This is a genomic window from Desulfatitalea alkaliphila (assembly GCF_022968795.1).
GTDB classification, from domain to species: Bacteria; Desulfobacterota; Desulfobacteria; order Desulfobacterales; family Desulfosarcinaceae; genus Desulfatitalea; species Desulfatitalea alkaliphila.
The window spans coordinates 57,672-113,510 of record NZ_JALJRB010000012.1; the positions used below are offsets into that span (position 1 = coordinate 57,672).

Annotated in this window: 61 protein-coding genes (2 of these 61 running past the window's edge); 9 read left to right on the forward strand and 52 right to left on the reverse strand. The window is 59.9% G+C overall.

Features of this window, described 5'->3' with window-relative positions:
* From flgA to flhA, 8 genes are all read right to left on the reverse strand, one after another.
* Positions 1–590, reverse strand: partial view of a flagellar basal body P-ring formation chaperone FlgA gene (flgA, locus tag MRX98_RS11940; protein WP_246908374.1) — the 5' portion only. 409 nt of this gene lie to the left of the window's left edge; the window shows 590 of its 999 coding nt (coding positions 1–590); its start codon is at positions 588–590; its stop codon lies off the left edge, out of view.
* 8 nt (positions 591–598) lie between these two features.
* A complete protein-coding gene (gene flgG, locus MRX98_RS11945; RefSeq protein ID WP_246908386.1) occupies positions 599–1,387 on the reverse strand; it encodes a flagellar basal-body rod protein FlgG in 789 nt (262 codons plus the stop codon).
* A 63-nt stretch (positions 1,388–1,450) separates the two neighbouring features.
* Complete coding sequence (gene flgF, locus MRX98_RS11950) at positions 1,451–2,191, reverse strand: flagellar basal-body rod protein FlgF (protein ID WP_246908388.1); 741 nt, start codon at positions 2,189–2,191, stop codon at positions 1,451–1,453.
* Positions 2,192–2,405: 214 nt separating this feature from the next.
* Positions 2,406–2,948, reverse strand: coding sequence for a helix-turn-helix domain-containing protein (locus MRX98_RS11955; protein ID WP_246908391.1), 543 nt, complete (start codon positions 2,946–2,948; stop codon positions 2,406–2,408).
* Between the two features lie 13 nt (positions 2,949–2,961).
* Complete coding sequence (locus tag MRX98_RS11960; RefSeq protein WP_246908393.1) at positions 2,962–3,720, reverse strand: FliA/WhiG family RNA polymerase sigma factor; 759 nt, start codon at positions 3,718–3,720, stop codon at positions 2,962–2,964.
* A gap of 69 nt (positions 3,721–3,789) precedes the next feature.
* Entirely contained in the window at positions 3,790–4,686 is an 897-nt protein-coding gene (locus tag MRX98_RS11965; RefSeq protein ID WP_246908410.1) for a MinD/ParA family protein, read from the reverse strand.
* Between the two features lie 4 nt (positions 4,687–4,690).
* On the reverse strand, positions 4,691–6,169 hold the full coding sequence (locus MRX98_RS11970) for a flagellar biosynthesis protein FlhF (RefSeq protein ID WP_246908413.1): 1,479 nt from the start codon (positions 6,167–6,169) through the stop codon (positions 4,691–4,693).
* Complete coding sequence (gene flhA / locus MRX98_RS11975) at positions 6,159–8,186, reverse strand: flagellar biosynthesis protein FlhA (RefSeq protein WP_246908415.1); 2,028 nt, start codon at positions 8,184–8,186, stop codon at positions 6,159–6,161. The genes MRX98_RS11970 and flhA overlap by 11 nt, the downstream gene beginning before the upstream one ends.
* On the opposite strand from flhA, the gene MRX98_RS11980 reads away from it, so the two are divergent.
* Positions 8,161–8,403 (forward strand): hypothetical protein, encoded by a 243-nt coding sequence (locus tag MRX98_RS11980; RefSeq protein ID WP_246908418.1) that lies wholly within the window; start codon positions 8,161–8,163, stop codon positions 8,401–8,403. The genes flhA and MRX98_RS11980 overlap by 26 nt on opposite strands.
* A 527-nt stretch (positions 8,404–8,930) precedes the next feature.
* Here MRX98_RS11980 and flhB read toward each other — a convergent pair.
* From flhB to MRX98_RS12090, 22 genes are all read right to left on the reverse strand, one after another.
* Positions 8,931–9,992, reverse strand: a complete 1,062-nt coding sequence (gene flhB / locus MRX98_RS11985; protein WP_246908421.1) for a flagellar biosynthesis protein FlhB — start codon at positions 9,990–9,992, stop codon at positions 8,931–8,933.
* Positions 9,993–10,012: 20 nt separating this feature from the next.
* Positions 10,013–10,792: a flagellar biosynthetic protein FliR gene (gene fliR, locus MRX98_RS11990; RefSeq protein ID WP_246908425.1), complete on the reverse strand. Its 780-nt coding sequence runs from the start codon at positions 10,790–10,792 to the stop codon at positions 10,013–10,015.
* A gap of 26 nt (positions 10,793–10,818) precedes the next feature.
* On the reverse strand, positions 10,819–11,088 hold the full coding sequence (gene fliQ, locus MRX98_RS11995; RefSeq protein WP_246908428.1) for a flagellar biosynthesis protein FliQ: 270 nt from the start codon (positions 11,086–11,088) through the stop codon (positions 10,819–10,821).
* A 13-nt stretch (positions 11,089–11,101) separates the two neighbouring features.
* Entirely contained in the window at positions 11,102–11,893 is a 792-nt protein-coding gene (fliP, locus tag MRX98_RS12000) for a flagellar type III secretion system pore protein FliP (protein WP_246908443.1), read from the reverse strand.
* On the reverse strand, positions 11,890–12,318 hold the full coding sequence (locus MRX98_RS12005; protein WP_246908447.1) for a FliO/MopB family protein: 429 nt from the start codon (positions 12,316–12,318) through the stop codon (positions 11,890–11,892). Before MRX98_RS12005 ends, fliP begins: the two co-directional genes overlap by 4 nt.
* Positions 12,315–12,677: a flagellar motor switch protein FliN gene (fliN, locus tag MRX98_RS12010; RefSeq protein WP_246908450.1), complete on the reverse strand. Its 363-nt coding sequence runs from the start codon at positions 12,675–12,677 to the stop codon at positions 12,315–12,317. The genes MRX98_RS12005 and fliN overlap by 4 nt, the downstream gene beginning before the upstream one ends.
* 6 nt (positions 12,678–12,683) lie before the next feature.
* Entirely contained in the window at positions 12,684–13,670 is a 987-nt protein-coding gene (fliM, locus tag MRX98_RS12015) for a flagellar motor switch protein FliM (RefSeq protein ID WP_246908454.1), read from the reverse strand.
* Positions 13,671–13,683: 13 nt separating this feature from the next.
* On the reverse strand, positions 13,684–14,181 hold the full coding sequence (locus MRX98_RS12020; RefSeq protein WP_246908458.1) for a flagellar basal body-associated FliL family protein: 498 nt from the start codon (positions 14,179–14,181) through the stop codon (positions 13,684–13,686).
* Between the two features lie 133 nt (positions 14,182–14,314).
* Positions 14,315–15,049: an OmpA/MotB family protein gene (locus tag MRX98_RS12025; protein ID WP_246908461.1), complete on the reverse strand. Its 735-nt coding sequence runs from the start codon at positions 15,047–15,049 to the stop codon at positions 14,315–14,317.
* A gap of 84 nt (positions 15,050–15,133) precedes the next feature.
* Complete coding sequence (locus MRX98_RS12030) at positions 15,134–15,859, reverse strand: OmpA family protein (protein WP_246908473.1); 726 nt, start codon at positions 15,857–15,859, stop codon at positions 15,134–15,136.
* A gap of 1 nt (position 15,860) precedes the next feature.
* Positions 15,861–16,631: a motility protein A gene (locus MRX98_RS12035; protein WP_246908476.1), complete on the reverse strand. Its 771-nt coding sequence runs from the start codon at positions 16,629–16,631 to the stop codon at positions 15,861–15,863.
* Between the two features lie 398 nt (positions 16,632–17,029).
* On the reverse strand, positions 17,030–18,271 hold the full coding sequence (locus MRX98_RS12040; protein WP_246908480.1) for a flagellar hook protein FlgE: 1,242 nt from the start codon (positions 18,269–18,271) through the stop codon (positions 17,030–17,032).
* Between the two features lie 125 nt (positions 18,272–18,396).
* Positions 18,397–19,077 (reverse strand): flagellar hook assembly protein FlgD, encoded by a 681-nt coding sequence (locus tag MRX98_RS12045; protein ID WP_246908483.1) that lies wholly within the window; start codon positions 19,075–19,077, stop codon positions 18,397–18,399.
* Positions 19,078–19,105: 28 nt separating this feature from the next.
* Complete coding sequence (locus MRX98_RS12050; protein ID WP_246908486.1) at positions 19,106–20,290, reverse strand: flagellar hook-length control protein FliK; 1,185 nt, start codon at positions 20,288–20,290, stop codon at positions 19,106–19,108.
* A gap of 443 nt (positions 20,291–20,733) precedes the next feature.
* Entirely contained in the window at positions 20,734–21,177 is a 444-nt protein-coding gene (gene fliJ, locus MRX98_RS12055; protein ID WP_246908504.1) for a flagellar export protein FliJ, read from the reverse strand.
* A gap of 145 nt (positions 21,178–21,322) precedes the next feature.
* Positions 21,323–23,317, reverse strand: coding sequence for a flagellar protein export ATPase FliI (fliI, locus tag MRX98_RS12060; RefSeq protein WP_246908517.1), 1,995 nt, complete (start codon positions 23,315–23,317; stop codon positions 21,323–21,325).
* Positions 23,317–24,291 carry a flagellar motor switch protein FliG gene (gene fliG / locus MRX98_RS12065; RefSeq protein WP_246908520.1) on the reverse strand — a complete coding sequence of 325 codons (975 nt, stop codon included), beginning with the start codon at positions 24,289–24,291 and terminating at the stop codon, positions 23,317–23,319. Before fliG ends, fliI begins: the two co-directional genes overlap by 1 nt.
* A 6-nt stretch (positions 24,292–24,297) precedes the next feature.
* Complete coding sequence (gene fliF, locus MRX98_RS12070) at positions 24,298–25,902, reverse strand: flagellar basal-body MS-ring/collar protein FliF (protein ID WP_246908522.1); 1,605 nt, start codon at positions 25,900–25,902, stop codon at positions 24,298–24,300.
* Between the two features lie 85 nt (positions 25,903–25,987).
* Positions 25,988–26,293, reverse strand: coding sequence for a flagellar hook-basal body complex protein FliE (gene fliE, locus MRX98_RS12075; RefSeq protein WP_246908525.1), 306 nt, complete (start codon positions 26,291–26,293; stop codon positions 25,988–25,990).
* A 2-nt stretch (positions 26,294–26,295) separates the two neighbouring features.
* Positions 26,296–26,736, reverse strand: a complete 441-nt coding sequence (gene flgC, locus MRX98_RS12080) for a flagellar basal body rod protein FlgC (RefSeq protein WP_246908539.1) — start codon at positions 26,734–26,736, stop codon at positions 26,296–26,298.
* A gap of 2 nt (positions 26,737–26,738) precedes the next feature.
* On the reverse strand, positions 26,739–27,161 hold the full coding sequence (flgB, locus tag MRX98_RS12085; RefSeq protein ID WP_246908552.1) for a flagellar basal body rod protein FlgB: 423 nt from the start codon (positions 27,159–27,161) through the stop codon (positions 26,739–26,741).
* A gap of 236 nt (positions 27,162–27,397) precedes the next feature.
* Complete coding sequence (locus MRX98_RS12090) at positions 27,398–28,729, reverse strand: sigma-54 dependent transcriptional regulator (protein WP_246908555.1); 1,332 nt, start codon at positions 28,727–28,729, stop codon at positions 27,398–27,400.
* Positions 28,730–29,249: 520 nt separating this feature from the next.
* On the opposite strand from MRX98_RS12090, the gene plsY reads away from it, so the two are divergent.
* A complete protein-coding gene (plsY, locus tag MRX98_RS12095; protein ID WP_246908558.1) occupies positions 29,250–29,858 on the forward strand; it encodes a glycerol-3-phosphate 1-O-acyltransferase PlsY in 609 nt (202 codons plus the stop codon).
* A 159-nt stretch (positions 29,859–30,017) separates the two neighbouring features.
* On the opposite strand, the gene ispH is transcribed toward plsY, so the two are convergent.
* From ispH to MRX98_RS12125, 6 genes are read right to left on the reverse strand one after another with little or no spacing between them, the layout of a single operon-like run.
* The gene (gene ispH, locus MRX98_RS12100) at positions 30,018–31,760 is read right to left on the reverse strand and encodes a 4-hydroxy-3-methylbut-2-enyl diphosphate reductase (RefSeq protein WP_246908561.1); all 1,743 of its coding nucleotides are present in this window, start codon (positions 31,758–31,760) and stop codon (positions 30,018–30,020) included.
* A 4-nt stretch (positions 31,761–31,764) separates the two neighbouring features.
* Positions 31,765–31,953: a CooT family nickel-binding protein gene (locus MRX98_RS12105; protein WP_246908564.1), complete on the reverse strand. Its 189-nt coding sequence runs from the start codon at positions 31,951–31,953 to the stop codon at positions 31,765–31,767.
* Positions 31,946–32,416, reverse strand: coding sequence for a DUF3842 family protein (locus MRX98_RS12110; RefSeq protein WP_246908566.1), 471 nt, complete (start codon positions 32,414–32,416; stop codon positions 31,946–31,948). The genes MRX98_RS12105 and MRX98_RS12110 overlap by 8 nt, the downstream gene beginning before the upstream one ends.
* A gap of 13 nt (positions 32,417–32,429) precedes the next feature.
* Positions 32,430–32,948, reverse strand: coding sequence for an NYN domain-containing protein (locus MRX98_RS12115; protein WP_246908568.1), 519 nt, complete (start codon positions 32,946–32,948; stop codon positions 32,430–32,432).
* 17 nt (positions 32,949–32,965) lie between these two features.
* Entirely contained in the window at positions 32,966–33,877 is a 912-nt protein-coding gene (locus MRX98_RS12120) for a ParB/RepB/Spo0J family partition protein (RefSeq protein WP_246908571.1), read from the reverse strand.
* Positions 33,878–33,883: 6 nt separating this feature from the next.
* Positions 33,884–34,687, reverse strand: a complete 804-nt coding sequence (locus MRX98_RS12125; protein ID WP_246908574.1) for a ParA family protein — start codon at positions 34,685–34,687, stop codon at positions 33,884–33,886.
* Between the two features lie 116 nt (positions 34,688–34,803).
* Between MRX98_RS12125 and MRX98_RS12130 the strand changes: the two genes are divergently transcribed.
* The 4 genes from MRX98_RS12130 to MRX98_RS12145 all read left to right on the forward strand — a co-directional run bounded on the left by MRX98_RS12130 (position 34,804) and on the right by MRX98_RS12145 (position 39,908).
* A complete protein-coding gene (locus MRX98_RS12130; RefSeq protein WP_246908589.1) occupies positions 34,804–36,249 on the forward strand; it encodes a M48 family metallopeptidase in 1,446 nt (481 codons plus the stop codon).
* Positions 36,250–36,361: 112 nt separating this feature from the next.
* On the forward strand, positions 36,362–36,766 hold the full coding sequence (locus tag MRX98_RS12135; protein ID WP_246908592.1) for a hypothetical protein: 405 nt from the start codon (positions 36,362–36,364) through the stop codon (positions 36,764–36,766).
* A gap of 223 nt (positions 36,767–36,989) precedes the next feature.
* Positions 36,990–37,949, forward strand: coding sequence for a TAXI family TRAP transporter solute-binding subunit (locus tag MRX98_RS12140; protein WP_246908594.1), 960 nt, complete (start codon positions 36,990–36,992; stop codon positions 37,947–37,949).
* A 108-nt stretch (positions 37,950–38,057) separates the two neighbouring features.
* Positions 38,058–39,908, forward strand: a complete 1,851-nt coding sequence (locus tag MRX98_RS12145) for a TRAP transporter permease (protein WP_246908605.1) — start codon at positions 38,058–38,060, stop codon at positions 39,906–39,908.
* Between the two features lie 117 nt (positions 39,909–40,025).
* Here the strand turns inward: MRX98_RS12145 and fusA are convergent, their stop codons facing one another.
* Both fusA and MRX98_RS12155 read right to left on the reverse strand, forming a co-directional pair.
* Positions 40,026–42,062, reverse strand: coding sequence for an elongation factor G (fusA, locus tag MRX98_RS12150; RefSeq protein WP_246908608.1), 2,037 nt, complete (start codon positions 42,060–42,062; stop codon positions 40,026–40,028).
* Positions 42,063–42,405: 343 nt separating this feature from the next.
* Positions 42,406–42,651, reverse strand: coding sequence for a hypothetical protein (locus MRX98_RS12155; RefSeq protein WP_246908611.1), 246 nt, complete (start codon positions 42,649–42,651; stop codon positions 42,406–42,408).
* Between the two features lie 259 nt (positions 42,652–42,910).
* Here MRX98_RS12155 and MRX98_RS12160 point away from each other — a divergent pair, with 259 nt between their 5' ends.
* From MRX98_RS12160 to MRX98_RS12170, 3 genes are all read left to right on the forward strand, one after another.
* Positions 42,911–43,069, forward strand: coding sequence for a hypothetical protein (locus MRX98_RS12160; protein WP_246908627.1), 159 nt, complete (start codon positions 42,911–42,913; stop codon positions 43,067–43,069).
* A 115-nt stretch (positions 43,070–43,184) separates the two neighbouring features.
* A complete protein-coding gene (locus MRX98_RS12165) occupies positions 43,185–43,868 on the forward strand; it encodes an FmdE family protein (protein ID WP_246908630.1) in 684 nt (227 codons plus the stop codon).
* Positions 43,862–44,890 carry a molybdopterin-binding protein gene (locus MRX98_RS12170; RefSeq protein ID WP_246908634.1) on the forward strand — a complete coding sequence of 343 codons (1,029 nt, stop codon included), beginning with the start codon at positions 43,862–43,864 and terminating at the stop codon, positions 44,888–44,890. The genes MRX98_RS12165 and MRX98_RS12170 overlap by 7 nt, the downstream gene beginning before the upstream one ends.
* An 85-nt stretch (positions 44,891–44,975) precedes the next feature.
* On the opposite strand, the gene MRX98_RS12175 is transcribed toward MRX98_RS12170, so the two are convergent.
* The 14 genes from MRX98_RS12175 to MRX98_RS12235 form a co-directional block, all read right to left on the reverse strand.
* A complete protein-coding gene (locus MRX98_RS12175) occupies positions 44,976–46,280 on the reverse strand; it encodes a hypothetical protein (protein ID WP_246908651.1) in 1,305 nt (434 codons plus the stop codon).
* A complete protein-coding gene (locus MRX98_RS12180) occupies positions 46,281–47,024 on the reverse strand; it encodes an outer membrane lipoprotein-sorting protein (RefSeq protein ID WP_246908654.1) in 744 nt (247 codons plus the stop codon).
* Between the two features lie 43 nt (positions 47,025–47,067).
* Positions 47,068–47,460: a NifB/NifX family molybdenum-iron cluster-binding protein gene (locus tag MRX98_RS12185; protein WP_246908656.1), complete on the reverse strand. Its 393-nt coding sequence runs from the start codon at positions 47,458–47,460 to the stop codon at positions 47,068–47,070.
* Positions 47,461–47,475: 15 nt separating this feature from the next.
* The gene (locus MRX98_RS12190; protein WP_246908659.1) at positions 47,476–48,726 is read right to left on the reverse strand and encodes an ABC transporter permease; all 1,251 of its coding nucleotides are present in this window, start codon (positions 48,724–48,726) and stop codon (positions 47,476–47,478) included.
* Entirely contained in the window at positions 48,723–49,427 is a 705-nt protein-coding gene (locus tag MRX98_RS12195) for an ABC transporter ATP-binding protein (protein ID WP_246908677.1), read from the reverse strand. The genes MRX98_RS12190 and MRX98_RS12195 overlap by 4 nt, the downstream gene beginning before the upstream one ends.
* 181 nt (positions 49,428–49,608) lie before the next feature.
* Complete coding sequence (locus MRX98_RS12200; protein ID WP_246908686.1) at positions 49,609–50,949, reverse strand: FAD-dependent oxidoreductase; 1,341 nt, start codon at positions 50,947–50,949, stop codon at positions 49,609–49,611.
* Positions 50,950–51,121: 172 nt separating this feature from the next.
* The gene (locus MRX98_RS22035) at positions 51,122–51,244 is read right to left on the reverse strand and encodes a hypothetical protein (protein WP_281432328.1); all 123 of its coding nucleotides are present in this window, start codon (positions 51,242–51,244) and stop codon (positions 51,122–51,124) included.
* A gap of 31 nt (positions 51,245–51,275) precedes the next feature.
* On the reverse strand, positions 51,276–52,343 hold the full coding sequence (arsB, locus tag MRX98_RS12205) for an ACR3 family arsenite efflux transporter (RefSeq protein ID WP_281432329.1): 1,068 nt from the start codon (positions 52,341–52,343) through the stop codon (positions 51,276–51,278).
* Between the two features lie 28 nt (positions 52,344–52,371).
* On the reverse strand, positions 52,372–52,731 hold the full coding sequence (locus MRX98_RS12210) for an ArsR/SmtB family transcription factor (protein ID WP_246908695.1): 360 nt from the start codon (positions 52,729–52,731) through the stop codon (positions 52,372–52,374).
* A gap of 209 nt (positions 52,732–52,940) precedes the next feature.
* Complete coding sequence (locus tag MRX98_RS12215) at positions 52,941–53,438, reverse strand: rhodanese-like domain-containing protein (RefSeq protein ID WP_246908697.1); 498 nt, start codon at positions 53,436–53,438, stop codon at positions 52,941–52,943.
* Between the two features lie 64 nt (positions 53,439–53,502).
* On the reverse strand, positions 53,503–54,177 hold the full coding sequence (locus MRX98_RS12220; protein WP_246908699.1) for a DsbA family protein: 675 nt from the start codon (positions 54,175–54,177) through the stop codon (positions 53,503–53,505).
* Positions 54,174–54,647 carry a MauE/DoxX family redox-associated membrane protein gene (locus MRX98_RS12225; protein WP_246908708.1) on the reverse strand — a complete coding sequence of 158 codons (474 nt, stop codon included), beginning with the start codon at positions 54,645–54,647 and terminating at the stop codon, positions 54,174–54,176. Before MRX98_RS12225 ends, MRX98_RS12220 begins: the two co-directional genes overlap by 4 nt.
* A 34-nt stretch (positions 54,648–54,681) precedes the next feature.
* A complete protein-coding gene (locus tag MRX98_RS12230; RefSeq protein WP_246908710.1) occupies positions 54,682–55,422 on the reverse strand; it encodes a cytochrome c biogenesis CcdA family protein in 741 nt (246 codons plus the stop codon).
* 76 nt (positions 55,423–55,498) lie between these two features.
* A protein-coding gene (locus MRX98_RS12235; protein ID WP_246908712.1) for a thioredoxin family protein crosses the window boundary here: on the reverse strand, positions 55,499–55,839 show its 3' portion. It continues 100 nt past the right edge of the window; 341 of the gene's 441 nt are visible here — the last part of the coding sequence; the start codon falls outside the window, past its right edge; its stop codon occupies positions 55,499–55,501.

Consider the following 55,839-nt stretch of genomic DNA (forward strand, 5'->3'; position numbering starts at 1 on the left):
ACCCGCTGCGCCACCTGGCCGTCCACCAGGATGTTCACCCGGAACGGCACGGCGCCCAGCCAATTTACGTGTTTGGGCGCGTTCACCTGAAAAGTGACCCGGCCCGGCGGCACGCGATGGTCCTGGTGGTATCGGATCGGACGCAAGGTCATCTGTTCGGCGCTCCAGGGGGCATGGGTTTCGATGTGCGAACGCACCGCTTCCACAATCCGTTCGGCTGTCACGCCATGGTGATTGCGCAACACTTTCACCGGGCCGCTGTCCCGGATATCGAATCGGGCCGGGTCCAGATCGTTTTGCTTGAGCCGCATCTCTATTTGGCCCCGGTGGACCAAGAGGGACTGGCCCGGCAGCGGCGAACGGCCTACCTCGACGGCCTGCAACCGCTCCAGCGCCGCACCGTCCAACCCCAGGATGTCGGCCACCGTGCCGAGGGTGATGACATCCTCATCCACCGTGGCATCGGGGCTCAGCACAATGCGGATCGGATCGGTCGCCGTGGCCGTCATGCCGACAGCGGGCATGAGCAACAATGTGACCGTCAAAATCAATATAGCAATATGACTGTAATTTTGGTGTTTTTTGCCCATTATCTCAACTATCGCTTCAAGTTGTTGGCCACCTGCAGCATGTCGTCGGCCGCCTGAATGGCCTTGCTGTTGATCTCGTAGGCGCGCTGGGCCGTGATCATGTTGACCATCTCGTCCACCACGCTCACGTTGGACATTTCGAGATAGCCCTGGGCCAAGGTACCGTAACCCTCTTCGCCCGGCTCACCCAAAATGGCATCGCCGGAGGCATCGGTACGCACGAAAAGATTGCGCCCGATGGCCGACAGGCCGGCCGGATTGACGAAGCGCGCCAGCTCGATGTTGCCGATGTCCACCGGAATCTCCTGTCCGGCCTGCAAAATGGAAACGGTGCCGCCCGTGCCGATGGAAACCGCTACCGTATCGATGGGGAAATTGATTTCCGGTTCGATGAGAAAGCCGTCGGGGGTGACCATGCGCCCCTCGCCGTCGATTTTGAAGTTGCCGGCGCGGGAATAGGCGATTTCACCATTGGGCTGAATGATCTGAAAAAAGCCCGACCCTTCGATGGCGATATCCAGATCGTTCTGGGTGTGCTGGAAATCGCCCTGGGTGAACAATCGCTGGGTGGCCACCGGCCGGGTGCCGTGACCCACCTGGATGCCGGTGGGCACCTGGCTGTCCCCCGCCGTTGTGAATCCCGGCGGCCGCATGGTTTCGTACAGCAGATCCTGGAACTCGGCACGGCTGCGCTTGAAACCGGCGGTGTTGACGTTGGAAAGGTTGTTGGCGATCACATCGATGTTCAATGTTTGCGCCTGCATTCCCGAAGCGGCGGACCAAAGACTGCGGATCATGGCGTTTACCTCTTGATGGTGTGTTCCGTTTGGCTCATGTGATCGGCGATTCGCATGAAACGTCTAGCTCGCCTTGCCGACCTCGTTCACGGTTTTGGCCGTGGCCTCGTCGGCGGTGCGGATGATGCGTTGATAAGCTTCGAAAACCCGCATCGTCTCGATGATTTCGGTCATGGTGCGAATGGGGTCCACATTGGAGCTTTCCAGGTGCCCCGGCACCAGGTGCATCTCTTCCGGCGCGACGGCTTGCGCCGCCTCGCCCTGTTGGGGCACGAAAAGGGTGTCGCCTTGTTTGGTCAGGGCATAGGGCTCGGCAAAATCGACAATCTGCAGCTCTCCCACGCCCTCTCCGTCCACGAACACCTCGCCCCGCTCGTTGATTTCCACCCGGCCGCCGTCAATGGCGATCTCCCCGCCCTGCCCCACCACCGGCCAACCCTCGGGCGTACTCAACACCCCTTCCGCGTTGACGGTGAAATGGCCCTTGCGGGTGAATTTGGGGCCCTCCGGGGTCTGGACCTCGAAAAAGCCCTTGCCGGCAATGGCGACGTCCAAGGGGTTTCCCGTGCGGGTGAGGGCGCCGCCACGAAAATCGGTGCGGGCCTCCATGGGCGGCGCGTAGGGGGAGATGCGCCCGGGCCCCATGGCCGGTGGATCGGGCATCTCCGCTTGCGGCATGCGAAAAATCGGCTGGTCGGCCTTGAAGCCGGAGGTGTTGACATTGGCCAGGTTGTTGGAGAGCATGTCCAGGCGCATTTGTTGCAGCAACGCACCGGCTGCCGCTTGATATATGGTGCCGCTCATGGCCTTCCTTTCATGGCGAAGAGGCGTGTTGAAAATGTCCTATGGATAGAATTGCAACCATTATGCCAGCACCTATTTAATCATATCTTTCTGTAATTAATGGACTATTTATTGTTCTCCGCTGTCATGACCGTCATTCACCCGGCAACATTTGCCGGGCCGCCGTCAAAAGGGCCGGGTCGTATCATGCGTTCAGGTGTCCTTCCGTTGTGCTTCAGGCGACGGCCTCCAGGCGTCCGCCCTTGGCACGGGTGTCGCCGGCGTGCATTTTGAGAGCGATGTGGACCTCCATGGTGGAGAGGCCCAAACGATAAGCAATCTCCTCGGCGGGCAGACCTTCGTCGGCCAAGAGGAGGACCTGTTGGGCCACCGGCAGTTCCTGTTCGTCCGGCTCGGGCGCAGTGCCGGGTGACGGTGTCGCCGGCTTTTCCGCGGCAGGGACGGAACGCGCCGGCGCATGCATGGTCTCGGTGGGCATGGCATATGTGATCAAGGCGTGCAGCTTCATGCGTTCGGCTTCGATCATGGCCATCAGGCCGTCGAACACCGTGTCGATCTGCTGCTCGAGCAGTTGACGGTGGATGGTGGCCGTCACACTCCGGGCGGAAGCCGGATTTTCCACCGGTCGAGGCGCACCGGCGAGGATTCGCCGTTTGCGCCGCGTGCGCAACAGCCCCAAGGAAAGCAGCAACAGGCACAGGGTCGGAACGCCGGCGGCGGTCATCACCAGCCATAGGGGAATGGACATGCTCAACATAGCAACTCCTTTTTTATTCGCTCAGTAATCCGTCTTTGCGCAATTTGCCGCGCAAGCGCAGAACGGCCTGGGAGTGGATCTGGGAGACCCGCGACTCGGTGATCTCCAACACCATGCCGATCTCCTTCATGGTCATCTCGTCGTTGTAATACATGGAGACCACCAGGCGCTCTTTCTCCGGCAACTGCTCGATGTGCCGGGCCAGGGTGCTTTTGACCTCCTTGATGGTGGTCAGGGAAAGGGCGTCGTCTCCGTCGCTGTTGACCAGGCTGTTGAGAAAGCCCTCCTTCTCGTCCCGGGCCGTGTAACCCAGCTCTTCGAAGCTGACGAAGGAGATGCTGGACATACGCTTGACTTGGTACAGCTGGTCCAGATCCATCTCCATCTCCTCGGCCACCTCATCATCGGAGGCTTCGCGGCCCAACTGTTGCTCCAGCTTCAGGCAGGCCTTTTCCAGCGCGCGGATCTTTTTGCGGGTGGTGCGGCCCAGGAAGTCGCGGGAGCGCAATTCGCTCAACACCGCCCCCTTGATGCGGAAAACCGCATAGGTCATGAACTTGTTGTCCCGGCTGGGATCGTAACGCTCGATGGCTTGAATCAAGCCGATGATGCCCACGTTGATCAAATCGCCCACCTCAACCGTCGGCGGCAAATGGGTGGCGATGCGGTTGACGATGCGATTCACGTAAGGCAGGTATTCGGCGATGATTTCATTGCGCAGGAGGTGATCGTCCTTGTCCAGCGTTTTGAGTTGGGTATCATTCACTGACATGCTGCTCCCCGGTTTTGTCTGAAGGGTCCGGTTCATCCGGCCCTTGCGAAAGGCTTTTGCAATAGTGCCTCAGGGCAATTCGGTCATGTTCCACTGCCGCATCCGTCCGCTGCGCGCCGAATGGGGGGCGGCGGCGATCTTGCGCGCCAGCGCCGCGAAGTTGCGGCTGGCTTTGGACAGGGGCGCCATTTCGGTGACGGCCTTTTGCCGCCGAACGCCCTTGCGGACCTGTTCGTCGGTCAGGATGCAACCGTAATATTCCATTGAAATATTGAGGAAACGATCCGCCACCAGATTCAACTGGCGATACACCTCCTCGGCCTCCTGGTCCGTGGCGGCGGCGTTGACCAGCAACTTGAAATGATCGGTGCCGTACTTGACCGACAACACCTTCATCATGGCATAGGCATCGGTGATGGAAGTGGGCTCCGGCGTGGCCACCAGCAGGATTTCATCCGCATTGATGTTGAAATAGAGCACATTGCTGGAAATCCCGGCGGCCGTATCGATGAGCATGATATCGAAATCCTGAATGTAGGCTTCCAGTTGGCCGAACACCCGTTGGCGCTCTTCCATGGTCAAGGCGGTCAGGTCCTGGATGCCGGAGGCCGCCGGCAGGATGCGAATGCCGCCGGGTCCGGTCACCACCACTTCGGCAAGCTGCTTTTCGCCCCGCACCACGTGGGACAGATTGTAACGGGGGGTGAGCCCCAGCAGCACGTCCAGGTTGCCCAGTCCCAGATCGGCGTCGAAGATCAGCACCTTCTTGCCGAAGCGGCGCAGGGTGTAGCCCAGGTTGGCGACGATGTTGGTTTTGCCCACCCCGCCTTTGCCGCTGGTGATGGCGATGATTTTGGGAAACCGCTGCCGGCGTTCGGTGGGCGGCTCCTCCGTGGACGGGGTCCATGCCGGTTTGCGGGAATCGAGACGAATCACTTTACTGTTGGAGGCATCGCTGCAGTGCATAGGGTTACTTCCTGCCACCGGCGTATCGGGCTTGCGCCGGCCGATCAATGGTTTTGGGAGCGAGAAGGGAGGCGCAGCACATGCGGCAGGGCTTGAATCCCTGGGCCATGGCGTCGGTGCCGTCCCTGAACAGCCAGACATTGTCATCGTTGATGCGCTTGACCGCTTTGCAGTCGCGCTGGTGAAAGATGTCGGAATTGCGGTTGGCCACATATCGCCCTTGCACCGATGATTGCGACGGCGGCCGGGTAGCGTCGGCGTTGTCCGTTTCCGGGTTCGCTTGCAGCCCCTCGTGCTGCTCCTGCACATTGTTGAACAGCCGTTCGGCCACGGCACGTGCCCCGGCCACCTGCAATCCTTCAGGCAGGCGGGCATCGCAACCCAGGTACACCAGGGGCCAACGACGGCTTGCCACCTGCTCCAGAACCGGCCCGAAACGGTCGCACCAATCCAGATGGGTGGGCAGCAGACGGGTGACGCCCAGTGGTCCGAAAAAATCGCTCACCCGCTCCATGGTCCTGGATTGGGTCGTTGCATTGAACACCAGGTGGACATCGGCCTGGTCCAATGTCATCAGCATCCCAGCCAGCCGTTCCCGTGGTGCCAGGGCAAGGGGATCCAAACCCGGGGTGTCGATCACCACCAGGTCGCAATCGTCAAAACAAGCCAGGGCCGACTGGAGTTGATCGCTGTCGCGCGCCGTTTGCAAGGCGACGCCCATGAGGTTGCAGAACCGTTCCAATTCCACGGTGCCCGCTATACGCTGGTCGTCCAGGCTGATGACCCCGACCGACTGTTTGGCATAGAGCACGGCATGGCCTGCCATTTTGGCCGCCACGGCGGTTTTGCCGGCGCCCGCGGGTCCCACCAGCACCACGATCCGGCGCGCTTTGCGCATCGCTCCGCGCACCGGCGCCACCCAGCCGCGGGCCTCGATGATCTGAACGGCGGCGGCCAATGTCTCGTCGGGATCCGTTTGATCGTCCGCCGCCACTGCGGTGATCTGGTCGGCCAGTTCCGTCGCCAAGGCGCGGCCCATACCCCCTTCGCGCAACCGATCATAGACGGACACCGGGGCATTCGCGACGGGGTCGGCCACCGGCCGATCGGCGGACTCGGTCATCAAACGAATGAACTTGGGCTTGAGTTTCTCTTGTCCCGTGCGGGTGATGGGAGTGTAGCGCTGCAACAGATGGGCGATCCCCCCCGCCGGCCGGGCGCCGTTGCCTTGCCCGGAGGCTGCGGCCTTTTGACCGGATACGGTATCCGCTGCGGCCGAGACCTCGTCGAGCGGGTCCGGCGCCACCGCCGCCGGATCGATGGCGGCCGTGACCACCACCTGCCCGCCGCGCTTGCCGCCCAGCAACCGCCCGGCCTTGCCGGCGGTCTTGGCGGAAAGAATGACGGCCTCCTCGCCGAACTCCTTTTTCACCATGCGCAGGGCCTCGGACATGCTCGAGGCTTCGAAACGTTTAATCTTCATCGGTCAGCTCCGCGACGCCTATGGATTGAATGCGCGTTGTCGGCAGGATCTCTTCGTAAGCCAACACCACCATCTGGGGGATGAAGCGATCCACCAATTTTTTGAAATGCCCCCGCAATTGGCCCGAACAGAGTACCACCGGCTGCAGATTGCGGTGGGCGAACTTCTCCACCTGCTCGGCCAGCCGCTGCATCAACCGTTGGGCCGTCTGGGGCGACAGGGTAATGAACTCTCCCTGGTCGGTACGCTGCAACGACTCGGCGATACGCCGCTCGGCCCCCTGCCCCAGCACCACCGCCGACAACTCCCCTTCCGGCGTCTGGTACTGCCGGGTGATGGTACGGGCCAACGCCTGGCGCACATATTCGGTCAACAAATCGATCTGCTTGATCGACGGCGCCCAGTCGGCGATGGCCTCCAGGATGGTCAGCAGATCGCGGATGGGCACCTGTTCAGTGAGCAGGTTCTGCAGCACCCGCACCACGCCGCCCAGGGACATCTGCGTGGGCACCAGTTCGTCCACCACCTTGGGGTGGGTCTCCTTCAGGCTGTCGAGCATCTGCTGCACTTCCTGGCGCCCGATCAGCTCATGGGCATTGCGCCGGATCACATCGGAAATGTGGGTGGTCAACACCGTGGGCAGATCCACCACCGTGTACCCCTTGGCGATGGCTTCTTCCCGGTTGCTCTCCTTGATCCAGTAGGCGTCGATGCCGTAGGCCGGCTCCTTGGTGGGGATGCCGCGCAGGTTTTCATCGGCATGCCCCGGATTCATGGCCATGTAGTGGTGCAGCATCATGTCGCCCCGGGCCACCTCGTTGCCCTTGAGCTTGATGCAATATTCGCCCGGCTTGAGCTGCATGTTGTCCTGAATGTGAATGGAGGGCACCACGATGCCGATCTCCTGGGCGATCTGACGACGGATCGACTTGATGCGGTCCAGCAATTCGCCGTCCTGCTGGGCATCCACCAGGGGAATGAGGCCGTAGCCGATCTCCAGTCCCAGAATATCCACCGGGGGCAGCGGCTTGAAAACATCGGCGGCCCCATCGGCCGGCGCTTCGTCCACCGTATCGGGCAGTTCGGCCTCCCGGGCCTGCCGCTGCCGTTGCGCTTGCAGCAGGGTGTAGGCCAAGCCGCCGGCCAACAAGGAGAGAATGAAGAAAGGTGCCGTGGGCAACCCCGGAATGATCCCGAAGCCGAATAGAATGGCCGCCGCCACGAACAGCGCCCGGGGCTGCATGAAGAGTTGGCTGCCGATCTCCGACCCCAGGCTGCTCTCCGCCCCGGCCCGGCTGACCACGATGCCGGCGGCCGTGGAAATGATCAGGGCCGGTACCTGGCTGACCAGCCCGTCGCCCACGGTCAACAAGGTGTAGGTCTGGGCCGCGTCGCCGAAGGACATGCCGTTTTGGAATACACCGATGGCAAACCCGGCGACGATGTTGATCAGGGTGATGACGATACCGGCGATGGCATCGCCGCGCACGAACTTATTGGCGCCGTCCATGGCGCCGTAATATTCCGACTCGCGGGAAAGCAGGCGTCGCCGTTCGCGGGCCTCCTGCTCGTCGATCAAACCGGCGTTCAGATCGGCGTCGATACTCATCTGCTTGCCCGGCATGGCATCCAAGGTGAAGCGCGCCGCCACCTCGGCGATGCGCCCGGCGCCCTTGGTGATGACCACGAAGTTGACCACCACCAGGATCAGGAAAACGATCACCCCCACCAGGTAGTTGCCGCCCACCACGAAGCTGCCGAAGGCCATGATGACCCTGCCGGCGGCGGAAGCCCCCTCGTTGCCGTGCAGCAAAATCAACCGCGTGGAAGCGATGTTCAGCGCCAGGCGAAACAAGGTGGCCAACAGCAAAATGGAAGGAAACGCGGAAAAATCGAGCGGCTTAATCACATACATGCCCACCAGCAGAATCATCAGGCCGAAGGTGATGTTGAAGGTGAGCAGCAGGTCGAGCATGGCGGTGGGAATGGGAATGATCATCACCATCAGAATGCTCATGGCGGCAAATCCCATGGCCACATCGGTGTTGCGGGTAAAAAACGCGAACAGCCCGCCGGGTGATGATTTTTCCGCTATTTCCATGAATAACCTTGCGTGGTTGGCAATGATTCGAGACGACACCCCGGTTTTTGCATTTTCCATGCCTGATTTTCGGGCATCCCAATTTTTTGATTTCCCGCTCCAGGGCGAGCTTCAGAGGCTTGAAATGCAATAGAATATGGGTGATGGGGGTGTTATTGGCGAAGAGGAAGGGAGGGGTTGGGGGGCGTCAAATTTTCGCCGCATAATTTAAATAGATAGTGTTAAGTTTTAAGTGTTAAGTTTTAAGTTAATGTATTCTATCGATTATATGGTTACAGAGGTTTGGGGAAGTGGTGCCGTTGCACCTTTTGGAGGCGTTATGACCGATTTCGAATGCACTGTGGTGGGCATTGATGCCCGGGCACGGCATGCCGTGCCCCTAAGGGGGCAGATCTTGCAGTTGCGACAGGGGCAAGACGCAAGTGACCGGATACGGCAAACGGTTTCGGATGGTCGGTTGCGTTTCAATCCGCGAGGGTCACGGGATGCCATGACCCAAATTATAGGATGCGCTGACGAAGGAAGCGCATCTGTTGGCACACAGCACATCCCCACACCGCCCGAACCCCACCCAACCTTCCATAATCGATAGAATTCCTTAACTTAAAACTTAAAACTTAACACTTAACACTTAAAACTTAACACTTAAAACTCTATAACTTACGTCAACCCCTTCAATCGGTACACATACGCCAAAATCTCGGCCACGGCCTTATACAGATCAACGGGAATATACTGGTCGATCTCCACCGATTTATACAGCGTGCGGGCCAGGGGTTTTTCCTCGATGACCGGGATGTTGTTTTCGGCGGCGATCTCCTTGATCTTTTGGGCCACGTGGCCGGCGCCCTTGGCCACCACCATGGGGGCCGGCATGCTGCGTTCGAATTTGATGGCGATGGCCAGGTGGGTGGGGTTGGTGATGACCACCGTGGCGTCGGGCACCTGGGACATCATCCGACGCTGGGCCATCTCCCGCTGGGCGGAACGGATGCGGGAACGCACCAGGGGGTCGCCTTCGCTTTGCTTGTGCTCGTCCTTGACCTCCTGTTTGGTCATGCGCAGGTCCCGCTCGTGCTGCCAGCGTTGGAACACGTAATCCAACGCGGCCAGGATGATCAACACCAGGCAGGTGAAAAAACCCATCTTCAGCGCCACGCCGCCGACGTAGGCCAACACGGCGGGAATGCTCAGCTCCACCATGGCCGGGATAAGTTCCAGTTCGCGACGGACGACGGCGAAGGCCACCGAGCCGATGATCAGCACCTTGAAAACCGACTTGAAAAGTTCGATCAGCGAGCGCAGGGACAACAGGCGTTTGATACCCTCGATGGGATTGAGCTTGCTCAGTTTGGGCTTCATCTTCTCGCCCGTGATCATGAAGCCGAACTGGGAGACATTGCCGGCGATGCCGGCCACGGCCACCACCATCAAGAGGGGGGAGAGCAACAGGACCACTTTTTTGAACAGTTGCCAGAACATGGCATGGGTGGTCGTGGCCCCCATGTCGGAATAAGTGATCTGCAGAAACACGGACCGCATGATTTCACCCAACTGGCCGAACATCCAACCACCGGCGAAATAGAACACCGACAAGGCGCTGAGCAGCACGACCACCGAAGGTATCTCCCGGCTTTGGGCCACGTTCCCCTTTTTCCGCGCCTCCTGGCGCTTCTTAGGGGTTGCCGGTTCGGTTTTTTCCTGTTCGGGTTTTTCCGCCATGGTCCCTTCCTATCGGGATATCACTGAAACAGCCGCATCATGCCGATCACCGTCTGTCCCAGATCGACGAAAGCCCTGTGAAAATAGGCGGCGCAGAAAGGCAGCGAGAGCCCCAGGAAAAAGATGCCCATCAAAATCTTCAAGGGCATGGCCACGATGAACAGTTGCATCTGGGGCACCGTGCGGGCGGTCAAGCCCAGGGCCACGTTGGACAGCAACAGCGCCACGGTGATGGGCGCCCCCACCTTGAGGGCCACCACGAAAACATCACCGGAAAGGCTCATGAACAAAGGCATCAGCTGTTCGTCGAAGCGGGCGGCGAAGGGGGGGATCCGCTCGAAGGACGACATCAAGGCCATGATGAAATAGTGGTGGATGTTGAGGGCGAAAAAGATCAACAGGGCAAACAGGTTGAGAAACTGGGAAAGGATGGGAATCTGCAGACTGGAGGCCGGGTCCATCACATTGGCGATGGCGAACCCCATCTGGAAGCCGGCCAGTTGCCCCGCCAACTGAATGCCGGCGATGAGCAGCTGCAAGGTCAGTCCCACCGCCAAGCCAACCCCCACCTCGGCCAGCAATCCCATGGCCAACAGCCAGGGACTCGCCAGCAGCGAGGGCACCACAATATCCAGCCGGGGCACCAGCAACACACTCATGGCCACCGCCAGACTCGCCTTGACCAGCACCGGCACGTTGCGGGCTTCCAGAAACGGCAATGTGAACAAGATCGCCGCCACCCGCACCAACACGAACAGAAACATCTGCACCTGATCAAAAGGCAACCCCAAGGTAACCATGAACACTCCGAATCAACAGCACACCGTCAATGGATGTACATCGGCAAATTGACGAACAGGTTGCGGGCGAAATCGGTGATCAGCCCGATCATCCAAGGGAAGAAGACCAGCAAGGCCAGGGCCACCCCCAGCATTTTGGGCACGAACACCAGGGTCATTTCATTGATCTGGGTGGCGGCCTGGAAGATGCTCACCAGGATGCCGACGATCAGTCCCACGGCCAGCATGGGCCCGGCCAGCATGATGGCGGTCTTGATGGCGGTCAAAAATATGGAAGTGACGAATTCGGGCGTCATAATATACCGTCTCCTATATGGTGAAACTTCGGACCAACGAACCCACAATCAGGTACCAGCCGTCGGTCAGCACAAAGATCATGAGCTTGAACGGCAGGGAGACCATCACCGGGGGCAGCATCATCATGCCCATGGAGAGCAGCACGCTGGCCACCACCATGTCGATGATCAAGAAGGGGATGTAGAGCAAAAAACCGATCTGAAAGGCGGTTTTCAGCTCGCTGATGATAAAAGCCGGGATCAACACGGTGGTGGGCACGTCGTCCACGGTTTCCGGCCGCTCTTCCTTGGCGATCTCCACCATCAAGGCCAGGTCCTTTTCGCGGGTGTTCTGGATCATGAAGGCGCGAATGGGCGCCGTGGCCTTTTCCAGCGCCTCGGTGGCCGAAAGCTGATCGTTGAGATAGGGATCCAGGGCGTCCCGGTGCACCGCCTGCCACACCGGCGTCATGATGAAAAAGGTGAGAAAGAGGGTCAGGCCGATGATGATTTGGTTGGGCGGCAGTTGATTGGTGCCCAAGGCCTGGCGCAACAGGGAGAGCACAATGGCGATGCGGGTGAAACAGGTGACCATGATCAGGATCGAAGGCGCCAGGGAGAGCACCGTGAGCAGCAAAAAAATCTGTAACACCACCCCCACCCGGCCCGGATCGTCGCTGCCGCTCATGTCGATGCGCATGAAATTTGCCGCCGTGTCCGGTTCCTGGGCACCGGCGGACAAGGGCGCCAGCAACAGCAGGCCGATCAGCAACATGGCGGGCCACCAGCGTCGGCAGGGTATCCGGTAGAACATCATCCGTTTCATCTTCGGGCCGCCACGTTTTGCTGTTCGTTGGTCGGGGTGATCGCTTCGGCGCTGTGGCCGCCGCGCAGGGGCCGGGTGAGCCGTTCCAACTGTTCGCGAAAGCCGACGGCGGCCTGGCCGCTTTCCGAGTGGGTCAGACGGGCCACTTCGTCCGGGTCGTCGATGCGGGACAACAAGTTTACCTGCTCCGCGCCGATGCCCAACACCAGCACAGCGCCGGGCACCTGAACCACCATGATCGATTTCTTGACGCCCAGATGGTGACTGGCCAGCACCTTGACCAACCCCCGGCCGCCGCCCCCCACCGCGCCGCCGGGCAGACTGCGCCGGGCCCAGCGGTACAGGAGCCACAGCACCAGCAGCACCAGGGCCAGGGAGAGCACCATTTTCACGGCCGCCATGGTCAAATCAGGGCTATCGATCATTTCAGCTTCTCCAGTCGCTCCACCGGACTGATCACTTCGGTCAGCCGGATGCCGTATTTATCGTTGACCACCACCACGTCCCCCTTGGCGATCAGCCGGTTGTTGGCCATGATCTCCAGAGTTTCGCCGGCATTCTTGGTCAACTCGATCACCGACCCCTGGCCCAGTTTGAGCAGGTCGTGAATCATCATCCGGGTACGCCCCAGTTCCACCGAAATCTCCAGGGGAATGTCGAGGATGAAATCGAGGTTGTTGGGGCGGCCGCCGTCGCTGCGCGTGGCTGCTTTTGCGGCCGACGTCCGGGAAACATCGCCTGCGCCGTGCCCGGCCTCGACTTGTGCCTTGTCCGCTGTAGCCATGGTTCTCTACTCTCCTTCATCCTTTTGTATGAGCGCCGAAATCTGGACCGCGCGGTTGCCTTTGACGATCCCCGGCATGCCCAGGTACTTGGGGGTGCCCTGCACCTTCAACACCACCGGGTCCTGGGGGCCCGTGTTGATCTTGATAATGTCTTCCTTTTCCAGCTCGAGGATCTTGCCGATGGTGAACACGGTTTTCCCCAACTCGGCCACCAGGTTGACCCGGGTGTCCTTGAGCAGCGATGTCAACTGGCGCCGGAAAGCGTGGGCCCTGTCCTTCTCCCGCAGATAACGTGAAGAAAGCTTGTCCTTGAACGGCTCAAGCATCAGGAAGGGCGTGCAGATGTGGATGTTGCCGGTGAACTCTTCACCGGAGACCGAAAAGACGAAGATCAGCACCAGATCGCCGGGGTTAACCAGATTTACGAACTCCGGTTTGGTTTCGTTCTTTTTCTGCACCACCTTGATAGTGTAGGCCACCTGCCAGGCCCGTTCCAATTCGACCAGCACATCGTTGTAAAAACGGGACAGCATGCGCTGTTCGATCTGGGTGAACTCCCGCACCTTGGCCAAGGGCTTGCCCAGGCCGCCGAACATGCAGTCGATCAAGGCGAAACAGAGGTTGGGCTCCACGGCCAACAGGGCCGATCCGATGAACGGCTCCATGGAATAGATGCTGAACCCGGTGGGGTTGGAAAAGGCATGCAGAAACTCGCCGAACTTGACGATCTCCTTGGAGACCTGCTTGACCTCGATGGCCCGTTGCAGCGATCCGGTCAAGCCCACGTTGAGCAGGTTGACGAACTTGTCGTACACCTCGTCCAAGGCGTCGAACTGGTCCCGCAGCATCAAGCTCTGGGAGGTCAGGTCATAGGGGCGCACCTCCACTTTGTCTTTTTTTGCCTTGGCGGGCTCCTCCAGCTCCACCTCGCCGCTGTCCATGGCGCTGAGCAGGGCGTCGATCTCTTCCTGGGACAGTATCTGTTCGGCCATCGGGACGCCTCCGCTATTGGACCACGAACTCGGTGAAGTAAATATTGGTGACCGACCCGTCCCGCAGAATGCTGTTGACCCGCGCCATCAATTCATCGCGCAGATCGATCTTGCCTTGTGCGCTGCCGATGTCGGCGTACTGCTTGGTAGGCAGAATCATCAGGATGGCGTCTCGCAGTTGAGCCATCCGTTTGTCCACCTCCTGGACCACCCCGGGATCGCTGAGCTCCCACTGCATGCCCAGTCGCAGGTAGCGCTTGCCGCCCTGGTCGGCCAGATTCACGATGAGGGTGTCCATGGTGTACATGGGCCCTAAACCGGCGACCTGCTCCTCTTCACCCTCCTCCTCCTCGCCGACGGCACCTTGCTCCCCCGCCGGCCGGTTCTGTTGTTGCTGCATCTGCACCAGGGACGTGGACATCTTGTGCCAAAGCAGGAAGAACCCCCCGCCCATCATTCCCACCATGAGCACCACTGCACTCAGCACAATGATCAGTGTCTTGGTCGACATTCAAGGCCTCCGGGCCGGCGCCGCACGCCGGCAGTGTTGGGTAATAATAGTTGTGTGTTCAACAAACGCCGCCTCCTACCGTAATATTGCCCCGGTGGTCGGGTGGCGGTTCCATTTTGAAAATTCAGCCGTATCATTGCACCGGCGCCGGCAAGTCTTCATCCTGCACCTGGATGGACGCGCCCAATATGATATCGACCCTGCGGTTGGCCGCCCGCCCCTCTTCCGTGCCGTTGTCCGTCCTGGGGCGGGAAGGGCCGTAACCGGCGGCGGCCAAACGGGACGGCGGGATGCGCCCTTCGGCGATTAGGTACTTCACCACCTGCACCGCCCGATCAGTGGACAGCTCCCAGTTGGAAGGGTAGCGAGGCGTGGCGATGGGCCGATCATCGGTGTGGCCCTCCACCCGTACCTGCCGTGCCATGGGACGAATCACGGCGGCCACGCCGGACAACAACAATTCGCCGGCGGGGGTCAGCTCGGCGCTGCCCGTGGCGAACATCAGATCGTCGCTGAGGCGTAGTTCCAAGCCGCGACGGGTGTACTCGGCTTCCAACCCTTCGGTCGAGGGCAGACCGCCCACCTGCGCCGCGCCGGGTTCGGGCCGGGCGGGGTCTGTCTCGCCGCTGTCGATGGAACGGGGCTGCTCGCTGATCAACCCCTCGGGGGCATGCCGCCCTTCGTGGAGCACGCCCATGGCGCTCTGCAAAGCGTTCTGAAAATGGCTGAAACGCCGATCCTCCATAGTACCCATGGAAAAGAGCAGCACAAAGAAAACCATCAGCAAGGTGACCATGTCGTTGAAAGTGGTCAGCCACCCCCGGGAAGCATCGGGCCCGGCAACGATCGGCAAACGAATGCGTTTCATAATCGCCTCACAAATAAACCCTCTTTACCCCACAACCCAATATAATCGGCAGAATTCCTTAACTTAAAACTTAAAACTGAACACTTAAAACTCTTCTACATCCACCCGGAACACCAGATCGACCCGCCGGTTCATGGCGCGATGGGCTTCCGAATCATTGGGCGCCACGGGCCGGAATTGGCCATAGCCCACGGCCGACAGGCGTTGACGGTCCACACCTCGGGTCTCCGTCAGATAGCGCAGCACCGTCACCGCCCGTGCCGTGGACAGTTCCCAGTTGGAGGGAAACCGCAGGGTGCGAATGGGCCGGTCGTCGGTATGCCCTTCGATCTCCACCGGGACCTCGATGGTGCGCACCAATTCGGCAATTTGGGCCATGCGCGGATAGGCCGCAGCGGTGAACCCGGCCTTGCCGGTGTCGAACAGCAGTTTGTCCTCCAATGTCAGCACCACCCCGCGGGGCGTGCGTTGCAACCGGGCCTCGGTCAGACCCGCCGATCGGCTCGCCTGGCGCACCTGCTCGAACAGACGGGCCAGCACATCCTCGCGGGCCATCAGTTCCACCTGCACATCGCTGAGCATCCGCCCCTGCTCCACACTGCTGCCACCGCCGAGCACATTTACCGCACTGGAAAAAGAATTGACGAAGCGGGTGATTTTGGCCGGCTCCAAGGAAACGAAGGAGGTCAACAGCACAAAAAAACAGAGCATGATCAGGATGAATCCCGTGTAGACCAACTGCCAGCGATTGGTGTCGATGGGCGGGTCCCGCCGCACCGCAAGCCTTCGTCGTTTGAAACGTGCCGCCATCTCACACCCCCCGCTCATCGGACAACCGCGCCGAGGGGGAGATGAAGGCCTTGAGTTTTTCGGCCACGATGCGATGGTTGTCGCCGGCCTGGATGGCCAGAATGCCGTGCAGCACCATCTGCTTGGCCAGGATCTCCTGCTTGCTGCGCACCCGGAGCTTGCCGGCAATGGGCAGAAACAGCAGATTGGCCAGAACGGTGCCGTAGAAGGTGGTCAGCAGGGCGACGGCCATGGGCGCCCCGATAGCCGATGGATCCTTCATCTGCATCAGCATCTGGACCAGCCCGATAATGGTGCCCATGATGCCCACCGCGGGGGCGAAGGTGCCCATGGTGGTGTAGATGTCCGCCCCCAGGCGGTGGCGCTCTTCGAGCCACAGAATTTCCGTGCTCAACACCTCATCGATGGCCTCGCCCTCCAAGCCGTCCACCGCCATCTGCATGCCGCGGCGCATGAAAGGGTCCTGCATCTCCTGGATCTTGGCATCGAATGCCAGAATCCCGTCCTTGCGCGCCTTCTGGGCATAGTCGACGATGGTGGGAATCAACGTCAGGGGATTGGGGGTGCGATAGCGAAAGGCGTGCTTGGTCACCTTGAACACACTGACCACATCGGACAAGGGATAGTTGATCAAAGTGGCGCCCATGGTACCGCCCAGGACGATCATCAATGAGGGGTAGTTGATGAACCAGGCACCGGCGCCATCCATGAGGATGGCGCCGACCACCAACCCGCCGGCCACCAGAATTCCAAGCAATGTGGCTAAATCCACGCCGTCCTCCATCCATCGTTGCATCGGCGGCCCCGACAAACAAGAAAACCCGCCACCGTTCCATCGGCTGACCAATGAATAGCATGGATTGTGCCACAACAAGCACCCCACCGGGCACCTGTGCAACACCACCCCATGGTACGATTTTTATATATTATTTCGGATTGTTAAAATAAAGGAGAGAAAGACCCCAAGAAAAGCAACACCCAACCACCCACCCCGAACCCGTCAAAATCCAAAACCGCTCGTCAACCCATTGACAGAAGCAGGGGGCCCAAAACATCAAACCCCCCACCCCATCAACCCGACCCGCAACACCCTCATAATATCTAAATGACAGAATTCATTAACTTAAAACTTTAAACTTTAAACTTAAAACTGCCCTTCAACACTACAAACTATCTTTTAATATTTATCAGCTCCGCCAAAACCTCATCGCTCGTGGTTATCACCTTACTATTGGCCTGAAACGCCCGCTGGGTGGTAATCAGGGAGACGAACTCCTGGGCCAAATCGACGTTGGACATCTCCAGGCTGCTGGAGGCAATGGCGCCCACACCGGCCGAATTGGGGGTGGTGACAATGGGCTGCCCGGATGCCAGGGAGGCGGTGAACAAATTGCTGCCCAGCTTGGCCAGTCCTTCGTAACTGGCGAAGTCGGCCAGGGCGATCTGGGCGAAGGGGCGCATGGTGCCGTTGGAATAGAGCGCGGTGAAAGTGCCGTCGTCGTCGATGGAGATGCCCTGGAGCATGCCGCTTGGGTATCCGTCTTGGGACTGCGCGGTCTTGACCGACGAGCCGGCGTAGCCCGTCACCGAGCCGCTGCTGGCGGTGCCGGCATCGTTGAGCAGGTTCCATGTCAGTTCCAGCGGATCTACGCCACCGAGATTGATTCCGGTGATTTCAATCACGGGGTTTTCAAGAGCGCCGCCGTCATCATCATTAGCGGCCTCCAATACCCCGTACGCATCGAAACGCAGATAGTTGCGTGCGGCATCCGACGGTGTCGCCGTACCCAATGAGGGATCCACATAATATTGCCAACCGTCCCCATCCCGCTCGAAAATGAAGTTGAGTTCCACCGCATTGCCCAACGAATCGTAAACCGTCACGGTGGTGTCGAATCGCGTGCCCACCTCGGCCTCGGAATCGAGATTGATGGCCATGGTGATCTCTTCGGTGGCGCTGGGTTCGCTGATGCCGTTGGGCAGGGTGATGGGCCCCATGGCGCCCCGGTTGCCGTTTTGCAGGATGGCGTAGCCCTGGACCTCAAAACCGTCGGTGGTGACCAGCCGGTTCAGGTTGTTGAATTCGAACTGGCCCGCCCGGGTGTAGTACTGGGCGTTGTTCATGCCGTCCCGCACGATGAACATGCCCTGGCCGTTGATGGCCAGGTCGGTGACCGCGTTGGTGTTCTCGATGGTGCCGGAACCCCAGTTGCTGGTCAGGCCGGCCATGGTGACGCCGCGTCCGATCTGCATGCGGCTCTGGCCCAGGGTGGCGTTGAACACGTTGGCGAACCGCACCTTGGAGGTTTTGAAACCGGTGGTGTTGACGTTGGCGATGTTGTCGCCGATCACCGCCATGGCGCTGGTTTGAGCTTTCAAACCCGAAATACCTGAATAGAGCGATCCGATCATTGTCTGGCTCCTCTGCTGTTATGATGGCACGATGATATTTTTTTTGGTTGCGTTACCGTCCTTCAACCGCCCTTCGCCGGCTCCGCGCTGGGCGGCCGGGCGGCAGCGGCCAAGGGGTCAAAGGGTCAAGATCCGTCAAGGTCCTCGCCCACCACGCGCATAACGTTGCCCATGGGGATGGTGCGTCCGCCGCACTGCAAGTACGCTTGACCGTTTTCGAACTGCACCCCGTTCACCAGGCCAGTGGCGAAGGTGGTGGCCGGGATGGAATTGCCGTTGCCGTCAATGGCCGCGATCTCGAAGTAGTAGTCCCCGTCCGGCGCCCTTCCACCCAGGTAATCGTAGCCGTCCCAGGCGATGCTGCCGTCGCCCGCGTTGGTGTACCCCCCTTCCAACTGCCGCACGAAATTGCCGTGGGCATCGTAGATGCGGGCATAAAGACCATGGGCGTCCTGGTTCAAGGCGAAGTGCAGCGGCTGGGCATTGCCGTTGCGCACCTCGAAACTGTCGCCCACGGCGGTGATGGTCTTGCCGATGTACTGCACCGCCTGGCTGTTGGTCAGCACCGCCTGGGAGGTATTGAGATCCCCCAGAGAACCGTTTATGTTCTGCAACTGCTCCAGTGAGCTGAACTGGGCCAGTTGCGCGGTGAACTCCGTGCCGTCCATGGGATTGAGAGGATCCTGGGCCTTGAGCTGGGCCACCAACAGGTGCAAAAAGTCGTCCTTGCCCATCACCTGCTGTTTTTCTCCGGCAGCCACCTGCCCGCCCCGGGATGCCACTTGGTTGATACCTGCGATGGTCATGATGCAATCCTTTGTCTGCGCATTATTGTTACGCGAAGAAATCCACTTCACCATTGGCGCCGACGTTTCGGCCGCTGCGCGCCAAGCTTTCACCGACGCCGCCGACCGCCGCTGCTGGTTGACTATTATCGCGACCCGTTGCCTGCCGAGAGCGTCCGTGTTGCCCCTGGCGCTGCCGCTGGTGGCGAAAGGCGGTGTCCTGGGGATTCTGCCAGGGATCCTGCTGGGGATCCTGGGGCACCACCACATCCACCTTCTGGATCTGCAAGCCCTGCTGCTGAAGCTCGTTGCGCAGCACGTGCATGTTCTGTTCGATGAGCTGCTTCACCTGGGTGTTCTCCGCCGCGATGCGAATGGTCACCTGCTGGTGCTCGGTGACGATCTGCATGCGCAACTGTCCCAGCACCTCGGGTTTGAGCTGAATCTGCATCATCGCCTGGCGGCCTTCGGTGTGAAGAGTCATACGCTGGACGATCTGGCGCATCACATCACTTTGCACGTTCCGTGGCAGGGGTTGGGGCTCCGGCCCGTTGTCGGCCTTGGCGGTGTGCCCGAGCTCCGTGCTCACCGGACGCGGTTCACTGCCGCCGGGTGCTTCGTTGGACGGCCCCGTCGTGGCGGAAGCCGATCGACTTTGCGCCGTGTCCTGGCCGGTCATCGGCCCGAAAGGCTCCGGAACAGCCGACTTGCCCTCCCCTTTCTGAAACAGGATACCGCCCCGGGTGGCAGCATCCCGCCCCCGCCCGGTGCGATCCTCGTCGCCCCCGGATCCCGGACGACCGCCATCCCTTTCATCCACGCCCAGTGCTTGCGGTGCCGCCTGTCGGAATGCCGCCGCCAACTTTTCGTCCCGCTCCCCGACCGTCCCGGTGGACCGCCCATGCGCCATCTTGTCCGCCACAGACAGTTCGCCGGCCCTGGCCGCCTCCGCCGCGACTTTTTCAGCAGCCGCCTTGGCTTGCAGCGCCTTGTCCGCCGGTTCCTTTTCTCCGGGAACCCGTTCGGCCCCTTCGGTGCCGGGCCCGGCCATCTTGGCGGCATGGGCCGCTTTGAAATCGGGAGCCCCTTCCTGGACCGCAGCGCCGCGCACCATGGCTGCAGTGACCGCCGCACGGTCCTGACCCCTTTGTTGCGTCGTCCGAAAATCTTGATTCTCCGCGAGACGCTCTCCCTCGGCCGCCGGCGGTCCATCCGCATCATCCGACAGCTGCATCGCCGCGTCCGTTAAAGCGGGACTCAAATCAACGGCCGGCGGCCACTCACCTTTTTGATTGCCTGCCTGCCCACCCTCCGCCATCGAGGCTCGCAGGATTTGATCCGCTCCACGGCCGTGAGTCTGAAGAAAGGCCATCAAGGGGGAACCGGCACGGGCATCGTCACCGTCTTGCCGGACCAACGATGGAGACCCCATGTCCTCACCCGTTTGACGTACAATTTGCGCCAACTGCTCTAACGAAACGGGCATTGCTTCGGTCGGTATTCCGGTCAAGGTCGCCATGATCTCGGCGAACCCTGCGCCATCCGCCGTTTCACCCCCCGCGACGCCCTTGCCTTGCCCGAACCAAGCGGGCCCGAATTTACCCTCCGCTCGTCCTGAACCGATCTCCGCAAATGCTGCGAAAAATAACTTCATATCGAATTGCATCCTGCGATCCCCTATTGCTGTTTCATGGAAAAGCGATTGATGGCCATTTCGTTGATGAACTTCTCTTCTTCCCGATTGCGCCGGGCGACAAAATCCTGCGCACCTTTTTCTTTCAGTTGGTCCAGGGTCTTGCGCTGCTGCATGCGCTCCATCAACGCTTGACGCTGCTTCTCGCAAGCATCCTGCGCCTGCGCCACCCGATCCCGCTGGGCCTCGATACGTTGGGCCAGCCGTTGCATATAACCGCGATACATGGCCACCATCCCCGCCGACCCGCCCCCCGACTCCTGCTGCCGGAATTCAAGCTCCGTCTGATCGCGCCGTGCCACCAGATCCGCAAGCACCCCCTGCTCCTGCTCGATCATCTGTCGAGCAACCGCAAACTCCTTCTGCGACTGCTCCTCCAAAAAAACCCGATACCGCCGCAAGGCCTCCAATTTAAAAACAAAATCCACAACACCCCCCAAACACCCAAAAAAACAAACCCGGCAAACCCAACCCCATCCAACCGACAGCATTCCTTGCTTTAAACTTTAAACTTTAAACTTAAAACTATCTTTTCTTCCCAAATCATAATACCCAATACGCTCAAAAAACCCCCTATTTTAGCAACAGATCCAATGCTTCCACACTCTCCTCGAACCCGACACTCTCGCCGATCTCCTGACGCAGATAGCCATTTATGGCGTCGAACTTGGCGATGGCGCGGTCAATGGCCGGATTGCTGCCCGCCACATAGGCGCCGATGTTGATCAGGTCCTCGGACTTGCGGTAGGTGGCCAGCATCTCCTTGACCCGACCGGCGCTGTGTTTGTGTTTCAGGGAGGCGATATCTTCCATCACGCGGCTGATGCTGTGGAGCACATCGATGGCCGGGTAGTGGTTCTGGTGCGCCAGGGCGCGGCTGAGAACGATGTGGCCGTCCAGGATCGATCGGGCGGCGTCGGCGATGGGCTCGTTCATGTCGTCGCCCTCCACCAGTACGGTGTACAGCCCGGTGATGGTCCCCTCGTGGTCCGAAGTGCCGGCCCGTTCCAGCAGCCGGGGCAGCATGGTCAATACCGAAGGCGTGTACCCTTTGGTGGTGGGCGGCTCGCCCAGGGCGAGACCGATCTCCCGCTGGGCCATGGCGAAGCGGGTCAGAGAGTCCATCATCAGGTTGACGGTCATGCCCTGGTCGCGGAAGTATTCGGCGATGGCGGTGGCCAGAAAGGCGCCCCGCACGCGAACCAGGGGCAGATGATCGGAAGTGGCCACGACCACCACCGATTTGCGCAACCCCTCTTCGCCCAGGTCCTTTTCGATGAAGTCGTTGAGTTCGCGCCCCCGTTCGCCGATCAAGGCGATCACATTCACGTCGGCCTGCGCGTTGCGCGCGATCATACCCATGAGCACGCTTTTGCCCACCCCGGATCCGGCGAAGATGCCCATACGCTGGCCGCAACCCACGGTGACCAAGCCGTTGATGGCGCGGATGCCCATGTCCAGCGGAGTGCGGATGCGCTGACGCAGCAGCGGGTTGATGGGATTGGCATAGATGGGATAGGTCGCCTCGGTTTCCAGGGGCCCCCGATTGTCGATGGGCACCCCCAGCCCGTCGATGATGCGCCCCAACATTTTGGGTCCCACCGCCACAGCCGCCTTACCCTGGCGCGCCACCACGCGGCTTCCGGGGCCGATGGTGCGGATCTCCTCAAGGGGCATCATCAGCACCGTACGGTCGCGGAAACCCAACACTTCGGCGGCGATGGGCCGTTCGCCGTCGCTGCCGTGAATGTCGCAAATGGCGCCGAGCTGCACCACCGGTCCGTTGGCCTCCACCACCAACCCCACCACTTGGGTCACATGGCCGCACACCTGCACCGGGCTGGTGCTTTCGATGATCCGCCGGTATGGTGTCAACCGTTCGGCCACCGTCTCGTCGCTGCGTGCTTGGGTCGCACCGGCGCTGATTTCGCCCTTGATTTCGGCCATCGTGCCCTGCACCTTTTCGCCGATGACCGCCAGCTGCCGGTCGATCCGCGCGTCGATGGTGCCGAAGTCCGTCTCCACCAGGCAACCCCCTCGGACCAGCGCCGGGTCGGGGATCACTTGCGTGGCGTTGACGTCTTCGCCGTCGGGCACCACTTCCTTCAAGATGCGCCGTGCCAGATCGCAATCGTCGGGATGGGCCTTGACCCGGACACGGGACTGACCGACGACCCGGGAGAACACCTTGCGAAAGACCGATGCAGACCGCTCGGGGTGCTGTCGCATCTCCTGCTCCAAGATCTCCCGCGCCATGGCCATGCCGAGATTCACAAGGGCCTCTTCGCTCATGTAGCGCATTCGCTGTCGATGGACCGCCAGGGTGTCCACCGCCCCATCCAGTTGCGCTTTGAGGTCTTGCACCGCCGCCATCTCTTTGGGCAGACCCTTGGTCCTTTCCTGGTGGTATCCTTCCTCATAGGCCTTGGCTTCGGCCGCCCGCACCTTCTCTTCCAAGGATTCGGGCGTTGCCTGCCAATCGTTGGACGGCCCCTTGGCCGATGGCTGGGACACCCGGATTTCCGGAAATGCGTAAGCGCCGTTTCTATCTTTTGGGTCGTTGTGCATCAACCGATGAACTCCTCGCCGCCGCGGCCGCTGATGATCAGCTCGCCTTTGCGCTCCATGTCCTGGATGATACGGGTCACCTTCTGCTGGGCGTCGGTGACATCCTTCATGCGCACCGCACCGGTGACCTCCATCTCCTCACGCAAAATTTCCGCCGCCCGCTGGGACATGTTGCGGAAAATTTTGTTTTTGACATCGTCGGAAGCAGCCTTGAGGGCAATGGCCAACTCCTGGGACTCCACGCTGCGCAGTACCTTCTGCAGCCCCTTGTCGTCCACCAGCACGATGTCCTCGAAGACGAACATCATTTGCTTGATCTCTTCGGCCAGCTCCGGGTCGTTCTCTTCGATCTCGTCGATGATCTGCTCCACCGTCGTGCCGTCGATCATGTTGAGAATCTCGGCCAGGTTGGCAACGCCGCCGGCCTCCTGGGTGGCGATGAAATCCTTGTTCTTGAGGATCTCCTCGAAAACCTTGTCGATCTCCTTGATCATGCCGCCCAACACCTTGTCCAGATTGGCGATGCGCAAGGCGACATCGGCCTTGAGCTGATCCGGCAAACGCCCAAGAATGCCGCTGGAGACATTGGGATCCAGGTGGGCCAGGATCAGGGCGATGGTCTGGGGGTGTTCGTCCTTGATCAGTTGAATGAGCTGGGCCGGCTCGATGTCCTGCACCGCCTCCAGGGTGGACTTTGGAAGTCCCTTCTTGGCATCCTTGGCCGGCTCCGGCGGCGGCTTGTCCCCGTCGTCGAGTTGCAGCAGTTGCGGCGGAATGCCGGTGCCTTCGATGAACTCCCGCGCCACCCGCTCGGTCATGGCAGGGGGTATCGATCCCAAACGGGACTGAATCCGCTGGATCAGCTGCCGGTCCTGGTCCGAAAAGCGGCTCAGGATGGGACGTGCCGCATCCAGCCCCACCGCCTTGACCAGAATCGCCACTTTTACCGAACCCGTCAATTCATTGGCATCCATGGGTCGCTACTTCTGCTCCTTCAACCACTGTTGCATCAATCGACCGGAATCTTCTTGGTTGGCGGCGATCACCTGAGCCGCCTGCTTCACATAACTGGAAGAATCGCCCTGGGCCGCGTACTGCCGTTCGATTTCCGCCAGGCTGCGGGGCAAGTGCTCCAAAAGTTCCACATCCTCCCAGGCGGTCTCGGTCAACCAGGCGATAAGGGGTCGAATCACGTACATGAAAGTGAACAAAAGGAAGAGCGCCACCGCCAGGTATTTAAAAACGGCGCCGTATTCGCGCAACTGATCCAACCAACGGTTGCCTTCCATTTCGGGCGGCTCGCCCAACCGTTGGGTGTTGAAGGGGATGTTGGCCAACTCCACTTTGTCACCGCGCGCCTCGTCAAAATTGATGGCGCTCTTGACGATGGCGTCCAGGCTGGCCATCTCCTCGGCCGTGCGCGGTATGTACTCCGGCTCCGCGGCGCGGCCGCGAGTGGCCGGTGCGGCCTCATATCGGCCGTCCACCACCACCGCCACCGAGAGCCGCTGCACCTGCCCCACCGGCATGATCTGGCGACGGGTGGTGCGACCGATCTCGTAGTTGCGGGTCTGATCGTCTTTCTGAAAGGCCTGTAAGCGTCCGGCCTGATTCTGCACCGCCTGGTCCCGGGCGATGTTGGGCGCCAGTCCGGGCACGCCCATGGGCGCCCCCCCCGGATCGGTGGAGCGTTGGCTGAGCAGTTGCTCGCTGCGCACCACCTGGTTGTCGGGCATATAGATCTCTTCGGTCTGCTCTTGCTCCACGAAATCCAGGGCGCAGGCCACCCGCACGATGGCCTTGCCCTCGCCCAGAACGCTCTCAAGCATGGTGACGATCTGCTTTTCCAGGGCGCGCTCCTTGCGCTGCTGGAACTCCAGGTGATCCGCGCTGCGCTTGGCCGCCGTCGGCGCTTCCTCGAATCCGGCCAGCATCTTACCGTTCTGATCCACCACCGTCACCTTGTCCGGTACAAGGCGCGGCACACTGGAGGACACCAGATGCACAATGCCCTGCACCTGGTCATCGCTGAGCCAGCGGCCATGCCGCAGACGCAAGGTGATCGAAGCCGAGGCAGGCTCTTCCTCCCTTATAAAAAGGGAACTCTGGGGCATGACGATATGCACCCGGGAGCTTTCCACCTCGGCCAACCCGTTGATGGTGCGGCTCAATTCTCCCTGCAGGGCCCTCTGGTAGTTGATGTTCTGGGCGAACTCCGTCTGCCCCAGCTTGGTGTCGTCAAACAGCTCGAAGCCGATGCTGCCGCCGCGGGGCAAGCCCTGGGAAGCCAGATCCAGCCGCACCTCGTAAAGCCGCGAGCGGGGGATCTGGATGGTGCCGCCGTCGTGGGAGAGCTTGTAGTCGATCTTCTTTTCCCGCAGTGCCGCAACCACCTGTCCGGCATCCTCGGGTGCCATGTGGTGGTAGAGGGGAGCGAAGTCGGTCCGTCCCGACCAGCTGACCATCATCACCAGGCCGACAACGGTGGTACCCACCAGCAAAAAGAGGGTCAGCATTTTGCCGGGCGAGAGGGTCTGGAGGATTCCCTTCAACTGCTGCAGAATTTCGCCAAAAGAGTTGGGCATGGTTCGCCTTTCGAACAGCACGTCCCGCGGCTGGCCGCCTGCAAGGACCGGTTAGCGATGTGCCGCAAGCGACATCGTCGTCACGCTAGAATTGCATCCGTTTGATCTCTTCGTAGGCCGCGATCACCTTGTTGCGCAACTCCACCACCAGATCCATGGCGATCCCCGCCTTCTGCGCCTGAATCATGGTGTTGTGAATATCTTTGCTTTCGCCGGTGATCAGTTTACGGGTCGCGTCGTCGGATGCATTGCGCATGCGGTTGACCTCCTGCAGGGATTCGTTGAGCCATTGCCCGAAAGAGGTCCCGTCCGGCTTTACGGCCGGCGCGTTGCTCTCGATGACAGGACGCCCCGTGGGCGCCCCTATGGATGAAATTGGCCATTGACTCATGATCAGCGTCCGATCTCCAGTGCGCTGGCCGCCATCTCCTTGGAGGCTTGCAGCGCCGTCACATTGGCTTCATAACTGCGGCTGGCGGAGATCATGTTGACCATCTCCTCCACCACGTTGATATTGGGCAGCAGTACCATGCCTTCCTCGTCGGCATCCGGGTGGCCCGGATCGTACTTCTCGATGGGCGGCCGCGGATCTTCCCGAATGGCCGTCACCTGCACCTCCACGCGCTGGGCCGTCATTTGGCCGGCCAGCGCATCGCCGAAAGTCGGCGCACCTTGCGGGTTGGCGGCAAACACCGCATCCTTGCGTTTATAAGGGCCACCCTGTGCCGTGCGGGTGGTGTTGGCGTTGGCCAAGTTGCTTGAAATCAGGTTCATGCGCATGCGCTGGGCATTCAGGCCGCTGGCGCTGGTGTGCAAAGCGTCAAAAAAGCTCATGGTTATTGACCTCCTTTAATAACACTGCGCAGCCTCTGGAACTTGGAGGACAGAATCTGACTGACCGCTCGATAATGGAGCTGATTCTCGGCCAGCGAGGCCATTTCCCGTTCCATGTTCACCGTGTTGCCGTCGCCGCGCAAAGTAACCTGGGTGGACAGGTGCAATTCTTGGGGTTGCGCCGCCGTGGTCATGCCGCCCCGTGCGGTCGGCAGGTGGCCCGGATGGGTGTTCACCATGGCCACCTGCCCCTCCGCCGGACGCTGTCGGGCCATCGCCTCCTCCACCATCAAATCGAAGGCCTTGTAACCGGGCGTATCCGCATTGGCGATGTTGGAAAGCAGCAATTCGTGCCGCCGTGATCGCAAATCCAGGGCACGCTCCGCTAAACCGATGGTCCCGTCAAATAGTGTGTTGCTGTCCATCTATACAATTCCTCCTATAGCCACCCACGATTGAGCAAATAACATACCAACCCATCACGCCACCCCGAACTGCAAACTATCCAATTGAATTTACAAACGATTTAAAATTAACCACAACCATCCCGCCCACTCCGTCCGGCGTCATAATGCCGACGGACCCGGCAAAACCTACCTAGTGAGTTGAAGGGTTTGTTGGGCTATTTGAGTTTGTTGTGTTTGTTGGGTTGGTTGCGTCTCTATTCGGTGCGGTATTCGCGGAGTTTGTTGCGCAGGGTGCGGATGCTGATGCCGAGCATTTCGGCGGCATGGGTGCGGTTTTGGTTGACGTGGTCCAGGGTCTGGACGATCAGTCGTTCTTCCAAATCCTTGACCGTCATGCCCACCAGGGGTTGGCCCTCTTCTTTCGCCGGTACACCGAGTCCCTCTTCCAACAGCAGCAGCTCGGGTCCCATCACCGCGCCGTCTCGAATCAACAAGGCCCGTTGAATGGTGTTTTCCAACTCGCGCACGTTGCCCGGCCAGTGCCATCGCTTTAATTCCGCCATGGCTGCAGCGTTGAAGCGGGGCGTGGGGTCGACATCATTTCCGCTGTGCTTGGCGATAAAATGGTCGCTCAAAGCCGCAATGTCCTCAGTACGCGCACGCAGTGGCGGAATCACCAGGGGAACGATGCGCAGGCGATAATATAAATCCTGCCGGAAGGTGCCTTCCCGCACCATCGCCGCCAAATCGCGGTTGGTGGTGGCGATGACCCTTACATCCACCGGTACCGGCCGGTTGCCCCCAATACGATCCACCACCTTCTCCTGCAACACCCGCAGCAGCTTGGCCTGCAGCGGCAGGGGCAACTCACTGATTTCGTCCAACAGCAGGGTGCCTTGATGGGCCTGCTCGAATCTGCCTGTTTTGCGTTGCAACGCACCGGTAAAGGCGCCCCGCTCGTAACCGAACAGCTCGCTTTCGGCCAGCGTGTCGGGAAGGGCCGAACAATTCATGGCCACCATGGGACGTTGGCCTCGTCCGCTGTGGGCATGGATGAAGCGCGCCAGCATCTCCTTGCCGGTGCCGCTTTCGCCCTGAATCAAAACGGTGGCGGGTGAGGCCGCGATCCGTCCCGCCATGGCCAACAAAGCGTCCATGGCGGGTTCCCGCGTCACCATGGCGATGTCGCTTTCCGGTAGATCGGCCCGTTGCCCGTTGCCTTTGTGCTTGAGCAGGAGTTCGACACCTTTGGCAATAAGGGCCGGGTCATCATCGGCGCTGAAATAATCCGCCGCACCGGCCTGCACCACGGCCACGGCATCACGCACCGATCCGCCTTCGGCCACCACGACCAGCGGTGCCGCCACCCCCTGCGTACGCACCTCGGACACCCAATCCGCCCCCGATTTCGCAGGGTTCGCCAATCCCAGCACCACCAGATCGCAGCCGTTGTCCGTAATTTTCGCCGCCGAGTTTCCCTCGATGTCGCCAGTTACCACCCGAAAGCCGCAGCTCTCCAAATAGCCACCCAACCGGCCGGACAATCCGTCGCTCTCTGAAATAATCAATATTGCTTGCTTGGCCATGCCCCCTGCACCTTCTTTGCTCCTCGAACGCCGCATCCATCCGACCCGACTGCGGCATCCATACTAAGCGCAATAAACATGCCATAGCCGAAGGAACTATGGCATCCACTCATTTTCATAAATTTTCAATATGTTGTTCTCTTTTTAGAATCTTGCAGAGGCCGTCGGATTGTTGACGCATGTTTAGGATAGTTTAAAGTTTAAAGTTTAAAGTTTAAAGCAAGGAATGCTATCGATTATAAATGGTTGGGGTGGGTTTCGGGCGGCCGGCAGGCTGTAAGCAAACAAATCATTGGTCAAACGATGCGCTTCCTTCGTCAGCGCATCCTATGGTCTGTAGTATTGTGCGTGTTCATCACCACAATCAGTTGATGAAAACTCATATACCCATATAATCGATAAATTTCATTAACTTAAAACTTTAAACGTTAAACTGTTTTTGCCAACTGTTTTTGCCAACTGTTTTGCTCCCCCTCGATGTGCTATATCAGGCGCCAATCTGAGCACTACAGGAATTATTATGAACCTGAGCATATGGACATTGCTGCTGCCGATGGTCGCCTACCTTATCGGTGGAATCCCGGTGGGGTTGTTGCTGGTGCGTTGGACGACACGGCTGGATGTGCGACAGACGGGCAGCGGCAATATCGGCACCACCAATGTGTGGCGTGTGGCCGGCATGGGGGTGGCACTGGCGACGCTGTCGGGGGATATCCTCAAAGGCGCCCTGCCCTGCCTTGCGACGCTCCACTTGGTCGACCATGGGCCGGCTTACCCTGCGTCGGTGGGTGTCGCGGCCGTCCTCGGTCACATGTTTCCAATTTATCTCGGTTTTCGAACGGGCGGCAAGGGAGTGGCCACCGCGGCGGGGATGTTCGGGGTGCTGACGCCCCTGGCCTGCGGCTTGGCGTTGGCCGTATTCTTTCTGTCTGCAGTGATCAGCCGGCGGGTCTCGGTAGGCTCCCTTGTCGGCGCCCTGGCGCTACCGGTGCTGATCGTGCTGACCTCCGGCGACCTCTACCTCGCCGGCGCCGGCACGCTCGTCATGTTATTGATGATGTTGCGTCACAGAGACAATATTCAGCGCCTGCGCAAAGGCGAGGAGCCTGAATTCAAGGGAAAAAGATAGTTTGAAGCCCCGATCATCCCGCAAGGGCACGCCATAGTGTGCCCCCACGGGAGGTACCCGACCATGTAGCGCAACAGGGGTTGTGGGGGTTTAAAAGGGGTTTTTATCCAAATCGATAGCATTCCTTGCTTTAAACTTTAAACTTCAAACTTTAAACTATTATAATACTTGTCCAAACACAGCATGGATCAACGCGATACCACCGCTCAGAACGAACAGACTCTCCACCGCAAAATCGATGCGTAGACCGGGCAGCAGCCCGCCCCGTTCGTGATTCAGGACGATGCCCAGCAGCAAGGCCGGCACGAGCACCTGCCCGAATGCCGGGAGTGCAAACACACCGGTAACCGCACCTGTAACCAGCAGTGCCATGCTGACGGCCAGCATGACCTTGAGCAGGGTCATGGCGGCTTTGGTGCCAAGAAGCAGCGGGATGGTCTCCTTGCCCACGATGCGGTCGCCCTGGATGTCCAGCATGTCGAAGAAGGCGGTGCGCACAAAGGCCAGGATGGTGGTCCAGAGGATGGCCATAGACCCGCCAAGCCATGAAGCGTCGGGCGCCGCCAGGGCCGGCAAGCCGGCGGTGACGACACCCCAGGCAAGGGCGATCAGCAGGGTTTTGGAGCCGGGCAGATCCCGGATGCGGCGCCATTTGAGGCCCGGCAGCAAGCGGTCAGGGAGCAGGCGCAGGTTGTAGGAGAGGCCCAGCAGGCTCATGGCCAGCAGTACCCAGAACGGCAGGCGGCCCATTTGAAAGGCGGCCACCAGCCCCAGGGCGCCGGCCGCGAAGGCCAAAGCGGTCAGGGGCCATTTGTGGGCGCTGTAAAAGCGCTCCCTTTCGGGATCGTTGTAGCGATCCTCGGCCCGTCCGGTCAAATGGTTGAGGATGTGCATGGACAGCACATAGAGAAACGCCACGCTCAGTGCCGGAAAGGAAGCGTCCAGATTTTGCAACCGGGTGGCGGCGAAGCAGAGGCCGGCGGCCCCCAGGGCCACATGGAGATTGGTCATCATCGCCAGGCGCTGGCCCCGCAGCAGGGATGCGTACCACCCCGTGCCGCGCCGGAGAGGCATCTCCTCCAGGGCGCGCACCACCCGCTTGATGATCCAGGTGGGTGTCGAAGCGCCGGCAGTGACGCCGACGGTCCGCAGATGGGCCAACCGATCGGGATCCAGGTCCGCTTCGGTCTCCACATGATAGGCCGGCTTGCCCGATTCGGCGACGATTTCCGCCAGGCGGCGCGTGTTGCCGCTCTCCTTGCCGCCCACCACCACCACCGCTTCCACCTCCTGGGCCAGGCGCCGCACTTCGGCCTGCCGCTTTTCAGTGGAATCGCAAATGGTGTCGAACACTTTGTAGTGGGAATGGTTTCGGGCCACCCACTCCTTGACCGCTTGGTAGAAGGACTGGTTCTGGGTGGTCTGCGCCACGACGATGGCGCTGTCGAAGGCCGGCAGGGCCGTCAACTCGTCCATGGTGCCGATCACATGCCCCTTGTCGCCGGCGAATCCCAGCAGACTGATCACCTCGGGATGGTCCTGGTCGCCGACGATGATGGCGGCGCAACCCTTGGCGGCATGGCTTTTGATGATGGATTGGACCTTGACCACCCGGGGGCAGGTGGCGTCGATAACGACATAGCCGGCCTGTTTGAGTTGCTGCTTGACCGCCGGCGGCACACCGTGGGCCCGGACCAGGATGGTGCCCTCCCCTTTGGCGGGGATGGTCTCCAGCACATTGACCCCCCGCTCCTCGAAAAGGGCGAGCACTTGGGGGTTGTGGATCAAGGGACCGAAGGTGCGTATGGGGCCTTGCTCTTTGCCGGGCGCGTCCAGGGCCAGGTCGACGGCCCGGCGCACGCCCATGCAGAAACCGGCGGTCTTGGCGACAACGATTCTCATTGCATCAGCGCGGTTCCAGCAGGATCTTGTGGTCCACCAGGGCCAGGGAGTGAATTCGGGCCTTGAGCAGTTTCTGTTCACCGAAAATGTTGACCAGGAGCAATCCTTGATCCTCGATGGTCACCTTGTCCACCGATTTCATGATCAAAATTTCTTTTTCGCCTTCCATCATGTACGCGTTGGCTTCACACATTTTCCGACCTCGACTGTTCAAGCGACGGCAAAGCCAGTCGCTGTTTAATGTGATTGTCCACCAGTTCGTCCACCAGGTGGGGCAGCGGCATGGAGGATACGCCCACCACGGCCACATTCTCCTGGCTCAGGGGCAGTAGCAGCTTGGTCGCCGGTGCGGCGGTCACCGCGGCGGCCATGGCGGGTGTCACCTCGCCCATCATGGCGTGAGCCATGACAATACCCATGGGGCCGGTCACCAAGTCCATCTGCCGAACGGTCTGAACGATGGCGTTCTCCCCGGACGCCCCCCGATTGGCTTTGGCCTTGAGCATCTGGGAGGTGGCGATGGCGTTGGTGCCCAGGGCGATGATCTCCACTGTTTCGCCATAGACCGCTTTCAATTTTTTAATGATCGCGCTGCCGATGCCGCCGCCCTGACCGTCGATGACCGCGATGCGGGGTGTCCCGCCCTGGTTTTCCATATTTGATCCCCGGCTACAATTTCGCAATTTTGCGCCGCATGCGCCGCTGCTGTTTGGGCAGTCGCCGCGATGGGCCCGTTTTCTTGGTGTCAAGGCGCCGGTCCTGCCCGTCATCCTCTTCGGGCGCCCCTTTCATGTCGACCATGCGCGCCATGGCCATGCGCTTTTCGAAATCGACAGCGTCGATGACGGCTGCGCCCCTGGCGGCGGCATAAGTTTTGACATCGCCGTCCGAACTGACCACCATCAACTTCTCCCGCATGCGAGCGGCCATCCGTTTGATCACGTTGTCGGCCAACTCCCCCGACCGTGAGTAACGCACCTCGATCCCCTTGCGGCGGTCCCGCCGGGGCAAATCCGCCGGCGCGTCTGCGCCGTCGAAGACCACGGTGATGGGAAAGGGTTTCATCTTTTTATAGGCGGCCAGGGCGTCCACCAGGGCGTCCCGCCCCGCTTGCAGATCCATGTGATCCAGCTCGCTGAGCCAGGCGGATTGGCGAATCAGGTTGTATCCATCGATCACGATCTGCATGGGGGATCCAACATGGCTTATAGGGCATTGAGCAGATCGAGCAGGCGGTTCAGATCTTCGTTGCTGTAAAATTCCAGTTCGAGGCGGCCCTTTTTGCCCCGGCGCTTGATCTGCACCCGGGTGCCGAAACGACGCGCAAGGGTCTCGGCCACACTGGTCAAGTGGCGGTCTTCCGAGCTCTCCTGTTTCGGCGCAACGGTTTCAGCGGCGGTCTTGAGCCGCTTGATCAACTCCTCGGTTTGGCGCACCGACAGCCCTTTGGCGACAACGGCGCGCCAAGCGGCGTTTTGCTGCGCCGGCGTTTCGGCACCCAAGAGGGCCCGGGCATGGCCCATGCTCAACTGCCCGTTGTCGATGCCGGCCTTGATGGGTTCGGGAAGCCGGCGCAACCGCAGAAAGTTGGCCACCGCCGAACGGCTTTTGCCCACCCGATCGGCCGCCTGCTCCTGGGTCAATCCGAATTCCACCATCAGGCGATGGTAGGCCTCGGCCTCCTCCATGGGATTGAGATCTTCCCGCTGGATGTTTTCCACGATGGACATTTCCAGCATCTCGGCATCGGACACCTCTTTGACCACCACCGGCACCTGCTGCAGCCCGGCCATTTTCGCGGCCCGCAAACGGCGTTCACCGGCCACCAACTCGTACCCGGTCTCCGCGGCGCGCACCAGCAACGGCTGCAAGATCCCCTGGGCGCGGATCGATTCGCTCAGTTGAGTCAACTCCTCGGGATCGAAATGGTGGCGGGGTTGATAGCGATTGGGTCGAATGAGGGCGATGTCGCAGGTGCGCAGACCGTTATCGGTCCCATCCTTTTCGCGACCACCGTTCATGGCGCCGGGCATGTCGGGAATCAAGGCATCCAGGCCACGCCCCAATGCCAGCTTTTTCCTTTTTTTGTTGGCGGATGAATCCCCGGAACGCTGCATCACTGATCAATCCTCACCGTGGCCGCCGTTATTCTGCTTTGATGAACGGGCCGCCTTGTCCAAAATTTCCCGTGCCAGCGCCAAATAGCTTTGGGAGCCGATGGAGGCGGCGTCATACAGCAGAATCGGCTTGCCGAAACTGGGCGATTCCCCCAGGCGCACATTGCGCGGGATAATGGTTTTGAAGACCAACTCCTTGAAATGGGACTCCGCGTCGACGGCCACCTGATGCGACAGATTGGTCCGCTTGTCGAACATGGTCAGCAGAATACCGGCGATCTCCAAGCGCGGATTCAACCCGCGCCGTATGCGCTGATAGGTCTGCATCAACTGGCTCAACCCCTCCAGGGCGTAAAATTCACACTGCAGCGGTATGAGCAGGGCATCGGCGGCGGTCATGGCGTTGACCGTCAGCAAGCTCAGGGACGGCGGACAATCGATGAGAATGTAATCGAAACGCGGCGACAAAGGGGCCAGCAAACGTTTCAGTGCGTTTTCGCGGCCATCCTCGCCCATCATCTCCACGTCGAAGCCGATCAATTCCACGCGGGAGGGCATCACCTTAAGATCGTCGATCTCCGAATCCACAATCAGTTTGGCGCCATCGGCCGAACCGATCATGCCGTGATAAAGGGTGAGTCCCAGCTTACCTTTTTCCAGGCCGATACCCGTCGTCGCATTGGCCTGGGGATCGCAATCCACCAGCAGGGTCTTCTGCTCATGGATCGCCAGGGCGGCGGACAGGTTCACGGCCGTGGTGGTCTTGCCCACCCCCCCTTTCTGGTTCGCTATGCAGATGATCCGGGCCATCCGCGGACACTACCACATCAAGGGGTGTTTGAAAAGCGGTTCGGAATATGAGATGATCGCTTTGAAACGCTGTCCCCGCGGGACGGCAAACGGGTTTTCATCAAGGCGGCAACTTGATGCGAACCACATCCGAGCGTGCCATAATGGATCGTAACTGCTGCAATAAAATCATCGCCGTCTGCTTGCTGGTGCTCCTTCCGTTGGTCTGGTCCACGCCTGCCGGCGCCATGTCGATTCGGGAGGAGCAGCAGCTGGCCGATGAGTTCATCCGGATCGTCAAACGGCATTTCGAAATCGTCGACGATCCGATGATTGTGGACACCGTCGAGCGGATCGGCCGCAAGATACTGTCGCAACTTCCGCCCCAGCCCTTCGCCTATCGGTTTCATGTCATCAAGGAGGATGTCTACAACGCCTTTGCCATGCCGGCCGGCTACATTTTCATCAACAGCGGCCTGCTGCTGGCCATGAACACCGAAGATGAACTGGCCGGCATTCTGGCCCACGAAATCGGCCATGTGGTGGCGCGCCATATCTCCCAGCGCATCGCCCGTTCCCGCAAAATCGACCTGGCCACCATGGCGGGGGTGGTGGCGGGGATCTTCCTCGGCGCCGCCGGTGGCGGCGCCGGCGCGGCCCAGGCGCTGGCCATCGGATCGGCCGCCGCCGGGCAGACGCTGACTCTGGCCTACAGCCGCGAAGATGAATCGGAGGCGGACCAGCTCGGCCTGCAATACCTGACGCGGGCCGGCTATTGCCCCAGTGGTCTTCTGGATGTGCTGAAAAAGATCCGCTCCCGGCAGTGGTTCGGCTCCCAGCAAGTGCCCACCTACATGATGACCCACCCGGCCGTTGAGGAACGCATCGCCCACATCGACACCTGGATGGCCATACAGGGGGAAAATCTGCCCTCGAAACGGTCCGTCGACGGGGCAACCACTCGCTTTCGTCTCATGCAATACCGGCTGCGCGCCCTATACAACGACCCACGCGCGGCCACGGAATATTTCCAAACCGCCTTGGAACACAACCCGGAGGACCCCCACCTGATGCACGCCCGGGCCCTGTTGATGGCCCGCTCGGGCAGTCGCACGGAAGCCATCGCCCTGCTGCAAAGGGCCCTGTCCAGGGATGCCATGAATCCCTTGATACTGGCAGACCTTGGCAGACTCTATTTTTTGGAAGGCCGTTTGGAAGATGCCCGCGGTGTTCTCAGGGGCGCCGCCTCCCTGCCCGACGCCAACCCTGAAAGCTGGTTCTACTTGGGCCGCACCCAAACAGCCCTGGGTGATTACCCCGGCGCAGTGGCATCCTTTGAAAACTTGCTCCAGCGCCAGCCGGATTATGCACCGGCCTATTACTTTCTGGGAGAGGCCTACGGCAAATGGGAACGCCACCCGGAATCCCATTTTTACCTGGGCCTGCACCACTTCAACCGGGGCGAGGACCGCACGGCGCACTTTCATCTCAGCCGGGCCCGACGCGACCTCGAGGACGACGACAAACGCGAAACCATCGATCGCAAGTTGGAAATCATCGGCAAACTGCCACGGACCGAATAAGGCGCCATGCCCCCCATGCAGATCATCACGGGTTGCGTTGAAAACGGCCAACCCTGAAACCCTCCTATGGGCAACCATTTGCGTTGCCGTCATCGTCGCACTGAGCCTTTTCATGTGCACGGCGGTTCGTTGCATCGTCGTCCGCGCCCATGACGGCCCCATCGTTTTCATCAGCAGCGTGACGGACCGCGATGCCGTAATCCTTTCGCACACCAACTCCATGTACGACGCACGTGTCCATGAGCATCTCGAGATCCGGGGGGATGTCATGGTACTGGCGGACGTGAAAACCGAATCCCATGGCGTCAGGGAATATTATGGCATTGCCGACGGCATACCCCATCGCGAATGGTCGGCGCTGAGGGTTTTCAGCACGGTGGACAGAGCGTTTTCCCTGACCGTCCGCGGGGTTAACGTGAATGCCTTCCAAGAGCTCAAAGACACACACTTTTCCATTGCCATCAAACGAATGCCGCGCTTGCGCCTTGCCCTCTTGAAGCTTCATCTTTTTGTTTGACACCCCACCGAATAACAGATATCGATATTCTAAATCTCATTCATTTTTTTGCGCGTATCCACACATTACGACCGTCAGTAGATGAGCATTTTTTCAATCTGTTGGCGTTGCCCGTGGCAAAGTACAACCCTTGCTCGAACCCATGCCGGCAACCTCACCAGTGTACAGCGCAATCCAGCGGTGAACCGCAACAACCTAAACCGATCAGGGAGGGACATGCGTCATGGGTAAAAAGTTCGTTTGGGTCATCTTCGCGTTCACGTTTGTCTTTTGCATTACACAGATTGCCGATGCGCAACGACGGCAACGGATTGTCGTTGCCACAGGCGGCACGGGCGGCGTCTACTATCCTTACGGCGGGACGATGGCCGAAATCATCAACCAGCACGTGCCGAATGTCAGTTGCACTGCGGAAGTGACCGGCGCCTCCGTCGAGAATGTGCGCCTGGTCGCCCGAAAAGAGGTCACCTTCGCCCTCTCCATGAATGACACCGTGTACCAGGCCTACACCGGGGAAGGCAAATTTGAGGGCAGCCAGATCGAAGATCTGCGGACGGTGTTTCAGATGTATCCGCATGTCTACCATATCGTCACCCTGGAAAAGTATCCGGTCCGCACCCTATCGGATCTGAAAGGTAAAAAGGTGTCCGTGGGTGCACCGGGCAGCGGCACGGAATACAAGACCAATCTGGTCCTACCGCTGCTGGGCGTCACCTATGATGACTTCAGGACCTACCGGCTCTCCTTTGCGGAGAATGCCACCCAGCTCAAGGACGGCATCATCGACGTGGGGATCTGGGACGTTGCCCCGCCCACCTCTTCGATCATCGATCTGTCGACCACCCACGACATCCGTTTCATTCCCTTAACCGAAGAAGAGGTCACCAAGGTGGTGGCGGCCTATCCGTTCTATGGCCGGATCACGCTCAAGGAGAACACTTACAGAAATCAAAATGAAGAAATCCTTTCGGTATCGGTCTGGAACTCCGTGGTGTGTCACAAAGACGCTTCTGAAGAGCTTGTGTACCAGGTCGCCAAAGCCGTTTTTGAAAACCGCAACGTGCTGATCAACACCCATCGCATCGCCGAGTATACAACGGTGGAGGACTCCGCCAACAACAGCCCGATTCCCATTCATCCGGGTGCCTTGCGATACTATAAGGAAGTCGGTGCGGTTCAATAGGCTTGGGATGCGGCCTTATTCGCTTGCTATGAGCGACAAGGAAACGGATTGATTTCCGTTTCCTTTTTTTTAGATTCGCGGATCCTTTTGTCCATGAGGTGAACGAGAATGGGAAGAATTCTTGCGTTTCTGGCGACGGTCGTCGCCGTCACCATGTCGCTGTTCCATATTTACACCGGTTACTTCGGCAGTCTCGACCCCTGGTCCCAGCGTGTGACCCATCTCACCCTGGGCCTGCTGATCACCTTTTTGTCCTACCCCATCGTCAAGGGTAAAAAAGTCAACGTCATCGATATCCTGTTGGCCCTGATCAGTCTCGCCTGCGGGGCCTACGTGATACTCAACATGGACGCCATTGTGGACCGGGCCGGCATGCCGGCCACCTGGGATGTGGTGTTCGGTGTTGTGACGATCCTGCTCGTTCTGGAAATGACCCGGCGGGTCATCGGTCTTGCGCTGGTCATCGTTGCCGTCGTGTTCCTGCTGTACGCCTATTTCGGGCCCTGGCTGCCCGAAGCCATCGCCCACAGGGGGTACGGTATCGAGCGCATCGCCACCCACATGTACACGACCCTGGAGGGGATCTTCGGCGTTCCCCTCGCAGTCTCCGCCACCTTCGTCATTCTCTTCGTCATTTTCGGGGCTTTCCTGGAGGCCACCAAAACCGGCGACTTCTTCATCAACCTCGCCAACTCCATTGCAGGCCGGGCACGCGGCGGACCTGCCAAGGTGGCGGTGATCTCCAGCAGCTTTTTCGGTACTATATCGGGCAGCGCCGTGGCCAACGTGGTCGGCACGGGCACCTACACGATTCCCCTGATGAAACGCACCGGCTACACACCGCCGTTTTCCGCCTCCGTCGAAGCGGTGGCCTCCAGCGGCGGACAGCTCGTCCCGCCCGTCATGGGCGCCGCCGCCTTCGTCATCTCCGAGATGACCGGCGAGAGCTATCTCAAGATCTGCGTCGCGGCGATCATCCCGAGCCTCCTCTACTATATCGCCCTCTTCACTTCCGTTGATCGGGAAGCGCGTCGTGTCGGCCTACAGGGCATGCGCGAAGATGAAGTTCCTTCCTTCTTCGGAACTCTCAAAAGTCGCGGCTATTTGGCGATTTCTGCCCTGGTGCTCGTCTACCTGCTGGCCATCCGCATGACCTCGCCTTCCTATGCCGCCTTCTGGGCCATCATATCGTCGATTCTCCTGAGTTCCATCAAGCAGGAGACGCGCCTCGACCTGAAGGGTTTGATTCGGGCGCTCGAATCGGGCGCCAAAAGCGCCCTGGCGGTCGTCGCCGCCTGCGCCGCGGCAGGCCTTGTCGTGGGGGTGGTCAGCCTGACCGGGTTGGGCCTCAAATTCTCGGGGGCCGTCATCGCCCTGGCCGGCGGCAATCTCTACTTGACGCTCTTCCTTACCATGATCGCATCGCTGATCCTCGGCATGGGCCTCCCTACGACGGCCGCTTATATCATTTGCGCGGTGCTTGCCGTACCGGCGCTGACCAACCTCGGCGTGGGCGTCCTAGCGGCCCACCTCTTCGTTTTCTACTTCGCCATTATCTCCGCCATCACACCGCCGGTCGCCTTGGCGGCCTATGCGGGATCCGCCATCGCCAAGAGCCAACCCATGGAGACGGCGGTGACGGCCTGTCGTATCGGTCTGGCCGCGTTCATCATTCCCTACATGTTTATCTTCAACCCCTCCCTGCTGATGGACGGCGGCGTGATTTCCATCATCTGGGTGAGTCTCACGGCTTCGGCGGGCGTTTTCATGCTCTCTTGCTCGACCATCGGCTGGTTGTTCTCCAGTTTGTCCACTTGGGAACGGGTGCTGCTGTTCATCGGCTCCATTCTACTGATCGAAGGCCGTCTGGCAACGGATATCGCCGCCGTGATAGTGCTGGTGCCCGTGCTGCTGCAACAGATCGCGATGCACCGCCGACAACGGCTGGCCGTTTCCTGACGACGGACGGAAGTGAATGTCGGCAACACATTTGACGCGTATTGAAAATCAAGAGGGCCGGTTCCGGGAACCAGTCCTCTTTGTAATGTCAGAGTCGTTCAAGGGTGCGGCGAGGATTCACACCACCTTGTCGAAATGGGAGAAATGCATGGTGTAGGTGCCACGACCCTGAGTGGCCGAACGCAGATCGGTGGAGTAGCCGAACATGCGGGCCAGGGGCACGATGGCCTGGATCTCCTGGACGCCCACCTTGGGTTCGATGGCTTCGATCTTGCCCGCCCGGCTGTTCAAGTCGCCGATGACCTCCCCCATGAACTCCTCGGGCACGATCACCTCCACCTTCATGATGGGATCGAGCAGGTAACCGTCCGCCTGGACCAACGCCTCCTTGCAGGCCATGGCGGCGCTCACCTTGTAGGCCAATTCGGAGCCCAATGACTCTTTGTAGCCGCCGCCCACAAGGGCCACGGCCACATCGACCACCGGATACCCCATGACCGTGCCGCTTTCGAGGCTTTCCATCACGCCCTTTTCCACCGCTTGGACGAAGGCGGCGGGCATCACGGTCTCGTCCACCTTGCTCTCGAAGCGATTGCCGCTGCCCCGGGACAGGGGACTCAGGCGCAGGCGCACCTCGCCGTAATGACGCTGACCGGCGACCTCTTTGTCGAAAACGCTTGTCGCTTCGGCGGATTTGGCGATGCTCTCGCGATAAACCACCTGGGGCTTGCCCACGTTGACCTGGGTGTTGAACTCCCGCCGCATGCGACTGATGATCACTTCCAGGTGCAGCTCGCCCATGCCCGACAGGATCATCTGGCCGGTGTTCTCGTCCTGATGCACCCGCAAGGTGGGGTCCTCGTCCACGAATTTTTGCAGTACTTCCTGCAGACGGTCCTGGTCCGAGTGGCTTTTGGGCTCCACCGCCATGGAGATCACCGGCTCATATATTTCGATATTCTCCAGCATCACGGGATGGTCGGCATGGCACAGGGTCTCTCCGGTACTGGAGCTCTTGAGTCCCACCACGCCCACGATGGCCCCGGCGCCGGCCACATCCAGCCGTTCGCGCTTGTTGGCGTGAATCTGAAGCAGACGCGATACCTTCTCCTTGATTTTGCGGGTGGGGTTGTAAACCTCCTTGCCGGCCTCCAGGCGGCCGCTGTAGACGCGGACAAAGGAGAGCTTGCGGCCTTCCATCAGGGCCACCTTGAACATCAGGGCGGCCAAGGGTTTGTTGTCCAGGGGCGGGCAGGCGATCGGTTCACCGGTCTCGGGGTGCAGGCCCTGCATGGGCGGCAGGTCGGCCGGGCTGGGCAAATAAGCCACGATGGCATCCAAGAGGGGTTGAATGCCTTTGTTTTTCAAGGCGCTGCCGCACAACACCGGCACCAGCGCCAGGCGGATGGTGGCTTTGCGAATGGCGGCGACCAAGGTCTCGGTGGCGATGGGCTGCTCCGCCAGGTAGGCTTCCATGATGTCGTCATCCACCTCGGCGACGGTCTCGATCAGCTGTTCGCGATTGCGTTCGGCCTGTTCCAGCAGATCGGCGGGAATTTCCTCGTCCCTGAAGGTGGCTCCCAGCGTGTCGTCGTCCCACACGATGGCTTTCATGCGAATCAGATCGATCACCCCGGTCAAGCGCTCCTCGGCGCCCAGCGGCAACTGCAGCACCAGTGGGTTGGCCTTCAGGCGGCTTTTCATCATTTTGACGGTATTGAAAAAATCGGCGCCCACCCGGTCCAGCTTGTTGACAAAGGCCAGTTTGGGCACCCGGTACTTGTCGGCCTGACGCCAAACGGTCTCCGATTGGGGTTCCACACCCCCCACGCCGCAGAACACCCCCACGGCGCCGTCCAGCACCCGCAACGAGCGCTCCACCTCGATGGTGAAATCCACATGTCCCGGCGTATCGATGATGTGAATATCCTGCCCTTTCCACGGGCAGGTGGTGACGGCGGAGCTGATGGTGATGCCCCGCTCCTGTTCGTCCACCATCCAATCCATGACGGCCTCGCCGTCATGCACCTCTCCCAGCTTGTGGGATCGTCCGGTATAGAACAGAATCCTTTCCGTGACGGTGGTTTTGCCGGCATCGATGTGGGCGATGATGCCGATGTTGCGAATATCCTGGATTTTGGTGCGCTTGGTCATGGTGCTCACAATGCCGGCACTGCCATCTGCACAGGACCGGTCTCTTTGAAGGGTACGGGTTGCCGCGGGTGTCGACCGAAGCAAGCTATCTAACCAGTTCCACCCCTGATGTCAAGCGCCCGTCGGTTCGTGACCGAATGGTTTGTGCTATCATGTCGAGGGGGTAGGACGGAATGCACCCTGTATGGGCCAACCGCGCGGCGTTTGCAACCAGCCCGTGCTCAACGTGCCATGCCCTGTTGCACCCGGTTGCGATGCCCAACCCGCGCGATCCACGGGGAGCATTGATTGCGCGATGATTTGAGATGGTATTTCTGTGGCTTGGTGGGTATGAGGATTCGCGTTAACGGCGGTCTTTTGTCGCCATGAACGGCAGTTGTTCCTTCGAATCGTTCTCATCGTCCGCTTCCGGCGACGGGATGACGGCGCTTTGCCACAAATCGGCCAACCCATCGTCTTCACGCGTGCCGGATTTCCATTTCAATCCCCAATGAAGGGCAAGCAACACCAGGTAGAAGCTCACCACCAACACCACGATGGTCAGCACCATGATCGAAAGGCCCTCTATGATGCGCATCAACCAATCCATCGGTCACAATCCTGAACAGGCGCAGCATGTATGGGAACCTGTGGCACCGCATGCCGAAAGCGGTCGCTGCCGGTCGGGTGTCGGTTCGACTTTCTGCCGCCACGCCTTGGTTTCGAATGCAAAACCCTTATTGAAAATCAAGTCATCGCAAAGGCCCCCCACATGGACATCATACAAAATTCCGCGCCCTTTTTGCAACGTCTCGCGAGCGGCCCGGGATCCGTGACCGGGCCGGTAGGGACGAAAGGTGTTGTGAAATATGACGCATATTGAAATGGTTGGCAAGCCTGCACAAGCTTCGCAGCAGGTTCCGGCGGGATCGGTTCACCGTCATCATGATCCTTCAGAACTTCAAAACCGCCGAATCGTCCGCCAAACAGCGGATCGCCCGGATGCCGGTGTTGTTCAATGGCAATGAAGGGGGAACGCCGCCCTTTGATATTTTGGCAGGTTGGGATATATTAAATATAAATAACCTTCATCCGGCGCAAAGCCGGTTGGAAACGGCCACAACCTGAAAACATGGAAGCGCAATGAAACCCTTCGACCTTATTTTGCAGGAATCCGCGGCGGCCCACGGGCATCTGTGCCCCGGTCAGGTGGTGGGAGTGCGCATGGCCCTGCTGGGTTGCCGATTGATAGGTCTGGTGGAACCCACACAACCCGACCAGATCAAAAAACTGATCGTCTACGTGGAAATGGACCGTTGCACCGCCGACGCGGTGGCCCACGTCACCGGGGTCAAATTGGGCCGCCGCAGCCTGAAACACATGGACTACGGCATCATGGCCGCCACATTTCTCAACCTCTCGACAAACCAGGCGTATCGGGTGATCTCCACCGAAGAAGCACGGGACCTGGTTGCCGTCTATGCCCCCGAGATCCCCGACAAGGTGCCGCAGCAACTGACCGCCTACCGTCGAATGCCCGACAGTGTGTTGTTCAAGGTGCAGAAGGTGCATGTACAGTTGAAAGGCTGTGATCTGCCCGGGCCGACTCGCCGCAAGGTGACTTGCACCCGCTGTGGGCAGGTGATCCGCGACGGACGGGAAGTATTTATCGACAACCATCCGGTGTGCCGTCCCTGCACCAACGACTGCTACTTCACCCATGCCCGGGAAGTGATTTGGACGGACATGAACTGGGCGCCGGATGCCGAGAAACCGAGCCCGGACAATCAACCATGGGAACCACCGTTGGAGAAACCGACATGCTGAAGAAAATTAAAGCGGAACACGCGGTGGGTTCACGCCTGGCCCATGACATCACGGAGATACGGCCCGGCGAGTTCAAGGGGCCTGCTTTTCAGAAGGGGCACGAGGTTTGTCAGGAGGACATCTGCCGTCTGCAGAAGTTGGGCAAGAACCACCTCTACCTCATCGATCTGGAAGACGACGAGATCCACGAAAACGAAGCCGCCGCAATCTTGGCCGGCGGCTTGGCCGGCGAAGGGATACGATGGGAAGACCATCCGCGGGAGGGCAAAATCGGGCTGCACGCTGCCATTGATGGGTTGCTGACGGTGGATCTTGCCGCCTTGGCAGCCTTCAACATGGTGGATGAAGTGATGTGCGCCACCCTGCACAGCCACACCTTGGTGCACAAAGGCCAACTGGTGGCGGCCACCCGCGCCATCCCCCTGGTGATGAAGCGCGCGCCGGTGGAGCGGGCTGCGGCCATCGCCGCCGGAAACGGCGGTGCGGTTTCCGTCAAGCCCTTGAAAAAAGTCAGTGCCGGCCTGGTGATCACCGGCAGCGAGGTTTACCGCGGTCTGATCCAGGATCGCTTCGCCCCCACCCTGAGCGCCAAAATCATCGCCCTGGGTTCCGCAGTGACCGGCACCACCTTCGTACCGGACGACGAGGAGATGATCGTCCACGCCATTCGCAAACACCTGAACCACGGTTGCGATCTGCTACTGATCAGCGGCGGCATGAGCGTGGACCCCGACGACGTGACCCGCAAGGCGATCCGCATGGCCGGCGCCGAAGAGGTCCATTACGGCGCCGCAGCGCTACCGGGGGCCATGTTCCTGGTGGCCTACATCGGCAACATCCCCTTGCTGGGTGTCCCGGCCTGTGGCCTGCACCACCGCGTCACCGTCCTGGATCTGGTGCTGCCGCGCATCTTGGGCGGCGAGAGAATCGGCAAAAAAGAACTGGCCTTCATGGGCCACGGCGGGCTGTGCCAAGACTGCCCGGAATGCACCCACCCCCATTGCCCCTTCGGCAAAGGATGAGGATGAGGGGACGCCCTTTATATTTTTATATTTGGCCCTTTTTTGGCCCAAATATAAAAATATAAAGGGCGTCCCCTAGAAGTACCTAGAAGTAGTACCGCACCCAAATTTCGGGTCTGAATCTGTCCGGTTTTTCACCGAATTCGGTGGCGCTCGCCCCCATGGGTATGGCGACGCGCAGGTTCAGTTCCAGGTTGGTGCGGGTGGTCCATGTCATTCCCGGCTGGAGGCTGAAGCTCCAATCGCGCAGATTGATGTTGGCCGCCAGCCAGGGGGTGAAGTAGAGGATGTCCAGCGGTTCTTTTTGGGAGATGCGCAGGTAGAAGTAGTCTTTACCCAAGTTGCGCTGTTGATAGATGGGGCGGGTTGTCTGGCGGGTGTGCCGGAGGATGGCCGCATCGCCCGTGGTCCGCCATTCTTGAATGGCCGATGATTGGTAGGCGAAAAAATCGCGCAGGGCATCGCGGTCGTAGCCGGCGCCGTTATGGTAGTATTCGGCGATGACGGTGGTGTCGCGGGTCGTGAGATAGCGCATTCCCAGCAGCCAGCTCCACTGATCTTCCCGCCGCAAGGATGTCCGGCCTTGGCGCTCGATCTCCAGTCGCGGCGCGTCCTGCTGCAGCGCCGCCTCGCCATGCACGGCGATGTGGGGCGCCAGGTTGCGGGCGAAGTCGATTCCAAAACTGCGGGGTTGATCGGGGCCGTCGAAGAAAATCAAGTCGATGTCGGTGTCGTGCCACAGCAGGTAGAGCTTCAGGGCAAGATAGAGATCACCCTCCGATCCCAACTCGCTGTTGGCCCAATCCCCGATCACCGGCAACAGCAGGGCGCTTAGGCCGATGTTACCCGGGCCTCCGGCAGAAGCAAGGCTCTTGATCAGGTCCAGTCCCAGCAGGGTGCGGCCTTCCAGGTTCAATGCCGGATCGTCCGGGTCCTTGGGACGATTCAGGAAGGCCGCCGGGTTCCAGGCATACCCCGTGCCCCAGACCACCGAGCGCTTGCCCGCATCGATGGTTGCATGGGTCGAGGGTCGCAGGGAGACAAACCCTTCGTACAGCTTATCCTCCCATTGGGTTTCCCGCACACCGTGGGTGTACTGGTGGTGGGAGAGCACCCTGGCCCGTACTCTGCCCAGGCGCAAACCGCCGGAGAGTTCCACCGACCCCCTGCCCTCCAGTGCGGAGTTGCCGGGATCGTCGTCGAAGTAGTTGAGCACAAAAGGCGCGGCCTGCCTGTCGAAGCGGTGGTAAATGCCGCGCAACTCCAATCGGGCCCCGAGTTCATAGGGTTTGGGGCGCGCTTCGGGAATGTCGAAGTCGAATTCGCCGGCCGTCGCACCGGCCGCCCAACACAGGACCGGCAGCAGCAGCCACCGCCAAGGGGACCACATCTAACGCAGATCCTTGACCCGCGGCAGGTAGTTGAGGGTGAACACTTCGTCGGGCAAGCTGCGCTTTTTCAAATTGGCGGAAATCATGATAGACCGGTATCCCTGGTACAACGGGCTGTCGGTTTCCATCACGGCGGGACGTACCACGCCGTCGCCGATGTCCTTGATCTCCTTGAAATGCAGCGTCTTGATCAGCATGCCGGTGGCGGCGTAACATTCGATGCGCGTGGGCACCAGGGCATCCTTGAGCACCCACATCTTCAGGCGGTCGTAGGCCACGGCCCCACTGCGCGCCTTGAGCTGCAACAGGTACTGCCCATCATCCTCGCCCATCTCGTCCACGGCATACTCCACACTGTAGTCCAGGCGCATGATGTCGGCGTTGTTGAACACCCCGCCCACCACCGACTGCATGCTGGTGATGCGGATGGGGCGACCCACGTTGGGGATGAACAGCCACATGTTGTCCCCCTGCCGCAGGGTGGCCCGCCCCGCTTCGCTGGCCGGAGAAATAAAGAGCGTCACCACCTTGTCCTGGTCCTTTTTCAGGAACCAGAGCACGAACTCCTTCTGCCGCCCGTCGGGTTCGATATTGATGATCTTGCGGTACATCTCCAGATCGCCGGGTTGCAGGTTGCGGTCCACCTGCGCCAGGATTTGGTCCCCGGTCAATTCGTCCTCTGCCCGCACTATTCCGGGCACAGCGATCAGGAGGGCTGCAAGGACGGCCAACATTCGAAACATGGGATCGCTCCTTCCGCACGGATATTCTCTGTCGTTATCAGAATCAGTGCGCTTGCTGCACCACTTCCAGAGCGCTGCCGGTTGCAATCCGCATCGCAATGCCCTTGCGTTGCAGGGCATCGCTCATCCGCGCACCGAATTCGCCGGCGATGAAAGTACCCGCACCCTTTTGCGCCAGCAGCTCCGCCACCTGCGGACCGGCGCCGCCGCGGGTCCGGCGATGGGGATTGGCCAATGTTTCGATCAATTCGCCTTGGCTATCGAAAATCAAAAAATAGGCACACCGGGCCGCCTTGAGGCTCACCGCGGCGTCCGCCGCAGGACCATCGGCCGCCACGGCAATCAGTTTCCCCTGCCCGGCATCCACCCCCGGCACGGCTCCCGGGAGGATGCACAAAGCAAACAAGACGACACAAAGGTAACAGATGCGCTTCATAATAAGGCCTCCTTTTCAGACATGTCGCAACGCTTCCACCGGTTCCAGACGAGCCGCCTTGGCGGCCGGCTGCAGACTGGCCAGGACCGATACGGCCAGCACAATCAAGCAGGTCAGGACCACCTCGCCGAAGGCGATGCGCGGTAGGAGAGTGAACAACTGGCCGGCGCGGCCGAAAGCCACCTGCACGCCGACCAGGTTGCAGACATACAATGCGCCCATGCCGAGGGCCGATCCCACCAGTGCGCTGACCAGCCCCAGGCTGAACCCTTCGGCCACGAACAGGGACAGAATGCGACCGGGGCTGGTACCCATGGCCGCCAGGGTGCCGATCTCCCTTACCCGCTCGTACACGCTCATCATCATCACGTTGAGCACGCTGATCAACACCAGCGCGATCAGGATCACCTGAATGCCCAGGGCCATGAGATCGATCATGCGCACCACGTTGTAAAAGGGGCTGAGCGCTTCCCAGGTGTGCAGTTCGAACAGGGGGGTGTCGCGGGGGGTCTTCATGTCGGCCAGGGCCGCTTCCAGACCATCGGCAATGGCTTGCAACCCATCGAAATCCTTGACGCGCACGGCCACTTCGCTGATTTCCATCGTCTCCATACGCAGCAGGGCGGCGGCATCGTCGATGTGCAGGTAGCCATCCCTTCCCCCCGGACCCATCAGGCTCTCCACCTCTCCCGCCACCGTGAAGGTCATGCCGTTGACCGATCCATCCTTGTTGTTGGCCACCAGCACGATGGTGTCGCCGGTCTTGATCTCCATGCCTCGGGTGAGCACCTCCGGCAACAGTACTTCCCCAGGCTGTAATAGTCGCCCCGGCTCGGCGGCGTGGCGAACGCGCGACGGCAGCAGGGGCACCGCAGCCGTCTCCTTGGCGGGATCGATGCCGTTGAGCCGTACGTTGGTGGTTTGGGCGTAGTTGCTCAACATGGCGGCGAACTTGATACGCGGCGAATAGGCCGTCACCGCCGGGTTGGCCTGCAAGACCCCCTCCAGGCGTTTGTAGGCGGCGGCCGGTATCATGCGGTCCAAGGGCAGGTTGTCGATGCTGGCCATGTATCCCCGGCGGTGTACCTGCAGGTGACTGAGGACCGCATCGGTGATCTGGCCCACAATGGCCTCCTTGAATGCCCCGCTGAGCCCCACGAAGACGATCACGGCCACCACGCCTACCGTGATCAGCAGCCCTGTCAGCAAACTGCGCCGCTTGTAGCGCAGCAGGTTCTTGAACGCCAGTCCGAGAATATCCATCATCGGTCCACCTCCCCCGGTGCGGCCTGGGTGTCGACCAACCGGCCGTCTTCAAGATGGAACAACACCTCGGCCTGCTCCATGATGCGTGGATCATGGGTCGAAAAAACGAAGGTGGTGCCGAATTCGTCGCGCATGCGCTTCATGAGCGCAATCACCTTCTGGGCGGTCTGTCCATCCAGGTTGGCCGTGGGTTCATCGGCCAGCACCAGCGCCGGTTGCCCCACCAGGGCGCGAGCAACGGCCGTGCGCTGTTTCTGCCCGCCGGAAAGTTGCGCCGGATACTTGTCGGCCTGGTCTTCCATGCCCACCGACGCAAGCAACCGCGTCACCTCCGGCCGACACGCCTTCTTGGACATGCGACGGATCATGCGCAGCGGATATTCTACGTTTTCGTAGACCGAGAGGACCGGCAGCAGACTGAAATCTTGAAACACAAACCCCAGATGCGCGCCCCGAAAAGCCGCCCCCTGTCGCCGGCTCATGCCGGCCATTGCCTGGCCCGCCACGGTCAGCGTGCCCCGGGTGGGCTGATCCAGACAACCGATCAGGTTCAGGGCGGTGGTCTTGCCGCTGCCGGAGGGACCCACCAGCGCCGTGAAGCTCTTTTCGGGAATCCGCAGGGTGACATCCCGCAGCGCGTCCACCGTCACCTCCCCGGAGCGATAGGCCTTGGTCACGTTGTCGAAAACCACGATATCCATGGAAATGAAACTCCCGATATGTTTGTACGTCGGAGGCAATCCGCCTTCTATATTCACCTTCGCATGACAAATGAAAAAGATAAAGGGGAACGGCGGGGGGATGGCGACGAGGGGACGCCCTTAACTTATTAACTTACTGCCGAACTTCAGGCAGTAAGTTAATAAGTTAAGGGCGTCCCCTCTATTCCCATTGCATGGCCGCCATCTGGACCGGGTCGAAGGGGCTGGAGAGTGGCGGGGTGTAGGAAAGATCCAGGTGGCTCAGTTCTTCCACCTGCATGCCGTGGTGAAGGGCCGTGGCGAAGATATCGATGCGCTTGGAAACCTCCGCCGACCGGTGGCCGACGATTTGGGCGCCCAACAGCCGCCCTGAACGGCGGCAACCGGTGACGCGCAGGTGCAGTTCCGTGGCGCCGGGGTAGTAGGCCTTGTGGTCCCAGGTGGTCAAGGCCACGGTCAGCGGATCGAAACCGGCGGCCGCGGCCCCGGTGTCCCTCAATCCGGTGCGGGCGGCCACTTGGTCGCACACCTTGACCACCTGGGTGCCCAGGCTGCCGGCGAATTCACGTTGACCGCCCAGCATGTTCTCGCCGGCCACGCGGCCCTGCTTGTGGGCGGTGGTGCCCAGGGGCATGTACACATGGCGCCCCAGCACCCGGTGCCAGGTGTGCACGCAATCGCCAGCGGCCCAAATGGCCGGAACGCCGGTGGCCATGGTGCGGTCCACCGCGATGGCCCCACCCTCACCCAGTCCGACGCCGGCGGTGCGGGCCAATCCGGTGGCAGGTCGCGCGCCCACGGCCACCAGCACCAGGTCGGCGGGGATGCGCGAACCCCCGGCAACGACCACGGATAGGGCGCTGTCCCGATGTTCGATGCCCTGGACGGCGGTCCCCGTATGCACCGTCACGCCCTTGGTCTCGAGTTCCGCCCGGATCCGCCCCCCCAGTTCCGGATCGAGGGTGGTGAGCACCTCCGGCGCAAACTCCACCAGTGTCACCGCCATGCCGCGCACCGTCAGGGCATCGGCCATCTCCAGGCCGATGTAGCCGCCGCCGATGATCACCGCACGGCGGGGTGCGGCGCTGTCCAGAAACGCCTTGACGGCGAAACTGTCCCCCATCCAGCGCAAGCAGAAAACGCCGGGCAGATCCATGCCTGGAATGGAAGGCCGCACGGACTCAGCGCCGGTGCCAATCAGCAGTTGATCATATCCGACCGTGACGGATTGCCCGGCGGCAGAGACAAATTGAACGGACTTGTTATCGGCGTCGATGCATTCGGCCCGGTAATCCAGCAGCAGATCGATGCCGTGGCTTTCGATTTCACTGCTGGTGCGATGGGCCAGGGTGCGCCAGTCAGCCACCTCACCGCTCAGGTAGAACGGCAAACCGCAGATGCTGAAGTTGGGATAGGCGTCGGCCGCGGCCACAGTGACGCGGACCTGCGAATCCAGCTCCCGAATGCGCAGGGCGGCGCTGATACCGGCATCGCTGCCGCCAATGATGAGCATGTGGGTCATGTTGGTCTCTCCTTGGAGGATTGTCATTTCAAGATCCGGACCGCCATCGATCCATCGACCGGTCCCGGATGGACAGAGTTCTACTCTTCCTGCGCATAGGCGCGTGCCAGCAACTCCAGGGGATGCCAATCCGGAATAGGTGCCGTATACCACGAATCTAACTCGCGGCAGGCTATCGAGGTGCCGGAATCAGCAGACACTGTTCGGCACCGTATGTTTTCAATCCGCCGAGGCAACTCACCACGGAAAAGGACGCCGGGGAAAGGTCCGTGGCCACGATGAAGCGTTTAAACATGCTTTTCCTCCCTAATTATCCATTTTGACGCTCAACGCGTATTCATACTTGCCGCGGAGGGAAACCAACCCGTTGTGCGATTCGCGATCTTTACCAGAAAAAGCATTACCGGCACCTCGACCAGAACACCCACAATGGTTGCCAACACCGCAGGTGAAGCGGCGCCGAACAGGGTAATGGCGACAGCAACCGCCAGCTCAAAAAAGTTCGAGGCGCCGATCATGCCGGCCGGTGCAGCCACGTCATGCGGCAATCTGATTTTTCGAGCCAACAGGTAGGCGATGAAAAATATAAAGAGGGTTTGAACAATCAACGGCACTGCAATCAGTACGATATGCAAGGGGTTGCCTAGAATCACATCTCCCTGGAAAGAAAAAATGAGAATCAGCGTCAACAATAACCCACCGATGGTGATGTTATTGAATTTGGGGATAAAGGATTGGTTGAAATAGTCCTCGCCTTTATTTTTAATCACTATATGACGCGTCATTATGCCGCCGACCAGCGGAATCACCACGAAAAGAAATACCGATAAAAAAAGTGTATTCCAAGGAATGGTGATCCCTCCCACCCCCAGCAGCAGCGCCACGATCGGTGTAAAGGCAATGAGAATGATCAGATCATTGGTCGCCACCTGGACCACCGTGTAGGCAGGATTTCCCCTGGTTAAGTGGCTCCAGACAAATACCATGGCGGTACATGGCGCAGCTCCCAGAAGAACGGCGCCGGCCAGATAATCCCTCGCCAAATCGGGCGGAATCAGGGATTTGAAAACCACATAGAAAAAGAACGCCGCAATCCCGAACATGGTGAACGGCTTAATCAGCCAGTTGACGATCCAAGTGACATACAGCCCCGTTGGATTTTTGCCGACATTTTTTACGCTGGCAAAATCAACCTTCATCATCATGGGATAAATCATCAGCCATATTAAAACAGCGATGGGAATGGAAACTTGCGCGTATTCAAATTTGGCCAATTGCGCCGGAATGGCGGGAAGAAACCTTCCGATCATCACCCCGGCGACCATGCACAAGATCACCCACAGTGTCAGATTCCGTTCAAAGAAACCAATTCCGGCTGTCTTCCCTTTTGCCATAACAATCAGACTCCTTAACCTGGTTGGCCTATCTTTTATCTCTTTGTTGCCGACATAACTCACCGGGATCACATTCAAGTATCGTCTCCAGCGTCAACTGGTCCGCCTTGAATTCCTCTGAATTCGAAAACGATTCAAGCAGCCACTGTCGCAAATGATCCGGAAATGATTTGTCAAGGCGGTAGTAAACCCATTTACCGTCTTTGCGATACCGCACAAGACGGGCATTTTGCAGAATACTCATATGACGGGAGACCGTCGGTGTACTCAGGCGCAGCATCTCCACGATTTGACAGACGCACAGTTCGTCATGGTCTAACAGGGCTGCCACGACGCGCATTCGGCCCCCATCCGCCAAGGCCTTGGCAATTTTCAGTGGATATTCCATACCGCCCACCCAAATATCGTCATTTCGCTAAACATAGAAATGATACTACCGACCCCCCCCCTCCTTGTCAAGCGCAATCTTGACACGGGCGCAAGGGGACGCCCTTGGCGGAAGGGGACGCCCTTTATATTTTTATATGTGGTCCTTTTTTGGCCCAAATATAAAAATATAAAGGGCGTCCCCTACTGGCCCCTCTTGGTCCTCTTGGTCTACTCCACGGGATAGCCGTGGCGGCGCCACAGGGTCCAGCCGTTGACCAGAACGCGGGCGTTTCCATAACCCATGTCGCGCAACAGCAGCACAAGCTCCTCACTCAACGGGCATCCCTCCCCATCGCAATAGGCGATGACGACGGTGCTGTCATCGGGCACCGCCGCGAAAAATTGCTCAATGTAATCGAACGCATTTTCCCAGGGCACATTGATCGCACCCGCAATATGACCCTCAGCGAATTCATTGGGGGAACGGGCATCCACGAAAACCGCCTCTCGGGTTTCATGAAAAGTGATGGCCTGATCCATTGGAATCACCAGGTCGTCGCTGCCCGTTGCGGCCTGCAAACGGCCCGCCGGTGACCAGTCCGCCACCAGGGCGATGCCGTCGGAACGGAAATGGTTGAACGTCAGGGCCAGCAATGCCCCGAGGAGGACAATGGCCGCTGTTTGACCAAAGATGCTTTTAATGGATGGTCTTGCCTTGAATCTCATTTAATGGCCATTGTCCCTTTGGGGCGCCCGTGGAAACGCCCTGTTCCAATCGTCCACGGTCTTCCTAATCACCGGCGGCGGCCGCGGCGGTTTTTCCATTGCCGGACAATTCGGCCAGCAATTGATCGATGGCCTTAGGGATCTCCTCGCTGCCGACATGCCGGCTGGGTTCCTGCCCCGGCTTGACGATGATGCAAGTGGGGGTGCTGCGCACATTGTGCGCCTGGATGATCTCCCCCCAGCGGGTTAATAAGGGACGTACATCGAAATACGTGATCGCCACCTCATTTTCCTTCAAAGCCTTCACCATCTCCTGATCCGAGGCCACGCCGTTGTTCTTGGCGATCTGGAACAGCACATCACGGGCGTGCAAAACACCGTCCAGGGAAGAAGCCGCCTTGGCCGCATAGAGAAAGTAACGGGCATACAAAGGCGCCATGCGACTGAATGGCATATCCACAAATGTCACCTGGACCCCCAGCGGTACCAGATCCCTCAGGGCCTTGTCGAGATGAGGCTCCACCCGTCGACACGGCGGGCAGAAATAGTCGGCGAACACAAAGAGTTCAATGGGGCCGTCGCCAAAGGTGAACACCGCATCGAACGGCTCCGGCGCCTGTTGCTCTTCAGCCGCAAGGGCCGGCGCTGCCCATACAAACGCACCCAGCAACAACAGGCCGGCCATGAAACGGATCGGCGAAAAGCCGAATCGTCTGTTTTTATTAGGTTCCAATCTCATCCTCCTCCTTCTCGTCGAGGAACGTGTTGAACACGCTCACCCCTGTTTTGTAAGGACCCGCGGAAGGTCACCATGACCATCAGGTATACCGAGACGGCCAAAAAACTCAAGTCCCTTAAAACGGTCGGATAGCCCGCCGGATCTCCGCCGGCTTGGGTCGAAAAGCAACCGCACTGAACATCCAGCCCCCGGTAAAGATTGAACAGCAGGGCGCCGGCAAATCCCGCCAGCAGCAAAGTGCTCAGCAAGGCGGCACCGGGCAGCCAGAACCCGACCAGAAGGCATATGCCCATCAACAACTCCACCCAGGGCAGCACCAGGGCCGTCAGGTTGATGCCGCCGTCGGGCAGCACCTGGTAGTTGTAAACCGCATAGGCGAAGGCTTCCGGGTTCAGGATCTTGTCATAGCTGGCATAGATCCACAACAGGCCGAGAAAAAAACGTGCGCCGTAGGTTGTCGCTCGGGCCATTATCCACCTTCCAAATCTATTTTATATATCCCCTTCATGCCAGCGCGGCGTTGAACAACCGGGTGACCGGATCACCGAACAGGGGATTGATGATGAAGTAGGCCCCCAGCAAACCGATCACCACACCGGCACCGCGCTGAAACCACATCCCCGTTCCCTGCCAGGCGCTGCTTTCGGTCAATTTGCGCACCATGGCCGTGGAACTACCGGCGATGGCGATGGGCAGGCAATGTCCGATGGCGAACAGAATCATCATCACGCTGCCGGAGACAAATTCCTGCTGCACGGTAACGATGGCCAGAATGGGCGCAATGAACCCGAAGGTGCACGATCCCGACAAGATCCCGTAGGCCAGCCCGAGGCCGAAAGCACCGTGGATCCCCCGCAGCTTGAGCCGATACAGCAGGGACCCGGACATGGAACAAGCCTGGACCCCCAACATCCCCAGGGAGACCCAAATCAGCACGCCTCCTACCAACACCTGCAGCCAGATCCCCACGTCGCCGAGCATGCGCCCCATCAAGGCGCACACCACTCCCACGGCGGCGATGGTGATGAAAAGCCCCGTAGTAAATGCACCGGCATACCAGCCGGCGCGTTTGGGATTGACCGCAGTCTCCTGCCCGCCTACATAGGCCACGATTAATGGGATGGAAGCCAGGTGGCACGGGCTGAAAAGCACGCTGACCATGCCCCACAAAAAAGATCCCGCTCCGGCGACGAGAAGGCCACCGGTCATCCATTGATTCACGGTGATCAAAAACTGGTTGAACATCTCGTTTTGACTCCTCTTTTGTCTATTGGCGCGCGCTCCTTGCGGCCAACGGCGGTGGTCGCCCCGTCGCTCCTCATCAAGAGACGCCGAGCTTGGCGAGCGCATCCACAATCCGCTGCTTATCCATGAAGCCCGTGTGGCGGAACGCCTCATTGCCTTGCGCGTCGAAGAAGATCTGGGTGGGAATCGCCCGGATACCGTACTTGCGGGCCTGGGGCGGATCCTTCCATACGTCGATGAAGATAATGTCGGCCCGGCCGGCATATTCTTGTTTCAACTCCTCAAGAATGGGCGCCATCATCTTGCAGGGGACACATTCGGTGGCGCCCAGGTCGATCATGGTCACCCGTCCGGTGTTCAGTTGCAACGGCCCTTGGCCGGCCGGCGCCGATGCGGACAGGGCCGATGCGGACGGGG

Bases quoted from the DNA above. Each gene is read 5' to 3' on its own strand.
- flgG (WP_246908386.1), bottom strand. From the start codon at position 1,387: ATGATCCGCAGTCTTTGGTCCGCCGCTTCGGGAATGCAGGCGCAAACA.
- flgF (WP_246908388.1), bottom strand. From the start codon at position 2,191: ATGAGCGGCACCATATATCAAGCGGCAGCCGGTGCGTTGCTGCAACAA.
- MRX98_RS11955 (WP_246908391.1), bottom strand. From the start codon at position 2,948: ATGTTGAGCATGTCCATTCCCCTATGGCTGGTGATGACCGCCGCCGGC.
- MRX98_RS11960 (WP_246908393.1), bottom strand. From the start codon at position 3,720: ATGTCAGTGAATGATACCCAACTCAAAACGCTGGACAAGGACGATCAC.
- MRX98_RS11965 (WP_246908410.1), bottom strand. From the start codon at position 4,686: ATGCACTGCAGCGATGCCTCCAACAGTAAAGTGATTCGTCTCGATTCC.
- MRX98_RS11970 (WP_246908413.1), bottom strand. From the start codon at position 6,169: ATGAAGATTAAACGTTTCGAAGCCTCGAGCATGTCCGAGGCCCTGCGC.
- MRX98_RS11980 (WP_246908418.1), top strand. From the start codon at position 8,161: ATGATCATCACCATCAGAATGCTCATGGCGGCAAATCCCATGGCCACA.
- flhA (WP_246908415.1), bottom strand. From the start codon at position 8,186: ATGAGCATTCTGATGGTGATGATCATTCCCATTCCCACCGCCATGCTC.
- flhB (WP_246908421.1), bottom strand. From the start codon at position 9,992: ATGGCGGAAAAACCCGAACAGGAAAAAACCGAACCGGCAACCCCTAAG.
- fliR (WP_246908425.1), bottom strand. From the start codon at position 10,792: ATGGTTACCTTGGGGTTGCCTTTTGATCAGGTGCAGATGTTTCTGTTC.
- fliQ (WP_246908428.1), bottom strand. From the start codon at position 11,088: ATGACGCCCGAATTCGTCACTTCCATATTTTTGACCGCCATCAAGACC.
- fliP (WP_246908443.1), bottom strand. From the start codon at position 11,893: ATGAAACGGATGATGTTCTACCGGATACCCTGCCGACGCTGGTGGCCC.
- MRX98_RS12005 (WP_246908447.1), bottom strand. From the start codon at position 12,318: ATGATCGATAGCCCTGATTTGACCATGGCGGCCGTGAAAATGGTGCTC.
- fliN (WP_246908450.1), bottom strand. From the start codon at position 12,677: ATGGCTACAGCGGACAAGGCACAAGTCGAGGCCGGGCACGGCGCAGGC.
- fliM (WP_246908454.1), bottom strand. From the start codon at position 13,670: ATGGCCGAACAGATACTGTCCCAGGAAGAGATCGACGCCCTGCTCAGC.
- MRX98_RS12020 (WP_246908458.1), bottom strand. From the start codon at position 14,181: ATGTCGACCAAGACACTGATCATTGTGCTGAGTGCAGTGGTGCTCATG.
- MRX98_RS12025 (WP_246908461.1), bottom strand. From the start codon at position 15,049: ATGAAACGCATTCGTTTGCCGATCGTTGCCGGGCCCGATGCTTCCCGG.
- MRX98_RS12030 (WP_246908473.1), bottom strand. From the start codon at position 15,859: ATGGCGGCACGTTTCAAACGACGAAGGCTTGCGGTGCGGCGGGACCCG.
- MRX98_RS12040 (WP_246908480.1), bottom strand. From the start codon at position 18,271: ATGATCGGATCGCTCTATTCAGGTATTTCGGGTTTGAAAGCTCAAACC.
- MRX98_RS12045 (WP_246908483.1), bottom strand. From the start codon at position 19,077: ATGACCATCGCAGGTATCAACCAAGTGGCATCCCGGGGCGGGCAGGTG.
- MRX98_RS12050 (WP_246908486.1), bottom strand. From the start codon at position 20,290: ATGCAGCTGTCGGATGATGCGGATGGACCGCCGGCGGCCGAGGGAGAG.
- fliI (WP_246908517.1), bottom strand. From the start codon at position 23,317: ATGCACAACGACCCAAAAGATAGAAACGGCGCTTACGCATTTCCGGAA.
- fliG (WP_246908520.1), bottom strand. From the start codon at position 24,291: ATGGATGCCAATGAATTGACGGGTTCGGTAAAAGTGGCGATTCTGGTC.
- fliF (WP_246908522.1), bottom strand. From the start codon at position 25,902: ATGCCCAACTCTTTTGGCGAAATTCTGCAGCAGTTGAAGGGAATCCTC.
- fliE (WP_246908525.1), bottom strand. From the start codon at position 26,293: ATGAGTCAATGGCCAATTTCATCCATAGGGGCGCCCACGGGGCGTCCT.
- flgC (WP_246908539.1), bottom strand. From the start codon at position 26,736: ATGAGCTTTTTTGACGCTTTGCACACCAGCGCCAGCGGCCTGAATGCC.
- flgB (WP_246908552.1), bottom strand. From the start codon at position 27,161: ATGGACAGCAACACACTATTTGACGGGACCATCGGTTTAGCGGAGCGT.
- MRX98_RS12090 (WP_246908555.1), bottom strand. From the start codon at position 28,729: ATGGCCAAGCAAGCAATATTGATTATTTCAGAGAGCGACGGATTGTCC.
- plsY (WP_246908558.1), top strand. From the start codon at position 29,250: ATGAACCTGAGCATATGGACATTGCTGCTGCCGATGGTCGCCTACCTT.
- ispH (WP_246908561.1), bottom strand. From the start codon at position 31,760: ATGAGAATCGTTGTCGCCAAGACCGCCGGTTTCTGCATGGGCGTGCGC.
- MRX98_RS12105 (WP_246908564.1), bottom strand. From the start codon at position 31,953: ATGTGTGAAGCCAACGCGTACATGATGGAAGGCGAAAAAGAAATTTTG.
- MRX98_RS12110 (WP_246908566.1), bottom strand. From the start codon at position 32,416: ATGGAAAACCAGGGCGGGACACCCCGCATCGCGGTCATCGACGGTCAG.
- MRX98_RS12115 (WP_246908568.1), bottom strand. From the start codon at position 32,948: ATGCAGATCGTGATCGATGGATACAACCTGATTCGCCAATCCGCCTGG.
- MRX98_RS12120 (WP_246908571.1), bottom strand. From the start codon at position 33,877: ATGCAGCGTTCCGGGGATTCATCCGCCAACAAAAAAAGGAAAAAGCTG.
- MRX98_RS12125 (WP_246908574.1), bottom strand. From the start codon at position 34,687: ATGGCCCGGATCATCTGCATAGCGAACCAGAAAGGGGGGGTGGGCAAG.
- MRX98_RS12130 (WP_246908589.1), top strand. From the start codon at position 34,804: ATGCGAACCACATCCGAGCGTGCCATAATGGATCGTAACTGCTGCAAT.
- MRX98_RS12135 (WP_246908592.1), top strand. From the start codon at position 36,362: ATGTGCACGGCGGTTCGTTGCATCGTCGTCCGCGCCCATGACGGCCCC.
- MRX98_RS12140 (WP_246908594.1), top strand. From the start codon at position 36,990: ATGGGTAAAAAGTTCGTTTGGGTCATCTTCGCGTTCACGTTTGTCTTT.
- MRX98_RS12145 (WP_246908605.1), top strand. From the start codon at position 38,058: ATGGGAAGAATTCTTGCGTTTCTGGCGACGGTCGTCGCCGTCACCATG.
- fusA (WP_246908608.1), bottom strand. From the start codon at position 42,062: ATGACCAAGCGCACCAAAATCCAGGATATTCGCAACATCGGCATCATC.
- MRX98_RS12155 (WP_246908611.1), bottom strand. From the start codon at position 42,651: ATGGATTGGTTGATGCGCATCATAGAGGGCCTTTCGATCATGGTGCTG.
- MRX98_RS12160 (WP_246908627.1), top strand. From the start codon at position 42,911: ATGACGCATATTGAAATGGTTGGCAAGCCTGCACAAGCTTCGCAGCAG.
- MRX98_RS12165 (WP_246908630.1), top strand. From the start codon at position 43,185: ATGAAACCCTTCGACCTTATTTTGCAGGAATCCGCGGCGGCCCACGGG.
- MRX98_RS12170 (WP_246908634.1), top strand. From the start codon at position 43,862: ATGCTGAAGAAAATTAAAGCGGAACACGCGGTGGGTTCACGCCTGGCC.
- MRX98_RS12175 (WP_246908651.1), bottom strand. From the start codon at position 46,280: ATGTGGTCCCCTTGGCGGTGGCTGCTGCTGCCGGTCCTGTGTTGGGCG.
- MRX98_RS12180 (WP_246908654.1), bottom strand. From the start codon at position 47,024: ATGTTTCGAATGTTGGCCGTCCTTGCAGCCCTCCTGATCGCTGTGCCC.
- MRX98_RS12185 (WP_246908656.1), bottom strand. From the start codon at position 47,460: ATGAAGCGCATCTGTTACCTTTGTGTCGTCTTGTTTGCTTTGTGCATC.
- MRX98_RS12190 (WP_246908659.1), bottom strand. From the start codon at position 48,726: ATGATGGATATTCTCGGACTGGCGTTCAAGAACCTGCTGCGCTACAAG.
- MRX98_RS12195 (WP_246908677.1), bottom strand. From the start codon at position 49,427: ATGGATATCGTGGTTTTCGACAACGTGACCAAGGCCTATCGCTCCGGG.
- MRX98_RS12200 (WP_246908686.1), bottom strand. From the start codon at position 50,949: ATGACCCACATGCTCATCATTGGCGGCAGCGATGCCGGTATCAGCGCC.
- MRX98_RS22035 (WP_281432328.1), bottom strand. From the start codon at position 51,244: ATGTTTAAACGCTTCATCGTGGCCACGGACCTTTCCCCGGCGTCCTTT.
- arsB (WP_281432329.1), bottom strand. From the start codon at position 52,343: ATGGCAAAAGGGAAGACAGCCGGAATTGGTTTCTTTGAACGGAATCTG.
- MRX98_RS12210 (WP_246908695.1), bottom strand. From the start codon at position 52,731: ATGGAATATCCACTGAAAATTGCCAAGGCCTTGGCGGATGGGGGCCGA.
- MRX98_RS12215 (WP_246908697.1), bottom strand. From the start codon at position 53,438: ATGAGATTCAAGGCAAGACCATCCATTAAAAGCATCTTTGGTCAAACA.
- MRX98_RS12220 (WP_246908699.1), bottom strand. From the start codon at position 54,177: ATGAGATTGGAACCTAATAAAAACAGACGATTCGGCTTTTCGCCGATC.
- MRX98_RS12225 (WP_246908708.1), bottom strand. From the start codon at position 54,647: ATGGCCCGAGCGACAACCTACGGCGCACGTTTTTTTCTCGGCCTGTTG.
- MRX98_RS12230 (WP_246908710.1), bottom strand. From the start codon at position 55,422: ATGTTCAACCAGTTTTTGATCACCGTGAATCAATGGATGACCGGTGGC.